The following is a 56,827-nucleotide window of genomic DNA, read 5'->3' on the forward strand; positions in this document are numbered from 1 at the left end:
CGGCCTCCGCACGCCGACACCACGCCTCCACGTACGCCCGACCGCCGACCATCAGCATCCGCAGCGGGTCGACGACACGCTCGGTGGTTTCGTCCCGGGCCGCCGTGTAGTAAGTGATCCGCAGCGCCTTGCCGCCCTCCACCGCGGCGCGCAGCGCCTCGACCCGCCCGGTGTCCCCGGGCAACCGAACCGCCACCGGCGCGCCCACCAGGTCGCCCGCAGCCTCGATCTTGGCGAGGGCCCGTTCGACGGCCTCCCGGTTGGCCACCCCGGGCGTCTCGGCCAGCATCCGCAGCGCCACCACCAGTGCGAGGGCCTCGTCTGGGGTCAGCCGCAACGGTCGGTCGATGCCGGCGTCGTAGGTGATGGTCACCCGGTCACCGTCGAACGCCATGTCGATCAGGTCACCGGGGCCGTACCCGGGCAGCCCGCACACCCAGAGCAGCTCCAGGTCCTCCCGGAGCTGGCGCTCGGTGACGCCCAGGTCACCGGCCGCCTCGGCGATCTCGATGCCGGGCCGGGCCAGCAGGTAGGGCACCAGGTTGAGCAGTCGGGCCAGCCGGTCGGCGGACGCGCGGGAACCGTTGCGGGCGGCCGGGCGGGTCACCTGGCGCCTCCGCTGACGGCTAGCTCGTCGTGGCGCACGGCGATCTCCTTGAGTCGTTGGATGACCGCCTCGCGGACCTCCGGTGGGTCGAGGACCCGCACGTCCGGGCCGTAGCCGACGAGATGGCCGGCCAGCCCGTCCGGGTCGGCGTACGGCAGCACCAGCCGGTCGCCGTCCGGCCCGGCGGTCACCTCCACCGCCCAACGGCGCAACCCGGCGGCCCGCCCCGGCGCGGCCAGCACCGTGGCCCGACCGGTGCGCTCCACCGGGCCGGACCAGCGGGCCACGTGGCTGATCAGGTCGACGTTTGCCGGCGGCTCGTAGGCGCCGGGAGAGCCGGTCACCCGGACCGCGCCGACAACCCGGGACAACCGGAAGCAGCGGGTCGCCTCCCGGTCCTGGTCGTGGCCGACCACATACCACCGGCCGCGCCAGCAGACCACGCCCCACGGTTGCAGCCGCCTCCGGGTGGGCGCGTCGCGGTCGGGCACCCGGTAGTCGAACCCCACCTCGCGGCGGTCCCGGGCGGCGGCGGTCAGCGGCGCGAACGCCGGGTCGACAGTGACCATCGGCTCCAGGCCGAGGGTCGCCTGCGGGTCCACGTCCACACCGGCGGCACGCAGCTTGGCCAGCCCCGACGACGCGGCGGCGGCCAACCCGGCGTGCTGCCACAGCCGGGCGGCGATGCCGACCGCGGCGGCTTCGTCCGGTTCGAGGAGGATGTCGGGCAGCGCGTATTCGCGGTGGGCGATCCGGTAGCCGGGCTCGGCGTCGAAGGCGCTCGCCGTGCCCGTCTCCAGTGGCACACCCAGCTCGCGCAGCTCAGCCTTGTCCCGTTCGAACTTGCGCTGGAACGCCTCGTGGTCGCGCGCGTCGTCCGGATCGTGCTCGTAACCGGGCACTGTCGCGGCAATCTGCGCGGCGGTCAGGAACCGTCGCGTGGACAGCAGGCAGATCACCAGGTTGACCAGGCGTTCGGTGCGGGTCCGCGACACGCGGTAGACGCTAGCAGCCGACCCGCCCAGACCGTGCACCCACGCGGGCGTGCCGCACACTTGTTCGGATCGGGCCTCCCCCCGGCGCGTCGCCGTCCACGGTCATAGGGTGATCCTCATGCCGCAAGCGGACGCCAGGCCCGAGAGCGAGAGCGTCGGCACCATCGTCGTCGCCGGCACCGCCAACCTCGCCATCGCGATCGCCAAGCTGATCGCCGGGCTGATCTCCGGATCAGCCGCGATGCTCTCCGAGGCGGCGCACTCGGTCGCCGACACCACCACCGAGGTGCTGCTCTTCCAGGCGCTGCGCCGCGGCGCCCGTCCGGCCGACCAGCGACACCCCTTCGGGTACGGCAAGGAAAGCTACGTCTGGGCGTTCTTCGCCGCCATGTTCACGTTCGTCGCCGGCGCCGGTTTCGCCGTCACCCACGGCGTCACCACGATCCTGGTGCACGAGCACAGCGGCGACTACCTCATCTCGTACATCGTGCTCGGGGTGTCGTTCGTCATCGAGTCGATCTCACTGGGCCGGGCGGTGCGGCAGGTCCGCCGCGAGTCGCGACGCTGGCAGACCACGCCTCGGCGGTTTCTGCGGCTGACCGCCGACACCACAGTCAAGGCGGTCTTCCTGGAGGACAGCGCGGCCCTGATCGGTCTGGTGCTGGCCGGGCTCGGCGTCGGCCTGTCGCACGCCACCGGCGACGAGGTGTGGGACGGCGTGGCGTCGATCCTGATCGGCCTGCTGCTGCTGACCGTCGCCGGGATCCTCGCCAGCAACAACCTGTCGCTGCTGGTCGGCCGGGCCGTGCCGGAGCGGCTGCGCCGCGAGATCGAGCAGGAGTTGGCCGGGCTGCCCGAGGTGGAGCGCATCGACACCCTGTTGACCATGCAGCTCGGCCCGCAGGACATCCTTGTCGCCGCGAAGGTCGACTTCCGCGACGAGGCCACCGGCGCGCAGATCGAGGCCACCGCCGACGAGGCCGAGCGGCGGCTCACCGAGCGATACCCGGAGATCCGCTTCGTCTTCCTCGACCCGACCCGTTCGATGCCGGGCGCCACCGGCACCGCCCGACACACCCAGGCCGGGCCGAGCCCGGACGCCGGCGGCCCCGAGCCGGCCTGACCCACACCCGGGCGCGGGCCGCCGGGCCCGCGCGGCTAGCGTGCCCGTCATGGTGCGATGGCGTACGGGGACGGTGGCGACGCTGCGACGGCAGTGGACCGGGGCGGTGGAGCTGGACGTCGACCTGCCCGACGGCACGCGGATGCGGGCGCTGGCCTACCCGGAGCTGGTCGGCACGCCCGAGCCCGGTGACCGGGTGCTGCTCAACGCCGGTGCGCTGCTGATGGGGTTGGGCACCGGCGGGTACGCCCTGGTGGTCGCATTGCCGGACCGGCTGCCGCCGGACCCACCGGACGTCGCCGACACCCGCGACGCCGGGCACCTGGTCAAGGCCCGCTACACGCCGTTGCAGCCGATCCTGCTCGGCGTCGACGAGGAGGCGTCCCCGCACCGCGACGTGCTGGCCGACGCGGACGACCTGGGCGGCCTGCCGGTGGTCACCGCCGACCTGCACTCGGCGCTCCCGGCGATCCTGGCCGGCATCCGGGCCGACGCCCCGCAGGCGCGGGTGGCGTACCTGCTCACCGACGGCGGGGCGCTGCCCGCCTGGTTCTCCCGCACCCTCGCCGGGCTACGGGCCGAACTGGCCGGCACGATCACCGTCGGGCAGGCGTTCGGCGGCGACCTGGAGGCCACCACCCTGCACGGCGGCCTGCTCGCGGCCCGGTACGTGCTCCACGCGGACGTGGCGATCGTGGCTCAGGGACCGGGCAACCTGGGCACCGGAACCCGGTGGGGCTTCTCCGGCGTCGCCGTCGGCGAGGCGGTCAACGCGATCGCCACGTTGGGCGGGAAGCCGGTCGGCTCGTTGCGCATCTCCGACGCCGATCCCCGCCCCCGACACCGGGGCGTGTCACACCACAGCCTCACCGCGTACGGCCGGGTGGCGCTCGCCCCGGCGGACCTGGTGGTGCCCGAGGACCTGGCGCCGTCCCTCGCGGCCGAGGTGCACACGGCGCTGGCGCCCCTGGCGGCCCGGCACCGGATCGTCCGGGTGCTCACCGACGGTCTGGACGCCGCGCTGCGGGCCAGCGCCGTACCCCTGTCCACAATGGGCCGCGGCCTCGACGCCGACCACGCGTACTTCCTGGCGGCAGCCGCCGCCGGCCGCCACGCCGCAACCCTCCTCCCCCTAACCAACCCCCACCCCGGGCCCCGGCCCGACCCTGAGCCCGGTTGATCATGAAGTTATTGCCCGCCGCCTCGGCGTGTCATGGCAATAACTTCATGATCAACGCGCGCTGCGGGTGGGGTGGGGCGCCGGTGGGGGGTGGGGTGGGTTAGGCCAGGAAGATCAGGGCCAGCCAGCCGCCCACGATGAGCACCAGCGCCAGGGCCAGCACCCACGTCGGCACTGTGTAGTCACCGCGCCGGTTACGGTCGATCTCGGCGCGGATCTTCTCCCGCCGGCGTTCGACCCAGTTCTGCCGCTCGGTGCCGCGCTCGGAGCGGTCGGAAGGTCCAGAAGTCGTCATGGCGCGCTCAGCTTAACCGCTCGGTGCGCCGGGCTGACCGGCCCCGTCGGCGCAGCGCACCGACGGGGCCGGCAACCGGTCACATGCTGGCGATCAGCCGTTCCACCCGCTCGTCGTACGCTCGGAACGGATCCTTGCAGAGCACTGTGCGCTGCGCCTGGTCGTTGAGCTTCAGGTGCACCCAGTCGACGGTGAAGTCCCGGCGCTTCTCCTGGGCGTGCCGGATGAACTCGCCCCGCAGCCGGGCCCGGGTGGTCTGCGGCGGAGTCTCCTTGGCCTCGAAGATCTCCGGGTCGGTGGCCACCCGGTCGACGTCGCCGCGGCGCTCCAGGAGCCCGTAGAGGCCCCGGCCACGGCGCACGTCGTGGTAGGCCAGGTCCATCTGCGCCACCCGGGGGTGCGACAGCGGCAGGTCGTGCTTGCGCTGGTAGCGCTCGATCAGCCGCAGCTTGCTGACCCAGTCGATCTCCCGGGAGACCGGCTCCAGGTCGCCGCTCTCCACCGCGTTGAGCACCCGGCCCCACAGCTCGACGACCCGCTTGGCGGCCTGGTCGCCGCCGCGTCGCTCGACGAACTCGGTGGCCTTGGCCAGGTATTCCTGCTGGATGTCCAGGGCGCTGACCTCCTTGCCGTTGGCCAACCGCACCTTGCGCCGGCCGGTGATGTCGTGCGACACCTCCCGGATGGCCCGGATCGGGTTCTCCAGGGACAGGTCGCGCATCACCACCCCGGCCTCGATCATCCGCAGCACGATGTCGGCGGTGCCGACCTTGAGCAGCGTGGTGACCTCGTTCATGTTGGAGTCGCCGACGATCACATGCAGCCGCCGGTAGCGCTCGGCGTCAGCGTGCGGCTCGTCGCGGGTGTTGATGATCGGGCGGCTGCGGGTGGTCGCCGAGGAGACGCCCTCCCAGATGTGCTCGGCTCGCTGCGAGAGGCAGTAGACAGCGCCGCGCGGGGTTTGCAGGACCTTGCCGGCCCCGCAGATCAACTGCCGGGTGACCAGGAACGGAATGAGCACGTCGGCGAGCCGGCCGAACTCGCCGTGCCGCGAGACAAGGTAGTTCTCGTGGCAGCCGTACGAGTTGCCGGCCGAATCGGTGTTGTTCTTGAACAGGTAGATCTCACCCGCGATGCCCTCGTCGTGCAGTCGCTTCTCCGCGTCGACGAGCAGCCCTTCCAGGATCCGCTCGCCGGCCCGGTCGTGGGCGACGAGATCGGTCACCGAGTCGCACTCCGGTGTCGCGTACTCCGGATGCGACCCGACGTCCAGGTAGAGCCGGGCCCCATTGCGCAGGAAGACATTGCTCGACCGGCCCCAGGACACCACGCGACGGAACAGATACCGCGCGACCTCGTCCGGGGACAGCCGCCGCTGCCCGCGATAGGTGCAGGTGACGCCGTACTCGGTCTCGAGGCCGAAGATTCGCCGCTCCATGGTGTGACATTAGCCGCCCGGAGGCCCGGTTCGTCACTGTCAGACCACAGGTCGTGCCCCGAGCGCTGTCACATACCGGTTGAGTGCGACATTCCGTCCGGACCGAGGCTCGCCACGAACCGCCGGCAGCTGTCGTACTCCGGAAGCAGGCCCCGCTCGCGGGCCTGCGCCAGAGTCGGCGCCGCGTCGTCGCGGGCGGACAGCAGTGGAACGTCGGCGGGCCACTCGATGCCCAACTCCTCGTCCAGCGGGTGCACCGCGTGCTCGCCGGTCGGGTTGTAGGTGGCCGAGCAGAGATAGCTCAACGTCGCGTCGTCGGTCAACGCGCAGAACCCGTGCCCCAGCCCCTCGCTGAGGTAGACCGCCCGACGGTCGGTGTCGTCCAGTCGGACGCCCTCCCAACGACCGAAGGTCGGCGAGCCCACCCGCAGGTCCACGATCACGTCGAGGACCGCGCCCCGCACACAGGTGACGTACTTGGCCTGCCCGGGCGGCACGTCGGCGAAGTGAACGCCGCGCACCACGCCACGCGCGGAGACCGACAGGTTGGCCTGGGCCAGTCGCAGCGGATGCCCCACCACCTCGGCGAGCTTGTCGAAGCGGTACCACTCCATGAACATGCCACGCGGGTCGCCGTGCTGCTGGGGGGTGATCTCCCAGGCACCCTCGATGCTCAGCTCCCGGATCTTCACCAGGAACCCCCCTCGTCGCCGGCCTGGTCGTCGAGCAGACCGAGCAGGTAGTCGCCGTAACCGCTCTTGGTCAGCGGCTCGGCGAGCGCGCGCAGCTGCGCGTCGTCGATCAGGCCAGCCCTCCAGGCGACCTCCTCGACGCAACCGATCTTGAGACCCTGCCGCTCCTCGACCACCCGGACGAACTCGGCGGCCTGCATCATCGAGGTGAACGTGCCGGTGTCCAGCCAGGCGGTGCCCCGATCCAGCACCGTCACCGCCAGCTCGCCGGTCTCCCGGTACACCTCGTTGACCGCCGTGATCTCCAGCTCGCCGCGGGCGCTCGGGGTGAGCTTGCGGGCGATGTCCACCACCCGGTTGTCATAGAAGTAGAGGCCGGGCACCGCGTAGCGGGACTTCGGGCGGGCCGGCTTCTCCTCGATCGAGAGCACCCGACCATCGGCGTCGAAGTCGACCACGCCGTACTCCTGCGGGTTGGCCACCTGATAGGCGAAGACCCGCCCACCGACCGGGTCACGGTGGTCGGCGAGCTGCCGACCCAGACCCACTCCGTGGAAGATGTTGTCGCCGAGGACCAACGCCACCGACTCGGTGCCGATGAAGTCCGCGCCGAGGATGAACGCCTGCGCGATGCCCTCCGGACGCTCCTGGCTGACGTACTCAAGCCGCAGCCCGAACTGGCTGCCGTCGCCCAGCAGCCGACGGAACTGGTCCTGGTCCTCCGGAGTCGTGATCACCAGGATCTCCCGGACCCCGGACATCACCAGGGTGGAGAGCGGGTAATAGATCATCGGCTTGTCGAAGACCGGCATCAGCTGCTTCGAGACCGCCCGGGTGATCGGCCAGAGCCGGGACCCGGTGCCGCCGGCAAGTAGGATTCCGCGCATCGGGGAAGCCTAGCCGCACCCGGACCCGTTGCGCGGGGGTCGGATACCAGGGGCCGCGCCACCCGTCGCGTATACTTCCGGACCCGTGAGGATCCTCGTCACCGGCGGAGCCGGATTCATCGGGTCGGAGTACGTTCGCCTGCTGCTGGGCAAGCCCCTCGGCAGTGCGGACAGTGTGCCGCCGCTCGAGCCGGCCGTCGTGACCGTGCTGGACAAGCTGACCTACTCGGGCAACCTGGCCAACCTTGAGCCGGTCCGCAACGACCCGCGGCTGCGGTTCGTGCAGGGCGACATCTGCGACCCGGCGGTGGTCGACACCGTGGTGGCCGAGCACGACGTGATCGTGCACTTCGCCGCCGAGTCACACGTCGACCGTTCGATCGCCGGCGCCGCGCCGTTCGTCACCACGAACGTGCTGGGCACCCAGACGCTGCTCGACGCGGCGCTGCGCCACGGCACCAGCCGGTTCGTGCACGTCTCCACCGACGAGGTCTACGGCTCGATCGACGAGGGCTCCTGGACCGAGACCTGGCCACTCGCGCCCAACTCGCCGTACTCGGCCTCCAAGGCCGGCTCCGACCTGCTCGCGCTGTCGTACCACCGCACCCACGGCATGGACGTGGTCGTCACCCGCTGCTCCAACAACTACGGCCCGTACCAGTTCCCCGAGAAGGTCATCCCGCTGTTCGTCAGCAACCTGCTCGACGGTGGCACCGTCCCCCTCTACGGCGACGGCGGCAACATCCGGGACTGGCTGCACGTGCACGACCACTGCCGGGGCATCGCCCTCGTCCAGCAGAAGGGCCGCGCCGGTGAGGTCTACAACATCGGCGGCGGCACCGAGTTGACCAACAAGGAACTCACCGGTCTGCTCCTGGACGCCTGCGGCGCCGGGTGGGACCGGGTCGTCCCGGTCACCGACCGCAAGGGCCACGACCGCCGGTACTCCCTCGACATCACCAAGATCAGCGAAGAGCTCGGCTACCACCCCAGCATCACCCTCGACCAGGGCCTCGCTGACACCGTCCGCTGGTACCGGGACAACCGCAACTGGTGGGAACCCCTCAAGTCCGCGCCGACCGCATGACCCGACTCCTCGTCACCGGCGCGGGCGGGATGCTCGGCCGGGACCTGGTCACCGTGCTGGGTGCACGGCCCGACCTCAAGGTGACCGCCGCCACCCGCGCCGACCTGGACGTCACCGACAGCGCGGCGGTCCACGCCGCCGTCGCCGGGCACGACCTCGTGATCAACGCGGCCGCGTGGACAAACGTCGACGCCGCCGAGGCCGACGAGGCGGCGGCGACCGCCGTCAACGGCCACGGCGTGGCCAACCTGGCCGCGGCGTGCGCCACCGACGGAACCCGGCTCATCCAGGTCTCCACCGACTACGTCCTGGCCGGCAACGCGGACACCCCGTACCCGGAGGACGCGCCCACCGCGCCGGTCAACGCCTACGGCCGCGGCAAGCTGGTCGGCGAAGAGGCCGTCGCGCGGCTGCTACCTGACACCGGGTACGTCGTGCGCACCGCCTGGCTCTACGGCGCGCACGGCCCGAACTTCGTGGCCACCATGCTCCGACTCGCCACCCAGCGCGAACACCTCGACGTGGTCGACGACCAACACGGCCAACCCACCTGGTCGTACGCGCTCGCCGAGCGGCTCGTCGCGCTCGCCGACGCGGCGCTGGCCGGTCACGCCACGCCCGGCGTCTACCACGGCACCTGCGCCGGGCAGACCACCTGGTACGGGTTGGCCCGCGCCGCGTTTTCGCTGGCCGGACTGGATCCGGATCGGATCCGACCCACCACCAGCGACCGGTATCCGCGTCCCGCCCCACGGCCTGCGTACAGTGTGCTAGGGCACAGCCGCTGGGCAGCCGTGGGTCTGCCTCCGCTTCCAGACTGGCACAGCGCCCTGGTTGACGCGTTCCACTCCCCCGCTCCACCCGCCCCGTGGAAGGTCGCATGAAGCTCACCCTCGTCACCGGTCTGACCGGCCTGCTGCTCCTCGGCACCATCGTCGAGCTGTTGCGCCGCCGTCAGCTGCGCGAGAAGTACGGCATGCTCTGGCTCGCCGTACTGATCATCGTGATTCCGCTGTCCCTTTTCCCCCGGCTGCTCGACAACGTCGCCGAACTCCTCGGCGTCGCCTCCGGTGTCAGCCTGGTGCTCTTCCTTGGCATCGTCTTCCTGCTGCTGGTGTGCGTACACCTCAGCTGGGAGGTCAGCGCCCTGGAAGAAGAGACCCGCACCCTGGCCGAAGATTTCGCCCTGCTCCGCGCCCAGATCGACGCGGACCGGGCAGCCCGAGACGAACTGGTGTCGACCGATGGTTAACGGCAAGCGCACACTGATCATCATCCCGGCTCTCAACGAGTCGGGCTCGATCGCCGACGTCGTCGGCGAGGTCCGTGGCGAACTGCCCGGCGTCGACGTGCTCGTCGTCGACGACGGCTCCACCGATCGCACCGCTGCCGTCGCCGCCGCCGCTGGCGCCCTGGTCGCCAAACTGCCGTACAACCTCGGCGTCGGTGGGGCCATGCGCCTCGGCTACCGCTACGCCCGTGACAACGGCTACGAGGTCGCCATCCAGATCGACGCCGACGGCCAGCACGACCCCCGGTACGTGCCGAAGCTCGTCGACCTGCTCGATGACAACGACCTCGTCATCGGCGCGCGCTTCGCCGGTGAGGGCGACTACAACGTCCGCGGCCCCCGCCGCTGGGCGATGGTGATGCTCTCCGCCGTGCTGTCCCGGGTCGCCCGCACCAAGCTCACCGACACCACCTCCGGCTTCCGGGCCGCCAACCGGCGGGTCATCGAGATGTTCGCCGCCTGGTACCCGGCCGAGTACCTCGGCGACACTGTGGAGACCCTCGTGCACACCGCCCGCCGCGGCTACCGCATCCGCCAGGTGCCGGTCGCCATGCGCAAGCGGATGGCGGGCACACCCAGCCACTCCCCCGCCAAGGCGATGGTCTACCTCGGCCGCGCGTTCGCCGTTCTCACGCTGGCGCTCATCCGCCGGTGATCCGACGGCTACTGAGCCTGGTCCCGCCCGGCACCGTCGCTGTCGGTGCCGGGCTGGCCCTTCTCGGGCTCGCCTCCTACGTTCACCTCGCCGTCGCCGGCCACAGCCTCAGCCAGGCCGACTACTCGTCCCTGTCGGTGCTCTGGTCGATCGTGTTCACCCTCGGCATCGGCGTGTTCATGCCGATCGAGCAGGAGGTCGCCCGGGTCGTCGCCGCCCGACACAGCCAGGGGCTGCCCCCCGGGCCGGTACTGGCCCGCGGCGTCACCGTCGCCGCCGTGATGCTCGCGGTGCTGGTGTTGGCCGTCACCATCGGTCGTCAACCGCTCGCCGACAAGCTCTTCGCCGGTGACGGCAACCTGGTCACAGTGCTGATCGGCGCACTCGCCGCGATGGCCGTCGCCTACGCCACCCGCGGTGTCCTCTCCGGCCTGCAACTGTTCCCCTGGTACGGCGCCCAACTCGGGATCGACGGCGGCCTGCGGATCATCATGGTCGCCCTGCTCGGGCTGGCCGGAGTGACGTCGCCCGTCTGGTACGGGCTCGTGCTCGTCGCCGCCCCGCTGGTCAGCGTCCTACTCACAGTGCCACCGGTGCTGCGCGCCATCGGCGGAGGCCCCCCGGTGGCCTGGGCGACCCTGCTGCGTGGCCTCGGCCTGCTCACCGCCTCCAGCCTGCTCTCGCAGGTGGTGGTGAACATCGGCGTGATCAACGTGCAGCTGCTCGCGCCCTCCGACGCGGCAGCCGCCGGCGCACTACTCTCCGCCCTCGTGCTGGTCCGCATCCCCCTGTTCGTCTTCGGCTCCCTACAGGCGTCACTGCTGCCCGGCCTGGCCACCACCGCCACCACCGGCGACCAGGCCGGCTTCCACAGCCTGCTGCGCCGGGCGCTCGGCATCGTCACCGCGCTCGGCCTCACCGGCGCCCTCGGCGCCGTGCTGCTCGGCCCATGGCTGGTCGGCACCCTCTTCGACGCACCAGGCGTTCTCGGCCACGGCGACTTTGCCTGGTTGGCTGCCGCCACGCTCGCCTACCTGTGGGCGATGGTGCTCGGCCAGGCACTGCTCGCCCTCGACCGGCACCGCGCCCAGGCCCTCGCCTGGACCGCCGGCGTCGCCGCCCTGATCGCCGTGACGCTGATCCCGGCTCCGGTCACCCTGCGCGTCGAACTGGCGTACACCATCGGCTCCGTCATAGTGGCCGCCACCATGGCGATGCTGCTGCGCGGCGGCGTCCGCCGACCCACCACCCCCACCCGGCCGCTCGCCGAGGCCGTCGCCCCTGCCGCATCCGGAGGCATCCGATGACCCGACCCCGGGTGAGCGCCGTCATGCTCGCCTACGGCCCGGAGCCCTATCTCGTCGACGCCGCCCAGGCGGTGCTGGCCAGCACCGACGTCGAGATCGACCTCATCGTCGTCGACAACGGCTGCACCGGGGACGGCATCGACATCGTCAAGGGCCTCCCCGGGGTACGGGTGATCCGACCGGAGGAGAACACCGGTTACTCCGGTGGCTGCCGGGTGGGCGCGGCCGAAGCCACCGGCGACTGGCTCGCGTTCGTCAACTCCGATGCCGTCGTCGCACCCGATGCCCTGGCCAAGACCACCGCCGTAGCCGCCGAAGCGGGCATCGGCGCGGCCATGGCGTCCATCCGGTTGGCCGACACCCCCGAGCTGATCAACACCAGCGGTAACCCGCTGCACTTCACCGGCCTCTCCTGGGCCGGCGGCAACGGCGAACCGGCCAGCAACCACGCCGAGCGGCGGGCCGTACCCTCCCTCAGCGGCTGCTGCTTCGTTATCAGCCGGAAGCTCTGGCGCGAACTCGACGGCTTCGCCGCCGAGTACTTCGCGTACCACGAGGACACCGAACTCAGCCTGCGACTGTGGCAGCGTGGACTGCGACTGGAGTACGTGCCGGACGCCGTCGTGCGTCACCACTACGAGTTCTCCCGCAACGCCCTGAAGCTCTACCTGGTCGAGCGGAACCGACTGGTCACCCTGCTCACCGCCTACGAGGCGCGGACACTCGTGGTGCTCGCCCCGGCTCTGCTGCTCACCGAGGCCGCAATGCTCACCGCCGCGGTCGTCGGCGGCTGGTCCCGGCAGAAGCTGCAGGGCTGGGGCTGGTTGTGGCGCAACCGCGACTGGGTTCGCGGCCGTCGACGCCAGCTACAGGCTGAACGCCGGGTGCCAGACGGGGTCATCGCGAAGCTGATGACCGGTCGGGTCACGCCCTCCGGTGTGCCGACCACACCCGGCCTGGGCGCGTTCAACGCCGTCGCCGGCGGTTACTGGGCCCTGGCCCGGCCCCTGCTGCGCCGAGGATGACCGCTGGTGCCGGCCCCTGCTCGGGGCCGGCACCAGCGGGCGAAACCTTAGCGCTCGCCGCCCTCTGCGGGCCGGTCCTCCAGGTCCGCGGAACCAGCCGAGGACGTCGGCTTGTGCCCCTCAGTGGTCGGCACGACCGGCTCGGCGGGACCGCCCGCCGCATCCGCCGCCTGCCCCTCGGCCGGCGCATCCCCGTCCAGCAGAGCAGTCAGCGCGGCACCGGTGATCCGCCGGAACGTCCGTCCGATCCGCTGACGGTCCAGGACCGCCACCTCGAGCTGGTTCGCGGCGATCGTCCGGGCGGCACCGCCCTCACCACCGACGGTGCTCAACGCCTGCACCGCCACCCTGACCGCCTCGGCCAGGGACATGTCCGCCCGATGCTGCGACTTCAACACACCGGTGATCGCCTCGGCCTGACCACCCATGGCCATCCGCCCCGGCTCGTCGTTCACCGAACCGTCATAGGTCAGCCGGTACAGCTCGTCCGCCTCGGGGGTGGCACCGACCTCCGCCACGCAGATCTCCACCTCGAACGGCTTCGACTGCTCGGTGAAGATGGCACCCAGGGTCTGCGCGAACGCGTTGGCCAGGGCCCGGCCAGTGACGTCACGCCGGTCGTAGCTGAGCCCGTTCAGGTCGGCCATCCGGACTCCGGCACGGCGCAGGTTCTCGAACTCGTTGTACCGGCCGACGGCGGCGAACCCGATCCGGTCGTAGATCTCGCTGACCTTGTGCAGGGCGCTGGAAAGGTTCTCCGCGACGAAGAGGACCCCGCCGGAGTAGCTGAGGACCACCGCGCTGCGACCCCGAGCGATGCCCTTGCGGGCCAACTCGGAGCGGTCGCGCATGATCTGTTCGGGAGAGGCGTAGAACTGCATGGCCACGTCGGCGGTTCTCCTTACGGCGCTGTGCTGACGACTGCTGACTGGTGAGGTGCGGGTCTCAACCGCCCGGGTTCTCCATCCGGCCGGCAACCACACCCTCGGCGATAGCCGCCGTCTCGGTGTCGGTCAGCCGGCGGGTGCCCTCGGCGGTCGCGGTCATCACCACGGGATAGATCCGGCGGGTCAGATCCGGCCCACCGGTCGCGGTGTCGTCGTCGGCGGCGTCGTACAGCGCCTCGACCGCCAGCCGCGTCGCGTCGTCGACGGACAACCCGGCCCGGAACCGCTTCTTCAACGCTGACTTCGCGAACAGCGACCCGGACCCGATCGCGTCGTAGCCGGTCTCCTCGTACGGGCCACCGGTCACGTCGAAGCTGAAGATCCGACCGGCGCGCGCCGGGTCGGCGGCGGCCAGGTCGAACCCGGCGAAGAGCGGCACCACTGCCAACCCCTGCATGGCCGCCCCCAGGTTGCCCCGGATCATCGAGGCCAACCGGTTGGCCTTACCGTCCAACGAGAGCATCGCGCCCTCGATCTTTTCGTAGTGCTCCAGCTCCACCTGGAACAGTCGCATCAGCTCGATGCCGATACCGGCGGTGCCCGCGATGCCGACCAGCGAGTAGGCGTCGGCGGGGTGCACCTTCTCGATGTCGCGCTGAGCGATCAGGTTGCCCATGGTGGCCCGTCGGTCGCCCGCCATCACCACACCCTCGGCGGCCGCGATGGCCACGATGGTGGTCGCGTGCGGCGCCAGGTCGGCGGCCATGCCCGGCGGCAGCGGTCGCCGACCGGGCAACATCTCGGGGGCCACCCGACTCAGAAACGTCGTGAAGGAGGACGTCCCCGCGTTGGTGAACACATCTGGAAGACGCCCGGATGGATCAAAGCCCGCTGCCACGTGGTTCCTCTCAGGTACGTGATCGCCCTGGCCAGCCTCATCGGACTGTCACGGAACTGGCCAAGACCACCGTTGCAGTTGAAGCAGAGTATCCCGCGCACCCATCCGGTGCGATGATCGTGGTCCAGATGTTGCGGGTGGGCGCCGCCACAGATCGCGCAGACCCCGCCCTGCGCAACCAGGAGCTCCTGAAACTCCTTCTCGCCCACGCCGTACCGCCGCCGCAGGTGGTACTCGCGGTTGCCACCGTAGAGTCGTTGTTTGGTCTCGCGTGTACGGCCGTTGTGGCACGGCTTGCAGTATGTTCCGTAGCCAGCGCTGTCCGACCGGTTACGGGGGAACTCGGCCAATGGCTTGGCCGTCCCGCAGTCCACGCAGTACCGCTGTCCTTCCGGAACCTTCCGCGCTTCCCGCACCTCGCGGCCGTGCTTCTCCTTCACTTCTCCGAAGAGAGCCGTGTCTGAATTGCCCTCTTTGTCTACTGACCTCCTTTCTGCACGTAGCCCCTCACGAATTCCTCTGCGTTCTCTTCGAGGACGGAGTCGATCTCGTCGAGGAGGTCGTCGACGTCCTCGGTGATCTCGGCGTGCCGCTCGGCCACCTCGGGGTTGGCCTCCGTGGTGACGTCCTCGATCTCCTCGCCCTGACGGGACTTGCCGGACTGCGACTGACCGCCGCTGTCATGAGTGGCCATGGCTGTCTCCTCCACGATCGTCTGGGATGAAATCTACCCCGCGCAGGCGACAGAAAGCCCTCACGTCCGCCGTGTTCGGGTCCGGGGCGTTCGATTGCGGCGAAGCGGTCAGCTCCGAGGAGCCGACGCGTCGGCCGGGGCCGAGGCCGGGACCGGCACCGGGACCCGCTCCGGCTCACGCTGCCCCTCCCCCGACGCCTCCACCGGTGGTGCCCCACGCCGCAGGCGGGGCGTCCAGTCCTTGAACCGCAGCGCCTGCTTCTCCACCAGATGCCAGGACAGGAACGCCAGGAAGACGGTGCAGACCATGACCACAGCGAAGTAGCCGACGAAGCCCCAGGCAGCCGCCCCCAGCCAGGCCAGCATCTGCTGCACGACGAAGGAGTAGATGTAGATGCCGTACGAGTAGTCGTTCTTCTGGCCCACGCGGTGCAGCAGCCGCGGCAACCGGACCGCGAGGTAGAGGATGGCGTATTCGTAGGCGAGCAACGCCGGGCCGAACAGGTGGCCCTCCAGGGTCTGCCAGCCGGCCACGACGATGGCGAGCACGCCGAGGACGTCGCTGATGGGCAGCTTGTCGCTGTACAGGTCCGCAACGGCCCCCACCAGGAACATGAAGCCGAACCGCAGGAACCAGATCTTGCTGAGCGCGCCGAGCAGCGGCAGCGTACCGACGGAGCCGCTGGTGAAGTACGTCGATCCGCCGAAGCGCAGCGCCTCGTACTGGTTCCAGAGCAGCAGACCGAAGACGAGAACGGCGGCCGCGAGCACCAGCCAGCGGGCACGGCGCAGCACCGCCACCACGGCCAGCGAAGCCACGATCAGGTAGCAGAAGATCTCGTAACTGAGCGTCCAGAGTGAGCCGTCGAGGACGCTCTTACGCACCAGGCCGCCGTACGGCGTGTCCCGGAAGACGTCCATGATGCCCTGCTGGCGGTAGCCGCCCCACCAGTTCGCCTGCAGGAAGTTGACCACGCCGGCCGGGTGCCGCCACAGGCCGTCCAGATTGCCGCGATCGGCGTACCAGACGATCGGGGCCACCACCAGGCCGATGAACAGCAGACACACCCAGAGGCCCGGCCAGATCCGCAGGGCACGGTGCCACAGGTAGCGGGGCAGACTGGCCCGCCGGGCGCTGCGGGTGATGAGGAAGCCGGAGATGCCGAAGAAGCCGGCCACTCCCAGGCCGGCCACGTCGACGACCTCGGTCAACGGTCGGGCGTACCCGATCACCGCGGTGTGCGCGAGGACCACCGCTACGGCGAAGCAGAGCCGCAGAAAGCCGAAACTGTTGGCACGCCCGGCGTACGCGTTCGACAGCGGTACAGCGGTCATCGCACGCAGGCCAACCTGCCGGGCTGAGGGGAGCATCGCATCACCGTGTGGGTCGACGGATCGGGGGACGGCCTAGCATGCCACACGGTGATTGCCGGTGGAGGCACCGGATCTCAGCCCCCGGTCAGTGTCTCCAGCAGGTCCTTGGCGCTGGCGCAGCGGTCGAACAGTGCCCCGACGTGCGCGCGGGTGCCCCGCTCCGGCTCCATCATCGGGACCCGGACCAACGACTCCCGACCCACGTCGAAGATCACCGAGTCCCAGCTCGCGGCGACCACTTCGGAGGCGTACTGGGCGAGACAGCGGCCGCGGAAGTAGGCCCGGGTGTCCTCCGGCGGCTCGGTCATCGCGCTGCGCGTCTCGTCGTCGGTGAGCAGCGTCTTCATCGCCCCCCGGCTGACCAGGCGGTGGTAGAGGCCCTTCTCCGGCCGGACGTCGGAATATTGCAGGTCGACGAGCTGGAGCTTGTGCGAGCCCCAGCCGAGCTTCTCCCGCTCCCGGTAGCCCTCCAGCAGCCGCAGCTTGGCCACCCAGTCCAGCTCGTCGGCGCAGAGCATCGGATCCCGGCCGAGCCGGTCCAGGACGCTCTCCCAGCGGTCGAGCACGTCGATGGTCTGCTCGTCGGCGTCGGTGCCGTACCGGTCGTCGACAAAGGACCGGACCCGCTCCAGGTACGCCCATTGCAGGTCGAGAGCAGTGAGCCGACGACCGTCGCGCAGTCGCATCCGGTGCGTCAGAGAGGGGTCGTGGCTGACGGCGCGCAGCTCGCTGACCGGGTCGGCGATGCCGAGGTCGGCGCCGAGGGCCTTCTCCTCGATCATGGTGAGGATCAGCGCGGTGGTGCCGACCTTGAGGTAGGTGGAGATCTCGGAGAGGTTGGCGTCGCCGATGATGACGTGCAGCCGGCGGTACTTGTCGGCGTCGGCGTGCGGCTCGTCCCGGGTGTTGATGATCGGCCGCTTGAGGGTGGTCTCCAGCCCCACCTCGACCTCGAAGAAGTCGGCGCGCTGGGAGATCTGGAAGCCGCTCTGGCCGCCGTCCTGGCCGATGCCGACCCGGCCGGCGCCGCAGACGATCTGCCGGGTGACGAAGAACGGAGTCAGGTACGCCACGATGTCGGCGAACGGCGTCTGCCGGCGCATCAGGTAGTTCTCGTGGGCGCCGTAGCTGGCGCCCTTGTTGTCGGTGTTGTTCTTGTAGAGGTGGATCGGCTGGGTGCCCGGGATGGTGGCGGCCCGGCGGGACGCCTCGGCCATCACCCGCTCGCCGGCCTTGTCCCAGCGCACGATGTCCCTGGGGGTGGTGACCTCGGGGGTGGAGTATTCGGGGTGAGCGTGGTCCACGTAGAGCCGTGCACCGTTGGTGAGTATCACGTTGGCCAGGCCGAGGTCTTCGTCCGCGAGAGCCTCGGCGGGGTCGTACGCGGCGCCGGAGTAGGTGAAGCCGCGAGCGTCGCGCAGCGGCGACTCCTCCTCGTAGTCCCACCGGGCCCGGCCGCCCCGGTTGAGTTCCGGGCGTGCCCCGTAGGCGTTGACCACCTGCGATGAGGTGACCATCGGGTTGGCTCCGGCCTGCCCGGGCACGGAGATGCCGTATTCGACCTCGGTGCCCATGATCCGTCTTACGCTCATCGACCTACCCGCTTCGCTCGCCCGACCCGGTCCCCCGTCAGGTCGAGCGTAGTCCGCCCTGAGCACCTGCACTCTGCAGGTGAGTGCCGGCGGGCCGGAACAGTTCGCTGGATTCGGTGTCGGAATGCTCAGCGGGCGGCGTCGGCTCGTCGGTGGCGGCGGGGCGGGTGGTCCAGACGAGCCACCCGAACAGCACCAGGCCGAGGCTGGCGCTCAGCAGCGGAATCACCGAGCCGACCACCGGATGCCAGTCGCCGGCGAGGGGGTTGAGGCTGCTCAGCCCGATGTTGGCGGGCAGGCCGTTCTGCCAGCGGACCATCGTGTACGCCAGGCAGAAGAGCTGGATCGGCAGCAGGAGCAGCACGGCGAGTCGGGTGAACGAGCGGGCCCGGGCGACCTCGAAGCCGCGTTGTTCGGCGATCCACGCGGCGTAGAGCAGGACACCGACCAGCATGGGCAGCATGTAGCGGCCCTGGGTGACGAAGCCGCTCTCGTTGACCAGGGCGATCTGCATCAGGGAGGGGACGGCCACGCCGCCGCCGAGCAGCACGAGCAGTCGCCACCGGTCGAGCGTGCTGCCCCAGACGACCCCGATGAGCAGCAGCGCTCCGGCGACGAGCTGCCAGATCAGGTACGGCGGGGCGGGCATCCGGGTGTCCAGCCAGGAGGTGACCCCGACGATCTGGTCGAGGTATCCCCGCCACCGGTCGGCCTCGCGCAGGGCCGCCTGCCCGTAGGTGAGCCGGTCGGCTGAGTAGTTGCCGAGGTCGGAGGTCTGTTGGCGGACGGACCAGGCGAGCACGGCGAGGGTCGACAGGACGATGCCACCTGCCCAGAGCTGCGCAGCCCGGTCCCGCAGCAGGCCGAGGAGGTTGCTGCGGCGCAACGGGAAGGCGAACGCGATGAAGGCGGTCGCCAGCCAGAGCGGGCCGGTCTGGCGCAGCACCGCGAGGAGCAGCGCGCTGATTCCGACGAGGACGATGAGGCCCCGCCGTGGGCCGGGTGGGCCGAGCAACAGGGGGATGACAGCGCTGAAGAAGGCGATGCCGGCGGCGATCTCCAGGCCGTTCGGGTTGACTGCGCTGGCCATGTGCACGGCCATCGGGGTGGTGACGACGAGCAGGGCGCCCATCATGAGGCCGCGGCGGGAGCGGTTGCGGATCACGACGTACGCGCAGGCGAGCAGCGCGGCGCAGCACAGGGCGCTGATCATGCGGGCGAGCAGGACGCCGGACCAGCCGGGCCAGAGCACTGTGGGTGCGCCGACGAGGGCGTAGTAGGCGGGGAAGTAACGACCGGCCCCGGTGCCGGCACGGGTCGGTGTGTCGTCGCTGCCGGGGGGCTGGGCGCAGGCCGCCGAGACTTCCTTCTTGAACTGCCAGCACTGCTCGCGGACGAGACCGCCGGGGACTGTCTGGAAGGCGCCGGTGCCCTTCTTCGCATCGGCGGGAGGGGGCGCGATCTGCCCGGCGGCGACGCCGGCCGCTCGGACGATGTGCTCGCGCTCGTCCGGGGTGCCGTCGTAGGGGGCGGCCATCGACCAGGCGAAGATGATCAGGAAGAACGCGGCGAAGGCGAGGGCCCAGTGCCGTCGGCTTGTACTCACGGTGGCTGCCGGGCTTCCGTCGGTGGCCGGCGGCGTCACTCTTCCGGGATCAGGCACGTCAACCTCGCGGCTCGCGCGGGCAGGCCCCGCTGGGTGGATGGACAGACGATAGACTCCCTCGTCGTCCTCACCGCTCCGGGTCCCCCCTTGGAGAACTCTTTGCTGTCACCTGTTGCCGATTCCGTCCGCCACCTGTCCCGACACAGTGCTGTGCGGTTTCTGGTCGTCGGAGGTCTGAGCGTTGCCGTGGACACGGGATCACTCTTCGTGTACCACGGAGTTCTCCGGATTGTCCTGCCGGTTGCGGCCGGCATGTCGTTCCTGACCTCGTTCTGGGTCAACTTCGGGCTGAACCGGGCGTGGTCGTTCGGCTCGTCCGCCCAGATGGTGCCGCAGGTGGGGCGCTACTTCGCGCTGGTCCTCGCCAACCTGACCGCCAACGTGGTCCTGGTGTCCGCGTTGACCTGGGCGGGCACGCCGTACCTGCTGGCGAAGCTGCTGGTGACGGCGTCGCTGTCGGCGGCGAACTACGTGGTGTCGAAGCGGTGGATCTTCGCTGCCTGACCGACGCTCTCACATACCCGCAGCGAGGGTGCCCACCGGATGGTGGGCACCCTCGCTGTTGGGGTCAGAGGTACTGGCCGGTGTTGCTGGCGGTCTCGATGGACCGGCCGGCCTCGGCGCCCTTGCCGCCGGAGACGAGCGTGCGGATGTAGACGATCCGCTCGCCCTTCTTGCCGGAGATGCGCGCCCAGTCGTCGGGGTTGGTGGTGTTGGGGAGATCTTCGTTTTCGCGGAACTCGTCGACGCAGGCGTCGAGCAGGTGCTGAAGGCGCAGCCCCTTGCGACCCGAGGTGAGGAACTCCTTGATGGCCATCTTCTTGCTCCGGTCGACGATGTTCTGGATCATCGCGCCGGAGTTGAAGTCCTTGAAGTAGAGGACTTCCTTGTCACCGTTGGCGTAGGTGACCTCGAGGAATCGGTTCTCCTCGGTTTCCGAGTACATCCGCAGCACCACGGCGTCGATCATCGCCGCGACTGTCGCCTGGGGGTCGGTGCCGTGTTCGGCCAGGTCGTCCGGGTGCAGGGGCAGCCCGGAGAGGATGTACTTGGAGAAGATGTCCTTGGCCGCCTCGGCGTCCGGTCGCTCGATCTTGATCTTCACGTCGAGGCGACCGGGGCGCAGGATCGCCGGGTCGATCATGTCTTCCCGGTTGGAGGCGCCGATGACGATGACGTTCTCCAGCCCCTCCACGCCGTCGATCTCGCTGAGCAACTGCGGGACGATGGTGTTCTCCACGTCGGAGGAGACACCGGAGCCGCGGGTCCGGAAGATCGAGTCCATCTCGTCGAAGAACACGATCACCGGCGTGCCCTCGCCGGCCTTCTCCCGGGCACGCTGGAAGATCAGCCGGATGTGCCGCTCGGTCTCACCGACGTACTTGTTGAGCAGCTCCGGGCCCTTGATGTTGAGGAAGAAGCTGGTGTGCTTCTCCTTGCCCTGCCGCTCGGCGATCTTCTTGGCCAGCGAGTTGGCCACCGCCTTGGCGATGAGCGTCTTGCCACAGCCGGGTGGGCCGTAGAGCAGGATGCCCTTCGGTGGGCGGAGCTGGTGCTCGCGGAACAGGTCCGCGTGCAGGAAGGGCAACTCCACCGCGTCGCGGATCTGCTCGATCTGCGACTGGAGGCCACCGATGTCGCCGTAGTCGACGTCGGGCACCTCCTCCAGGACCAGCTCCTCGACCTCGCTCTTCGGGATCCGCTCGTACGCGTACGCCGAGCGGGGCTCGATCATGAGCGAGTCGCCGGCCCGGATCGCCGAGCCGATGAGCGTCTCGGCGAGGTGCACGATGCGCTCCTCGTCGGAGTGGGAGACCACCAGCGCCCGGTCGCCCGGCCCGCCGTTCGGCCCCTCCAGGATCTCCTTGAGCATCACCACTTCGCCAACCCGCTCGTAACCGAACGCGTCGACGATGTTGAGCGCGTCGTTGAGCAGGACCTCCTGGCCGCGCCGCAGGTCACCCACGTCGAGCGAGGGCGAGACCGCGACCCGCAGTTTGCGGCCACCGGTGAAGACGTCCACCGTGCCGTCCTCGTGCTTCGCCAGGAAGACTCCGTAACCGCTCGGCGGTTGCGCGAGCCGGTCGATCTCCTCCTTGAGCGTCACGATCTGCGTGCGAGCTTCCTTGAGGGTGCTCACCAGCCGGTCGTTGTTCTCGGTCAGCCGCGCCAACTGTGCCTGGGTGGCCGCCAGCCGCTCTTCGAGCTGCCGGACGTGTCGGGGGCTTTCGGTCAACTTGCGCCGCACCAGGGCGAGTTCCTCTTGCAGGAACGCGACCTGCGTGGAGAGATCGTGGGCTTCCTTCTCCCACCGTGCGGCGCGCGAGTCCGCGTCGTCGCTACGTGCTGCCACGTCCCACCTCCCCGGGGGGCTTGAACGTTCTGCCCTAACACTAGCCGCTATGAGGCCGATTCGGTCCCACGCAACACCCTCGTCACCGAACCTTGATCGCCAAGGGTGGCCTGACGGGCCGTTACCGGCGTTCGGGTACCGTCGGAGCGTGGCACGGGAGAACATGGGGGGTGCACAGGTGGCCGAGGTCGCGACCGACGAATTGCAGGTCTGGGTCGACCAGGACCTCTGCACGGGCGACGGGCTGTGCGTGCAGTACGCGCCGGAGGTTTTCGAGTTCGACATCGACGGCCTGGCCTACGTCAAGGGCGTCGACGGTGAGCTGCGGATGGCACCGGGCAGCCGGGTCGACGTCCCCGCGCACCTGCGACTCGAGGTGATCGACTCCGCGAAGGAGTGCCCGGGCGACTGCATCCACGTGGTGCGCGGCGACGGCGTCGAGGTCGCCGGCCCGGACGCCGAGGAAGACTGACCCACCGGCCGGGCCGCGACGGCCCGGCCGGGCCCAGTTCGGGGTACGCCTCAGAGCATCGGACGGCCGACCACCGAGGCGACCAACCGCGCGAACTCCTCCAACCGGGCGATCTGCCCGGCCCCGCCGTCGTCGAGGGTCTTGCCGAAGCGCAGCGCGTCGTGCCGGGGCGTGCCGGCCATCTCCTCGGTCGGCGGCGCCTCGTCCAACGAGGTGAGCAGCAGGTAGACGTCGATGCTGTCGACCCGGATCTCGCCGCTCTCGGCACGGTTGAGCCGCCGCCGGCAGCCCACCTCGGTGACTGTGGAGACCGGCACCACCCGCAGCGACGAGGTCATCGAGCCCGGCGGGCCCTCCTCCGGCGGTACGTCCTCGCCGTGCCAGAGGATCAGCCGGCTGCCGTCGCAGACCACCACCTCCTGCCACACCCCGTTGACCTCGTTGACGAAGCGCTCCAGGGTGAAGCCGAGCACCGACGCGCCGCGCAGCACGCCGCCGAGCGCCTCCAGGGCGACGTCCGGGTCGCGCAGGTAGGCCCGCGCCGCCGACTCCAGATCCTGGTAGGGCGACCAGTCGGGAAAGACCGCGGGGAGGTCTCCACCGCCGTAGCCCGGTCGGCTCATGCCAGCGTCTCCCAGTGCTCGGCGCTGCCGACACCCAGCTCGATGGTCACGGCCTGTCCATCTCCCCCGCACCGTTGGGTTGCGCGTCCGCGGCCTGCGCGGCGGCGGCCTGTCGGGCCGCCTCCGCCGCGCGCAGGTCCTGGCGGCGCTGCGCGTACGCCTCGGTGCCCTTGCTGGGTTTGCGTCGGCGCGGCGGCGCGGTGACCCCCGGGGCCAGCTTGCGCGCGGACACCAGGAAGGCGGTGTGCGCGATCATCCGGTGGTCCGGACGGACGGCGAGGCCCTCGGCGTGCCAGTCGCGCACCAGGGACTCCCAGGCCCGCGGCTCGGTCCAGCCGCCGCGCTCGCGCAGTGCCTCCACCAGTTCGGAGAGCTGCGGTGTGGTGGCGACGTAGCCGATGAACACCCCGCCGGGCACGAGTGCCCGCTCGACCATGTCGAGGGTCTCCCAGGGGGTCAACATGTCCAGGATGATCCGGTCGAAGCCCGTCTCGCGGCACTGCGCGACGTCGCCGACGTGCAGGTTCCACGAGGGGTGCGGCCCGTTGAAGAACGCCTCGACATTGCGCTTGGCGATCTGGGCGAAGTCGTCACGCAGCTCGAACGAGTGCAGCTCACCCTCGGTGCCGACGGCGCGCAGCAGGGAGCAGCTCAGCGCGCCGGAGCCCGCGCCGGCCTCGAGGACCTTCGCGCCGGGGAAGATGTCGCCCATCGCCACGATCTGCGCCGAGTCCTTGGGGTAGATCACCTGGGCGCCGCGCGGCATGGACAGCACGTAGTCCGACAGGAGCGGCCGCAGGGCCAGGAACGCGGTGCCGCCGCCGGAGGTGGTCACCACGCTGCCGTCGGGGAGCCCGATCAGCGCGTCGTGCGCCAGGATGCCGCGGTGGGTGTGGAACTCCTTGCCGGGCTCCAGCGTCACTGTGTGCATCCGCCCCTTGGGGTCGGTCAGCTGGACCCGGTCGCCGGGCCGGAACGGCCCGCGGTGCACGGGTGTCAGCGCCGGGTTGGCGGGGTCGGCGGCGACGGTGGAGGGAGTTGCGGTCACGGTGTCATCTTCCGGTTGGGTTCGAGGAGCTGTGCCAGGTCCGCGATGTGCAGAATGCCGACGACATCTTCGCCTGACGTCACCACGTACTGTGCGCCCGGGTGGGTCTGTACGGCCTCCATCACCCGCTCGCCGTCCCACCCGACCGACAACGTGGGAAGGGTGCCCAGCGACCGGGCGACGGCGTCCACCGCCAGCCACGGTCGGCGCTCGACCGGCACGGCTTCGGCGGCGGCCGGGTCGACCAGCGCCACCGGTCGGCCGGTGGAGTCGGTGACCAGCAGCGCGGCGGCGGGCTGCCCGCTCTCGTCGCGTCGGCGCTGGGCCTCGGCCAGTGGCGTACCGGTGGCCGCCGGCCAGACCGGACGGGCCAGCCGGGCGAGGTCGATCAGCGGGAACCGGCGGCTGACCCGGGCGGCCCGGATCGACTGCCCGGCGCCACGCCAGAGGGTGACGGCGACCAGCAGCATCAGCGGCAGCGCCAGCGGCGCCAGCCGCCGCTCGACGGTGAGCAGCAGGACCAGGGCCGCGGTGCCGACGGCGACGACCCGGCCGGCCCACCCGGCGACCTCGGTGCCGAGGTGCCGGTCGCGGGTGAGACCCCACACGGCGGCGCGCAGCGCCCGGCCGCCGTCGAGTGGCAGCCCGGGCAGGCTGTTGAACACCGCCACGATGACGTTGCTGACCGCGAGCTGGAAGGCGAGCTGGTGCGCCACGGTCCCCTCGGGCAGGGCGAGCGTGGCGGCGACCGCCAGGACGCCGAGCACCGCGGAGACCGCAGGGCCGGCCAGCGAGACCAGCAGGTCGACGCGGGGCGACGGGGCGTCCCGGTCCATCTCGGTGTAACCGCCGAGCAGCTCAAGGGTGATCCCGCGCACACCGATGCCGTACCGCCGGGCGGTGAGGGCGTGGCCCAGCTCGTGCAGCAGCACCGAGCCGAGCAGCGACACGACGAACCCGAAGCCGATCAGGTAGCCGCTGAGCTGCGGCAGGTCCAGTTGTCGACGGGCGAACTCGCCGTAGAGCACCGCGATGAGCACCGCGAGCAGGACCATGGAGCCGTTGAGGTGCAGCGGCACCCCGAACACCTTGCCGACGTTCAGGCCGAGGCGTCGGTCCGGTCGGCGTGGCGGCCTGGTTGTCTGCTCCATCGCCACGATGCTACGGACCGTCGCTGGGTGGGGCGGGCGGCGGTCGGTGTCACACCGGTGCCCTAACCTTTGCCGACATGACGGCGGAATCGGTCACCACCTCCCAGCCCTCCCCCGCGGCGCAGGCGCCGCCGACGGTGCGGGCCTCGCTGTCCCCGTCGCGGGCGGCGGATTTCAAGACCTGCCCGCTGCTCTACCGGTTCCGCAGCATCGACCGGCTGCCCGAGCGCACCACCATCGAGCAGGCCCGGGGCACGTTGGTGCACGCGGTGCTGGAGCGCCTGTTCGACCTGCCGGCCACCGGCCGCACGCCGGAGGCGGCCGGTGACCTGGTGGCCCCCCAGTGGGACCGGCTGGTCACCGAGCAGCCGGAGCTGGCCGGGATCTTCGACGGCGCGGAGCCGGCCGGCCCGGTGGAGTTCCTCCGCTCCGCCGCCGGGTTGTTGCAGGGTTACTTCGCGGTGGAGGATCCGACCCGGCTGGAGCCGGCCGAACGCGAGAGCCTGATCTCCGCGGTCGTCGACGAGGAGTTGCTGATTCGCGGCTACCTCGACCGGCTCGACGTCGCGCCCGACGGCGCGCTGCGCGTGGTCGACTACAAGACCGGGGGCGCCCCGCGGGAGGCGTTCGAGGCGCGGGCGCTGTTCCAGCTGAAGTTCTACGCCCTGGTGCTGTGGCGCACCCGAGGGGTGGTGCCCCGGGTGCTGCGGCTGCTCTACCTGCGCGACGCCGAGGTGTTGGATTACACCCCGGACGCCGACGAGCTGGTCCGCTTCGAGCGCACAGTGGTGGCGCTGTGGCGGGCCATCGAGCAGGCCACCGCCCGGCAGGATTTCCGGCCCCGGCCGAGCCGGCTCTGCGACTGGTGCAGCCACCAGGCGCTCTGTCCCAGCTTCGGCGGCACCCCGCCGCCGTTCCCGGTCGCCGCGGCGAGCGCCGACCCGCTGCGTGACTCCCGGTCCACTCCGGTGGCGCCGGGCGCTGACGAGTGACGGCCTCCTGAGCGACGCGTACGGCGCGGCTGTTCGGACCGCCTGCCGCACTCCGTCGCCGCCGACCCGACCGCAACGGTGCCGCCGCGGTCGGGACAGGTCGACCGGCCGGCCTCTACGGTGATCCGCGACGTACCGGCTCCGGTACGCGAGGATGACCGGTGCGCGCCACGACGTCGGCGGGACGGGAGACGAGATGACCGATCAGGCGCCCTCGGCGCGGCCGGTGCGGATCCTGCTCGCCGACGACCAGCCGCTGCTGCGGACCGGGTTCCGGATGGTGCTGGGCGCCGAGAGCGACCTGGACGTGGTGGCGGAGGCCGGTGACGGCGTGGAGGCGGTGGAGTTGTCCCGCCGGCTGCTGCCCGACGTCGTACTGATGGACATCCGGATGCCCCGGATGGACGGGGTGGCGGCGACCCGGGCCATCGTCGACGCCCGACTGCCGGTACGGGTGCTGGTGCTCACCACCTTCGACCTGGACGAGTACGTGGTGGGCGCGTTGCGGGCCGGCGCCAGCGGATTTCTGGCCAAGGACGTGCCGGCCGAGGATCTGATCGCGGCCATCCGCACTGTCGCCGGCGGGGACGCGGTGGTGACACCTCGGATCCTGCGGCGACTGCTGGACCGCTTCGCCGAACTGCTGCCCGACCCGGCGGCGACGCCGTCGGCGACGCTCAACGCGCTCACCGACCGAGAGCGCGAGGTGCTCGTGCAGGTCGCCCGAGGGCTGTCCAACGCCGAGATCGCGACGGTCCTGTCAGTGAGCGAAACCACCATCAAGACGCACGTCGGGCATGTGCTGACCAAGCTGCGGCTACGCGACCGGGTGCAGGCGGTGGTGCTGGCGTACGAGTCGGGCCTGGTCCGCCCCCGGGCGTAGTTCCGCCGGCCCGGGTACCTCACCCGGCGTACTCGAAGATCCCTCCTTGGGGGGACGGCTGCCGTTGCCGTCGTCACCTACCGTGACCGGAGATGGCGTAGTTCGGTTGACCCTCCTGTGGCGTCAGGTGCAAGTGTCGGTGCTGCCGCCCGCCGCCGGGGTGAAAAACGGTCGACCGGCCGTCGACTCAGGGGCAACCCTGATCCGACATGGGGGTGCACCCGCAGCGGGAAATCCGCGCCAGGTCCCCCCAGGGTCGGACGGGGCGGGCGTATGCAGCACCGATGATTGAACAGTCGCGCCGGACCATCGGGGGGCGGCGTGCATTTTCGGACAGACGGAAGAGGTAGATGACGTGACCGCGACGGTAGGCCAGCAGGCGCAGGCCGCGGCCCGGGCGAACGACGTGTGGAAGGTGTACGGCAGCGGCGAGGCTCAGGTCATCGCGCTGCGGGGGGTCAGCGCGGAGTTCGAACGTGGCCGCTTCACCGCGATCATGGGCCCGTCGGGTTCCGGTAAGTCCACGCTGATGCACTGCCTGGCCGGTCTGGACTCGGTGACCCGGGGGACGGTGTCGATCGGTGAGACGACGGTCACTGGGCTGGGCGACGCGGGGCTGACGAAGCTGCGCCGCGACAAGGTGGGCTTCATCTTCCAGCAGTTCAACCTGCTGCCGACGCTGACCGCCAAGGAGAACATCCTGCTGCCGCTGTCGATCGCCGGGCGCAAGCCGGACCCGGCCTGGTACGACACGGTGATCGAGACGGTGGGTCTGAAGGACCGGCTGGACCACCGGCCGGCGCAGCTCTCCGGTGGGCAGCAGCAGCGGGTGGCGTGCGCCCGGGCGCTGGTCTCCCGCCCTGAGGTGATCTTCGCGGACGAGCCGACCGGCAACCTGGACTCGCGCTCCGGCGCGGAGGTGCTCAACTTCCTGCGTAACTCGGTTCGGGAGCACGGCCAGACCATCGTGATGGTCACCCACGACCCGACGGCCGCGGCGTACGCCGACCGGGTGGTCTTCCTCGCCGACGGCGAGATCGTCTCGGAGCTGATCGAGCCGACCGCCGAGACGGTGCTGGACACCATGAAGAAGCTGGACACTCCGGCCGAGGTGGGCAACTGATGTTCCGCGCGACGCTGAAGAGTCTGCTGGCCCGTAAGGTCCGGCTGATCCTGTCCGGCCTGGCGGTGGTGCTCGGGGTGATGTTCGTCTCCGGCGCGTTCGTGCTCACCGACACGCTGGGTCGATCCTTCGACTCGGTCTTCGCCGACGGTTTCTCCGAGATCGACGTGAACGTCGCGGCGAAGCCGAAGGTGCAGGTCAACGAGATGGAGGGCGAGCAGACCGTCGCCCCGCTGCCGGCCGCCCTGGTGGACCGGGTGAAGCAGGTGCCGGGGGCGGCCTCGGCGACCGGTGTGGTCAACGCCGACGGCGCCCGGGTGATCGGCAGTAACGGCAAGGTCGTCACCTCGTTCGGTCCGCCGCAGTTGGGCGAGAACTGGACCGGCGAGAGCGAGCTGCTGAAGCTGCGTGAGGGGCGCGCGCCGCAGGCCGAGGACGAGATCGTCATCAACAAGGCGTTGGCCACTGCCGCGAAGGTGCAGGTCGGCCAGAAGGTCGGCGTGCTGACCGCGTTCGAGTCGAAGAAGCGGGATTTCACACTGGTCGGCGTCTTCGGTTACAGCGGTGATCGGGACTCGATCGGCGGGGTCAACGAGGTCTTCTTCACCACGCCGGTGGCGCAGCGGCTGATGCTGGGCGAGCCGGACGTGTTCAGCAGCATCACCGTGCAGGCCGCCGGCGGGGTCTCGGACGAGAAGCTGCGCGACGACGTGGCCCGCACCCTGGGCGCTGACTTCGAGGTGAAGACCGGCGAGCAGGTGGCCGCGGACGCCTCGGCCAGCCTGAAGGAGGGCCTGTCCTTCTTCAACAAGATCCTGCTCGGCTTCGCCGCTGTGGCGCTGCTGGTGGGCACCTTCCTGATCCTCAACACCTTCTCGATCATCGTGGCGCAGCGGACCCGGGAGTTGGCGCTGATGCGCGCCATCGGGGCCAGCGGCCGGCAGATCATCGGTTCCGTGGTGCTGGAGGCCATCGCGGTGGGGTTGATCGCGTCGGTGCTCGGCCTCGCCGCCGGCATCGGGGTGGGCGCGCTGCTGGCGTTCCTGTTCGGCAAGCTCGCCGGTGGGCTCACCCTGGCCGGGATCGGCGTGCCGGCGGCGGCGGTGATCGGTTCGTTCGCCGTCGGTCTGGTGATCACCGTGGTGGCGGCGCTGCTGCCGGCGCTGCGGGCGTCCCGCATCCCGCCGATCGCTGCCATGCAGGACGTGGCCACCCCGGACCGACCGCTGACCAAGATCACCGTGGCCGGCTCGTTGGTCACCGGTGTCGGCGCGGTGCTGCTGTTCCTCGGGCTCAGTGGCAACGCCGGCGGTCAGACCCTGTCGACCATCCTCGGTGGGGTGCTGTTCGCCTTCATCGGGGTGGCGTTGCTGACTCCGCTGATCAGCCGGCCGGTGGTGAGCCTGCTCGGCGCGATCTTCTCCTGGTCGGTGCCGGGCCAGCTGGGCCGGCTCAACTCGGGGCGCAATCCCCGTCGTACGGCCATCACGGCCGCCGCGCTGATGGTCGGCATCGCGCTGGTCACCGGCGTCACGGTCATCCTCGACTCGGCCAAGGGCAGCATCAGCGCGCTCGCCCAGGACACCATCAAGGCCGAGCTGGTGATCGCCGGCCAGCAGGGCGGCCCGCGTCCGCCGACGTTCGACCCGGGCGTACTGGACCAGGCCAAGGCCCTGCCCGGTGTGCGGTTGGTCGACGGCGAGTACGGCGACATGGGGCGGATCGACGGCGAGGGCACCTGGGTCGCGGCGAGCAGCGACATCGCGTCGCTGCGGCAGATCTTCGGCGCGAAGCCGACCGCCGGTGACATCGACCGGCTCGGGCCGACCCAGATGCTCGCCAGCTCGGACACTGCCACGTCCCGTGGCTGGTCGGTGGGTTCCACCGTCAACGTGCAACTGACCCGGGGCGAGGCACGCACCTACACGATCAGCGGCATCTACGAGTCGTCGCAGCTGACCAACCCGGTGACGCTGCCGGTGACCGCGGCGAAGGACTTCGCCATCCCGCAGCCCATCCAGGGCTTCATCCAGCTGGACCCGGGCACCCGGGTGTCCGACGTCCAGCCGCAGGTGGAGGCGTTGCTCGCGGACAGCCCCGAGGTGTCGGTGGCCGACCGGGACGCGTTCATCAAGCAGCAGACCAGCTCGCTCGACGGGCTGCTCACGATGATCCAGATCCTGCTCGCGCTGGCCATCGTGATCGCCGTGCTGGGCATCATCAACACCCTGGCCCTGTCGGTGCTGGAGCGGACCCGCGAGTTGGGCCTGCTGCGGGCGATCGGCCTGCGCCGGTCCCAGACCATGGGCATGATCACCGTGGAGGCGGTGGTGATCTCGGTGTTCGGCGCGCTGCTCGGCGTGGTGGTGGGCACCGGCCTCGGCGCCGCTGTGGTGGAGGCCCTCAAGGACGAGGGCATCACCGACCTGATCCTGCCCTGGGGGCAGATGGGTGTCTTCCTCGGCCTCGCCGCCATCATCGGCGTGGTGGCCGCGGTGCTCCCGGCCGTGCGGGCGGCCCGGATCAACGTCCTGGGCGCCATCGCCCACGACTGATCGGCACTGCCGAGGCCCCCGGTCGCCATCCGCGACCGGGGGCCTCGGCCGTCCGGACTTCGCCGTGCGCGGCGGGCCCGCGGTGGGCCGGTCAGCCGGTCGCCGCGGCCCGATCGGTCAGCAGCTCCGCGAGCAGCGCCAGGTCGACACCGGTCAGGCTCTGCACCTGGTGTACGCCGACAGTGCTCGGCAACGCCACCTCCGCCGGTACGGCCAGGACCGCCGCGCCCGAGGCGAGCGCGCTGGCCACCCCGGTCGGTGAGTCCTCGATCGCCACACAACGCTCGATCGGCACACCCAGCAGCCGGGCCGCGGTCAGGTACGGCTCGGGGTGCGGCTTGGCCGCCACCACCTCGTCGCCGGCGACCACAGTGTCGAAGTTGTCCCGACCGAGGGTGTCCAGGGCGATCTCGACCAGCGCCCGGGGGCTGGAGGTGACCAGCGCGGTGGGGATTCCCGCCGCGCGGACCGCGCGCAACAGCTCGAACGCCCCCGGCTGCCAGGGCAGGCCGGTGCGGAACAACTCCAGGATCCGGGCGTTGATCCACGCCGCGCTGATCTCCGGATCCCGTTCGGGCTGCCCCAGGTCGTCGTGCAGGATGCGCATCGACTCGGCCATGGCGGTGCCGATGATCGACTGGCGGGCGTCGACGGAGAGTTCCCCGCCGTACTCCTTCGCGAGTTCCTGCAACGCGACGTCCCACAGCTTCTCGCTGTCGACCAACGTGCCGTCCATGTCGAAGAGCACAGCGGCGGGGTGATGGCTGCTCAGCGGAACCTCCAGGGTCGTGACCGACACCGGCGATCCTGCCAGCAGCCGCCGGGGCTGGTGGCGGCAACGGGCGCCAGGGTGATCCGGGCAACCCGTTCAGCCCAGGTCGCACTCCTTCAGGGAACCCTCGTAACCCCGGAAGAACATGTCGGTGCGCTGCTCGGCGGTGCCGTGCGCCCCTTCCGCGAACCACGGCTGGTCCGGGTCGTCACCGACCGCCGCCACCCCCTCCCGGAACTCGTCCAAGTCGCCCTCGGCGAGGGTCAGGGCCTCCGAGCGCACCGAGTCGCCGAGGTACGCCCCGGCCATGCAGTCGGCCTGCAACTCCTGCTGGATGGTGAAGCTGTAGTTGATGCCGAGCCGCACCTGGATGGCGTGCGCGTACTCGTGCCCGAGCAGGTAGAACACGAACGCGTCGCCGACCTGGCGGAACGCCGCCACCGACCAGGCGACGTCGTACGCGATGAAGTCGCCCCGCGAGCAGTAGACGGCGTTGTTGCGGGGCAACGCCTGACCGCCACAGGACACCTCGCCGTCGCGCTGGTACGGGATGATCCGCCGGATCGGCTGGAATCGCTGCCCGGACTCCTTGAACTGGGCCGCCCAGTACCGCTCGGCGACCGCCTGCGCGTCGGCGACGTCCTGCTCGAACTCGGCGACGCTCGTGGTGCTGTCGGCCCTGGTGGTGCTCGGCCCCGGTGAGGCTGCCGACGGGTTCGCCCCGGGGCGCTCGGCCTCCGGCTCGGCCAGCCCACCGCCGGCGCAGGCGAGGGAGACCAGTGCGGCGATCAGCAGCCCCGCCAACGGGCCCCGCGCGTCACGTCCGAACCGTGCCCCCACTGTGCCTCCCCAGACATCGGTACTCAGGCTGGTAGTACCCCGACGATAGGACCGCAACGCCCGTCACCGGTTTCACGCACGGCACGGCCGGACGGTTCACGTGCCCCGGGCCTGGGCGGGCAGTCGCAGCCGACGTCAACCGCCCGACTCGCGGCCGCGCTGCCACGTGTCACCCTGGTCACCGTGCCGCTCTGCCTCGTACCTGTGCTGGCGAGCACGAGCGTCCCGCCCAGCCCGAGAGTCGTCGCCCCCCACCTCACCGACCCGCCCCCGCCGTACCACGACGCCAAACGCCACCCCCGCCACGACGACGAAAACCCCCACCACCACCCACACCACAGTCATCCCGCCAACCTAGGCCCCACCCACCACAGCGCCCCTCGGTGATCATGGACTTGGCGTCACCCCGCTCGGCGTGTCGCGACGCCGACTTCACGATCACCGGTTCGGGTGGGAGGCAGATCCGAGGTGGGTGGGATGTCCGGGTGGTGGGTTGAGGTTCGACGTTTCCGGTGAGGGCGCCGGGGTGGTGTCCTCACCGGAGGAGGAGAGAAGAACCGTGAAGTACATGATTTTGCTCTACGGGTCGCAGCAGGACTACGACGTGCTGTCCGGGCGGGCTTCCGACCGGCCGGCGATGTCGGCCGAGCAGATCGCGGCGATGCACAAGCACATGGAGACCTTCCACCAGGCGCTGGCCGAGTCCGGGGAGTTGGTTGACGCCCGGGGCCTGAGCGAGCCGGTGCACGCCCGCCGGGTGCAGGTGCGCGAGGGGGCACCAGTGGTCACCGACGGCCCGTACCCGGAGACGCAGGAGGTCCTCGCTGGTTACACCATCGTGGAGTGCGCCAGCTTCGACCGGGCCACCGAGATCGCCGCCGGCCTGGTCGACCCGGACGCCCCCGGTGGGTACGTGGACGTCCGGCCGGTGCTCGACGGTGTCGAGGACCTGGCCGGCTGACCCGGTGCCGGAGACTCCCGCCGAGGACCTGCTGCGCGAACTGGCGCCGCAGGTCCTCGGCGCGCTGGTCCGCCGCTACGGGCATTTCGACACGGCCGAGGACGCGGTGCAGGAGGCGCTGATCGCCGCCGCGGACGGGTGGCCGCGCGACGGCGTACCGGAGAATCCACGCGGCTGGCTGATCACCGTGGCGTCCCGTCGGCTGACCGACCTGCTGCGTCGCGAGCAGGCCCGGATGCGGCGGGAGGACACGGTGGCCCGGTGGGTGCTCCCGGAGCAGTGGCGCGCCCCCGCCGCGGACCGTCCGCCGGCGGACGCCGACGACACGCTCATCCTGTTGTTCCTGTGCTGTCACCCGGCGCTGTCGGCGGCGTCGCAGATCGCGCTCACCCTGCGGGCGGTGGGCGGGCTGAGCACCGCCGAGGTGGCGCGCGCGTTCCTGGTGCCGGAGGCGACGATGACCCGGCGGATCAGTCGGGGCAAGCAGCGGATCCGTGACAGTGGGTTGCGGTTCGCGCCGCCCACCGGCACGGAGCGCGCCGACCGGCTCGCCGCCGTGCTGCACGTGCTCTACCTGATCTTCACGGAGGGGTACGCCCGCACCGCCGGGCCCGGGTTGCTGCGCGCCGACCTGACCGCCGAGGCGATCCGGCTGACCCGACTGGTGCGCCGGCTGGCGCCCGAGGACCCCGAGGTCACCGGGTTGCTCGCGTTGATGCTGCTCACCGACGCCCGCGCCCCGGCGCGGATCGGCCCGCACGGTGAGCTGGTGCCGATGGCCGAGCAGGACCGCTCCCGGTGGCGGACCGACCAGATCGCCGAGGGGGTCGAGCTGATCACCGGGGCGCTACCGCGCGGGGCGGTCGGGGCGTACCAGCTCCAGGCGGCCATCGCGGCCGTGCACGACGAGGCGCCCAGCGCGGCGGCCACCGACTGGGCGCAGATCACCGCGCTGTACGAGGTGCTCCTCGGGATGTCCGACAACCCGGTGGTGGCGCTCAACCACGCGGTGGCGGTGGCCATGAGCCGGGGCGCGCCGGCCGGGTTGGCGTTGCTCGCCGACCTGGCCGAGGACCCCCGTCTCGCCGACGACCCTCGACTGCCGGCCGCCCGCGCCCACCTGTGGGAGCTGGAGGGCGAGCGGGTCGCGGCGCGGGAGGCGTACCGGATGGCGTCGGCGCGCTCGACGAACCTGGCGCAGCAGCGCTACCTGAACGCCCGCGCGGAGCGCCTCGCGGGCGACCCGCCGCCCACCGGCTGAGCCGACGGGCCGCGCGGGCCACGCGACGGGCCGACGGGCCGTGCGGGTCACGGGCCGACGAGCCGGCGGACCGCGCGGGTCACGGGCTGGCGGCCAGGAAGACGAAGGCGGCCATCAGCACCAGGTGTACGCCGCCCTGCAACACGTTGGCCCGGCCGGGCACCACTGTGAGGACGGCGGTGACGGCGGTGAGCGCGAGCAGGGCGAGCTGGGTGCCGCCCAGGCCGAGCAGCAGCGGGCCGTCCAGCCAGATCGAGGCGATCGCGATGGCCGGGATGGTCAGGCCGATGCTGGCCATCGCCGAGCCGAGCGCGAGGTTCAGGCTGGTCTGCACGCGGTCGCGGCGGGCGGCGCGGGCGGCGGCCAGGGTCTCCGGCAGCAGCACGAGCAGGGCGATGATCACGCCGACGAAGGCGTGCGGCAGGTTCGCCGCCGCAACGCCGGCCTCGATGGTCGGCGAGACGGTCTTGGCGTCGCCGACCACCGCGACCAGCGCCACCAGCAGCAGCCCCAGGCTGACCATCGCCGCACGGGTCGTGGGCGGCTTGGCGTGCTCCTCCGTCTCGATGACCTGGCCCCGGCTGTCGACCGGCAGGAAGTAGTCGCGGTGCCGGCCGGTCTGCACGAGCACGAACAGCCCGTAGAGCGCCAGCGAGGCGACGGCGGCGAAGGCGAGTTGGGCCGGGCTGAACTCCGGGCCGGGCCGGGCCGTGGTGAAGGTCGGGATGACCAGACTCAGGGTGGCCAGGGTGATCACGGTGGCCAGGGCTCCGCCGGTGCCCTCCGGGTTGAACACCGCCACGCGGCGGCGCAGCGCCCCGAGCAGCAGGGACAGGCCCAGTATTCCGTTGCAGGTGATCATGACGGCGGCGAAGACGGTGTCGCGGGCGAGCGACTGGGTCTTCTCCGGCCCGCTGATCATGAGCGTGACGATCAGGGCCACCTCGATCACTGTGACCGCGACGGCGAGCACGAGGGACCCGTACGGCTCCCCCACCCGGTGGGCGACCACCTCAGCGTGGTGCACCGCCGCGAGCACCGCGCCGCCCAGCAGCACCGCGACAACCACGATGACGGGCCCAGGCAGGCTCCGCCCCCAGGTGACCATCAATATCAGGACGGCGAGCACAGGTACGACGAACGTCCAGTCGGTCAGGCGGGAGCGAAGGAGGGCGGCCATGGCGTAAAGAGTGCCAGGTCAAGTGATCATGTGCCCACCATCGACGCGGCGACATGCGGCCGTCCGTGGCCTTCACCACGCCAACCCGTAACCCACAGGTTACGCTTTCCAGGTGAACGAGGTGGCCACCGCGATCGCGGACCCGGTACGACGGCACATCCTGACCCTGCTGCGCGACGAGTCGCTGTCCGCTGGTGACATCGCCCAGCGATTCGTGATCAGCCGACCCGCGATCAGCCGCCACCTGCGGCTACTACGCGAGAGCGGTCTGGTGCACGACGAGATGGTCGGCCGACAGCGGATCTACCGACTCGATCCGCGCCCGCTCGCCCCGCTGGTCGACTGGCTCGCCGCGCTCGCGGCCAGCGACCGGTGGGGCCGGCACCTCGACGCGTTGGAGACCGAGGTCTATCGCACCCGCCGAGAGCGCCGCAGCCGCGGCCCGGCGGAGCACCGAAGGGAGCAAACGGCATGACCCGCACGCCCGCCGGACGCCTGTTCCAGACCGACACCGGCCACGATCTCGTCCTCACCCGAACCTTTCGCGCCCCGGCGGCCGACGTCTGGGCCAGCCTGACCGAGCCGGAGCGTACGGCCCGCTGGTTCGGCCCGTGGGAGGGCGACGCCGGGCCCGGACGGACCATCCGGGTCCAGATGGCGTACGAGGAGCAGCAACCCTGGTGCGAGGTGCGCATCGACGCGTGCGAACCGCAGCAGCACCTCGCCGTGTCGATGGTCGACGACTACGGCAGCTGGCTGTTGGAGCTGTCGCTGACCGAGACCGACGGCACCACCGAGCTGCGGTTCGTGCAGCACCTGAGCAGCGTGGAGGGCATCGCCGAGGTGGGTGCCGGTTGGGAGTACTACCTGGACCTGCTGGTCGCCTCCCGGGACGGCTCGCCCCGCCCGGAGTTCGACGACTACCACCCGGCGATGCAGCCCTACTACCAGGGGCTGGTCGCTACGGCCGGCTAGGGGTCGAGGGCCTGCCGCAGCTTGGCGAACTCGGCGGTCAACGCCGGCAGCGGGAAGTGCGCGTTCAGGCCGCTGGGGTTCGGCAGCACCCAGACCTGGGCCGGGCCCAGCCGGTCCGGTCGCGGGCCCAGCCCGGCCTTCGGTCGGGCGAAGGCGATCCGGTACGCGGTCACCCCGAGGATCGCCACCCAGCTCGGCCGGTAGCGCTCGGCCTTCACCGCCAACCCGGTCACCCCGGCGACCAGCTCCTCCGGGGTCAGCTCGGCGGCGCGGGCGGTGGCCCTGTTGCTCAGGCTGGTGATACCCAGGCCCTGCCGCAACAGCTCGTCGCGTTCCCACGAGTGCAGTTGGCGGTCGGTGAAGCCGGCCCCGTGCAGGGCCGGCCAGAATCGGCTGCCCCGGCGGGCGAACGGCTCCCCCACCGCTGCCGAGTACAGGCCCGGGTTGTAGCCGCAGAACAGCACGCGCAGCCCGGGACCGATGATGTCCGGCAGACCCCGACCGGCCGCCGCCGCCACCTCCTGCGGGGTCGGCCGCCGCGCTGGCCCCACACGCTCCGCGTCCATCTCAGCGATCCTGCCGTACGCCCCGGTGCCAGACCCGGCACACGGCTTGACACTCTCAACGGATGCAGTCAACCGACCACCTCGCCGCCAGCCGTCACGCGCGGATGCGCTGGAACACTCCGCTCTCGCCGGAGCACGCCGCGTTGCTGCTGCAACGGCTCGACGTTCGCCCCGGCGCACGGGTGCTCGACCTCGGCTGTGGTTGGGGTGAGCTGCTGCTGCGGGCGGTCGCCGCCGGCGGTGTCTCCGGCCCGGTCGCGACGCGCGGCGTCGGCGTCGACACCGACGAGGCCGCGCTCGCCCGAGGGCGGCGGCTGGCCGCGGGGCGGTCGCTGAACCGGCACGTCGCCTTCGTGATGGGGGAAGCGGCGGCCTGGCAGGAGCCGGCCGACCGGGTCCTCTGCATCGGCTCGGCACATGCCTTCGGCGGCACCGAGGCCGCCCTCGACGCCCTCGCCGCAGTGGTCCGGCCCGGCGGGCGGCTGCTGTTCGGCGACGCGTACTGGGAACGGTCCCCCACGGCGGAGATCGCCGAAATCTTCGGTCCGGAGGTCCCGACCCTCTCCGGGCTGGTCGAGACCGCCCGACAGCGGGGCTGGCGCTTGCTGCACCTGAGCACCGCCGACCAGCGGGAGTGGGACGACTTCGAGTCGACCTGGCTCGCCGGCCGGCAGGAGTGGCTGTTGGCGTACCCGGAGGATCCCCGCGCGGCCGAGGTCCGCGCGGAACTCGACGACAGGTTGCGCCAGTACGTCGGCGGTTACCGGGGTGTCCTCGGCCTCGGCTACCTCGTCCTCGGCCGCTGACCGTCCGCGGTTGCGGACCCGGCGCCCTCTAGCGGCTGAAGCCTGGACGTTTGACCCACCGCCCCGACCGGCGTGGGGAAGAGTGGTGGGCGAGAGCTGTCGTCGAGCAACGGGCGGCGGCACGGCGTCATGCGGAGGTTTTCGGATGAGCGACACGTCTTCGGCCAGGCCCGCCCGCAACGTCGTCCTGGTCCATGGCGCGTACGCCGACGGGTCCTCCTGGTCCGACGTCATCCCGCTGCTACAGCGGGCCGGGCTGACGGTCACCGCGGTCCAGAACCCGCTGACCTCCCTGGCCGACGACGTCGCGGCCACCAACCGCGCCCTCGACCGGCAGGACGGGCCGACGGTGCTGGTGGGCCACTCGTGGGCCGGCACGGTCATCAGCGAGGCCGGCAACCACCCGAGGGTCACCGCCCTGGTGTACGTCGCCGCCCGCGCACCGGACGCCGGCGAGGACTACGCCGCGCTCGCCGCCAGGTACCCCACGCCGCCCGCGAACGCCGGCCTCGTGCACCACGACGGGTACGCGCAGCTCAGCGAGAGCGCTTTCCTGGCCGACTTCGCCGGGGGAATCGAGCAGACCCGGGCCCGCGCTCTGTACGCGGTGCAGGGCCCGATCACCAAGAACCTCTTCGAGGGCCGCACGACGACGGCCGCCTGGCGGGACCGGCCCTGCTATTACTCGATCTCCACACAGGACCGCACCACCGCGCCGGAACTGGAGCGTTTCCTGGCCGATCGGATGAACGCGACGACCATCGAGGTCGAATCGTCGCATCTCGCCATGGTCACCCACCCGGAGACGATCGCCGACCTCATTCTGATGGCGACCCGGGGCACCCGGTAGGGCGGCAGCGGCTGGCCGCGGGACGGCCTGCCGACGTGGTGCTCAGGTCAGGGAACACGCGGATCCGCAGTACGGGCAGAACGCGCGCTTGGCATTCGAGGTGACCTCGATGTCGCACAGCGCGCAGTGGCCGTTCTCCCACAGGCCCTGGTCGATCCCGAGGCCCCCGTCGTAGTAGTCGCGGTCCGGCCAGGCGACCAGTTCGACGTTGAGGCCCGGTTCGACCTCGTCCGCGTAGTAGGTGACGCTCGCCAGAGTCAGCGCAGTTCGCATGCCGTACGCCTCGGCTGTGTAGTGCGGCAGGGCCCGGCGCAGGACGTCGACCAGCTCGCGGACCGGCAGCGCCACGAGTTGCTCGGCGAGCCGTTCTCGATCTTCGTCGGTGCTCATCGCACCGACGATACGTCTTACCTCCACCCCGCCGTCGGCCGTGCACGGGCGTAGTCGGACCGGAACACGTGGGCTTGACGGGGCCTAGACATCGGAGGTTTACTGCGTCAACGATGCCAGTCGATGAATTTAGATCGTCCATTGTGGGACGTCTGCATCTTCGGCCGGTGTCACCGCCCAACCCCTGCACCCCCACCACCACCTCAGCCGAGCATCGGCGGCCCGGCTTCCGCACCACCGCCATCGCGGCCTCCGGCCTGCCCGTGCGCACAGCCTGAGGTAGACGCTCAGCAGAGGAGCAAGACCATGCGTTCCCGTCCCCGCCTGTTGGCACTCGTCACCGGCCTGGCCGTCATGCTGGCCAGCCTGGTCGCACTGCCGACCCCCGCCTCGGCGGCACCACTGACCAAGGTCCTGGTGTTCAGCAAGACCGCCGGCTTCCGGCACTCGTCCATCCCCAACGGCATCGCCGCGATCCAGCAGCTCGGCTCGGCAAACGGCTTCACCGTCACCTCGACCGAGGACGCCGCCCAGTTCACCACCTCCAACCTGGCCCAGTACCAGGCGGTGGTCTTCATGTCGACCACCGGCGACGTCCTCAACGCCAGCCAGCAGAGCGCGTTCGAGTCGTACATCGCCGCCGGTGGTGGCTACGTCGGCGTGCACGCCGCTGCCGACACCGAGTACAGCTGGCCGTGGTACGGCTCGCTGGTCGGCGCATGGTTCGACTCGCACCCGGCGATCCAGAACGCCACGGTGCGGATCGAGGACCAGACCAACCCCTCGACCGCCCACCTCGGCACCACCTGGGTCCGCTCCGACGAGTGGTACAACTACCGCACCAACCCCCGGTCCAGCGCGCGGGTGCTGGCCAGCCTCGACGAGTCGTCCTACAGCGGCGGCAACATGAACGGCGACCACCCGATCACCTGGTGCAAGGCCTACGGTGGCGGGCGTGCCTGGTACACGGGCCTCGGGCACACCGAGGCGTCGTACACCGACCCGAACTTCACCCGGATGCTGCTCGGTGGCCTCCAGGTCGCCGCGGGTTCCGTGACGGCCGACTGCTCGCCGCGCACCACGACCCCGCCGCCCACCGTCAGCGGCTCCACCCTGCGGGCCCGCGCCAACAACCAGTACGTCAGCGCGCCCAACTCGACCACCGCGCTGATCGCCAACAAGACCTCGGTGAACACCAGCGAGCGGTTCGACCTGGTCAACCTGGCCAACGGCAACGTGGCGCTGCGGGCCAAGAGCAACTCGCAGTACGTCGCGGCCGAGAACGCCGGGGCCGCCGCGCTGATCGCCAACCGTGCCACCGCTGGCGCCTGGGAGACGTTCCAGCTGGTTCGCAACTCCGACGGCACGGTGAGCCTGCGGGCCACCGTGAACAACCGCTACGTCGCCGCCGACAACGCGGGCGCGTCACCGCTGATCGCCAACCGCACCTCCATCGGTCAGTGGGAGAAGTTCGACCTGGTCACCACCAACTGACCTGATCCCCCCGCTCGCTCTCCACCACCACCTGGTCGTGGCGCGCCCCCGCGCGCCCGTCCCCCGGTCGTCGAGAAAGGACGATCATGCTCTCGTATCCCCGGCGCTGGCCCCGGGCGCTCTTCGCGGCGGTTCTCACCGTCGCAAGCGCGGCCCTCGCTGTGGCTGCACCGTCCACCGCGCAGGCTGCGGTGATTCCCGCCTCCGACTATCAGCAGGTCAAGCTCGCCACCGGTTCGGGCGAGCTGGGTGAGGCCATGTCCCTGGCCGTTCTGCCCAACCGCTCGGTGCTGCACACCGCCCGCAACGGTGTCCTACGGGTTACCGACGTGGCCGGCAACACCAAGGTCTCCGGCACCCTGTCGGTCTACACCCACGACGAGGAGGGGTTGCAGGGCGTCGCCGTCGACCCCAGCTTCGCCACCAACCGGTGGATCTACCTGTACTACTCGCCCACGTTGAGCACCCCGTCCGGGGACGCCCCGACCACCGGTTCGCAGTCTGACTGGGACCGGTGGAAGGGGCACCTGCGGCTGTCGCGGTTCACCCTCAACAGCGACGACACGCTCAACCTGGGCAGCGAGAAGATCGTGCTCCAGGTCGCCAATGACCGTGGGCAGTGCTGCCACGTCGGCGGTGACCTGGACTTCGACGCCGCCGGCAACCTGTACCTGACCACCGGCGACGACACCAACCCGTTCGAGTCGTCCGGCTACGCGCCGCTCGACGAGCGGACCAACCGCAACCCGCAGTTCGACGCCCAGCGCTCGGCGGGCAACACCAACGACCTGCGGGGCAAGCTGCTGCGGATCAAGCCGCAGGCCGACGGGACGTACACGATCCCGTCAGGCAACCTGTTCGCGCCCGGCACGGCCAACACCCGTCCCGAGATCTACGCGATGGGTCTGCGCAACCCGTTCCGGATGAGCGTCGACAAGGGGACCGGCGTCGTCTACCTCGGCGACTACGGCCCGGACGCGGGAAGCACGAACTCCAGCCGGGGCCCCCAGGGTCAGGTCGAGTTCAACCGCATCGCGGCGCCCGGCAACTTCGGCTGGCCGTACTGCACCGGCAGCAACACGAGCACCGAAACATACAATGAATACACCTTCCCGTCCGGGCCGTCGCAGTCCAAGTACAACTGCACGGGCGGGCCGACGAACAACTCGTTCCGCAACACCGGGCTCGGCACGTTGCCCGCGGCGAAGCCGGCCTGGATCAAGTACGCGGGTGACTCCGGTTCGCCGTCGGAGTTCGGCAGCGGCTCGGAGTCGCCGATGGGCGGGCCGGTCTACCGGTACAACGCCTCGCTCAACTCCAGCATCAAGTTCCCGCAGTCGCTGGACGGCCAGTTCTTCGCCGGCGAGTACGGCCGCCGTTGGATCAAGGCCATCAAGGTCAACTCCGACGGCTCGCGCGGGGAGATCTCCAACTTCCCGTGGAGCGGCACGCAGGTCATGGACATGGCCTTCGGCCCGGACGGCGCGCTCTACGTGCTGGACTACGGCACCGGCTCGAACAACCAGGCGCTGTTCCGGATCGAGTACATCGGTGGTGGCAACCGCAACCCGATCGCTGTCGCCTCGGCCAACCCCACGTCGGGGGCCAACCCGCTGACCGTCAACTTCTCCTCGGCCGGCAGTTCCGACCCCGAGGGCGGCGCGCTCAGCTACCTGTGGACCTTCGGCGACGGCACCACGTCGACGGCGGCGAACCCCACCAAGACGTACACCACGAACGGCTCGTACAGCCCCACCCTGAAGGTCACCGACCCGACCGGCCTGTCCGGCACGGCGAGCCTGATCGTCACCGTGGGCAACACCGCACCGACGGTGTCCCTCACCGCGCCCAGCGACGGGCAACTGTTCACCTTCGGTGACACGGTGCCCTACCAGATCTCGGTGAGCGACCCGCAGGACGGCACCATCGACTGCTCCAAGGTGAGCCTGACGTACGCGCTGGGCCACGACAGCCACGCCCACCAGATCACCTCGAAGACCGGGTGCAGTGGCTCGATCACCTTGCCGACCGACGGTGAGCATGACTCGGCCGCCAACATCTACGGGGTGTTCGACGCCGCGTACACCGACAACGGCGGGCTGACCACGCACAGCATCAAGACCCTGCAACCGAAGCACCGCCAGGGTGAGCACTTCGGCGCCCAGTCCGGCGTCCAGGCCACCGACCACACCAGCGCCGAGGGTGGCCGCACGGCCGGGTTCATCGAGAACAACGACTGGATCTCCTACCAGCCGTACAACCTGTCCAACGCCAACCGCATCACGGTACGGGCGTCGTCGGCCGGCGCCGGTGGCACCATCGAGGTCCGGGCCGGGTCGGCCACCGGAAGCCTGCTGGGCACCGTCACGGTGCCGGTGACGGGCAACTGGGAGACCTTCGTCGAGGCGTCCGGCACGATCAGCAACCCACCCACCGCGTCGACGACGTTGTACCTGGTCTTCAAGGGTGGGTCGGGCTACCTGTTCGACGTCGACGCGTTCACCTTCGCGACCGGCACCGGTAGCAGCGCACCGGCGAGCACCCTGCGGGCGCAGGTCAACAGCCAGTACGTGTCGGCGGTCGGCACCACGGCACTGATCGCCAACAAGGCCAGCGTCGGCACGACCGAGCAGTTCGACCGGGTGGACGCCGGCAACGGCAACATCGCCCTGCGGTCGCGCGCCAACGGGCTCTACGTCTCCGCGGAGAACGCGGGCGCGGAGCCGTTGATCGCCAACCGCACGTCCGTGGGTGCGTGGGAGACCTTCCAGCTCATCAACAACTCCGACGGAACGGTCAGTCTGCGCGCCACGATCAACAACCAGATCGTGGCCGCCGAGAACGCCGGGGCGGGATCGCTCATCGCCAACCGCGCCTCGGTTGGCTCCTGGGAGAGGTTCATCCTGACCACGGGCTGACGAACGAGTGGTGGGGCCCGGTCTGGTCGCTGACCAGGCCGGGCCCTACCGTGTGAAGTAGGCGGCGCTCTGCTGGTCCGCCGGGTAGTAGGACTCCACAGCGATCTCCTCGATGGTGATGTCCATCGGCGTGCCGAACGTGGTGATGGTCGAGAACAGCCGCAGCTCGCGCCCACCGATCCGCAGGATCATCGGGATCACCACGTCGGCGTCGACCCGTTGGTCCGGCGGCTCCTCGGGCAGCGGGTTCAGCAGTTCGTCGTAGAGCGCCGCGAGTTCCGCGTCGGGAGCGGCGGCGAGCTGACGCGAGATCCGGCTGCGGAACACCGCCCGCACGTCCGCCAGGTTGACGACCAGGGGTGCGAGCCCGCGCGGGTGCAGACCCAGCCGAACCAGGTTCACCGGTGGGCGCAACAGGTCGGGCGCCGCGTACGCGAAGAACGGGTCGACGGCGCTGTTGGTGAGCACGATGTTCCACCGGCGGTCGAAGACCAGCGCCGGATACGGCTCGTGCGCCTGGAGCACCCTGCGGACCGCGTCGAGGGCGCCCGACAGGGCGGTGTCGTCGAGCGGGCGCTGCGCGTACCGGGGTGCGAAGCCGGCGGCGAGCAACAGCTGGTTGCGGTCACGCAGCGGCACGTGGAGCTGGTCGGCGAGCCGGATGATCATGTCGGCGCTCGGCGTGGACCTGCCGGTCTCGACCAGGCTGACGTGCCGAGCCGAGACATCCGCGGCGATCGCCAGGTCAAGTTGGCTGAGCCCTCGGCGCTTGCGCCACTGCCGCAGGAGTTCCCCGACCGCATACATGATCATGAGCCTACTCATCGTCGCTCCGGGCGCCATGAAGTGCGATGTCATCGACAAGCGCACGAGGCCGGGGAAACACTTGCGGCCATGACCACCGAGAACAAGAGCATCGTCGGACGTGCGTTGGCGGGGCTTGTCGACACCGGAGACGTCGACACGCTCGCCTCGTACCTGAGCGAGGACTTCACCCATCACCGGTCGGATTCGACGACCTCGACCAGGGCGCAGTGGCTCGCCGCGGTTCGCGCCGCAGTGGGCCCGACCGCCGGCATGCGGGTCGACATCCTGCACCTGCTGGCCGACGGTGACCACGTCGTGGTGCACTCACGACGCCGACTCCCCGACGGAGGGCCGGAGATCGTGGTGGTCGACGTGCTGCGGATCGCCGACGGACTCATCGCGCAGGTGTGGGAAGTCATCGAACCGGCAGGCCAGGCGGCCGCCAACGGCGCGTGGTGGAACGCGGGTGTCTAGATCGGGAAGCGACCGTGGCGCCAGTGCCAGTGGCCACCGGCCCGCAGGTGGTCGATGATCGCGCGCTGGAGCGCAGTGCGGCGTGGCAGTTCGTCGAGCGGCGTGGTCAGGGTCCGGAACCCGAACCGCAGCACCTCGATGTCGGCGTCCGGCCCCGCGGACTCGTCGTAGGGCTCCAGCTCGAACCGGCGCTGGAACCGCACGATGTTGGAGTCCTCGGGAAGGTAGTCGCGCAGCTGCGGGTCGAGCAGCCACGAGGCACAGGAGAACGCTGTGTAGCGCTCGTCGGGGAAGTGCCGGGGAAAGAACGCGCGGGCCTCGTCGAGGGACGCCTCGATCGCCTCCGGGGTCAACGGCCCCGACTCGGGTACGTGCAGGCCGATGGCGCCGTCACCGCGCTGGTGTTGCAGCCGACCCAGCTCGTAGACGCTGCCGCGCGAGTGCAGCGTCAGCCAGCTCTGCATGATCGGCCAACCCTCGCCGCGCATCCGTCGGTCGACAGCGAGGTTGCGGCCCAGGTCAGCAAGGGTCACCCAGGTCACGGCATCGGGGACGCCGTGGTCGCCGTGGTAACCGCGCACCACGTCGACCAGGGCCAGGTACGCGTACACGTAGAGGTGCCGCCAGGCGGGCCCTCGCTCTCGCGGCAGCTCCGGGCCGGGCGACAGCCAGTCGTAGCCGGCGAGGTCGGCGCGGACCAGGGCGATCGAACGGTCGAGCAGCCAGCGCAGCTCCGGAGTCCAGTGCGGAGAGTCGGGGTCGGGCCAGCCCGCCATGATTTCGGCGGCGTCGTCCGGCCGCACGGCGAGCCGGTCGAGGATGGCGGGCGCGTCGGCAGCGGCTGGCAACGGAGCTGACGGCCGGTCACCGGCGAGCCGGTGCACGCGGTCGACCTCCTCGACGGGCACTGCGAGCCGGGCGGCGATATCGTCCAGATCCACGCCGACGACCCTACCGGCGAGCGCGCAACTCAGGAGTCCGCCGGCACTCCGGCGTCGAGCTGCCCGATCATCGGCGCGAGGAGGTCGTTGAGCTCGCGGGCCACCACCGCCACTGCCCGGCGCGCCGCTGCGGCGACCTCGTCGTCCGGACCGTCGGGCGTCGGCGGCAGGTCGTCGAGCGGGACCGGCGCCTCCACCTGCAGCAGCGCGCGCAGGTGCGGGCGGCGCGTCCGGTCCTCCTCGGTGGGCGTGGTGAACTGGCCGAACAACCGGGGCCAGTCCTGCCAACCACGGTCGCGCTGCCACTGCTTGGTCCAGGTCAGCTCGGCCGGCCAGCGCGAGGCCACCGTCACCGCGCAGACCAGGCTGCCGTCCCACGGGCTGCGCGCGCAGGTCGCCGAGATGATCCGCCGGTGCCAGCGGACGAAGCCCGGCGACAGCTCGGCGGCCAGCCGCCAGGCGGTCACCGCGAACGCGACGGGCGCGAAGTCACCCCAGGTGTCGCCGAACTCGTCGATCCGACGAAACAACTCGGCCTCGTACCGGCCGCGCCCGTCGGTGCCGTGCTCACGGTCGAACTGCTCGTCCAGCCAGAAGGCGCGCGGTTCCGGCATCCTCAACCCCGTTTCACAGCGATGGTGTTGCGTACCTCGAACCTATGCGAACGTCGGGGTTGCGGACGTCATCCTCGCCCGTTGTCAACCTGCGCTCCGGCAACGTGACGGCAACCCACTCAGCCGACGAGGACGCAGAAGGGATGCCCGGCCAGGTCGGCGTACACGCGCAGCGGCTCGTCCGGGTCGTCGATCCGGTCGTACAACAGCCGGCCGCCGAGGCGCAGCACGCGCTCATGCTGGACCAGCAACTCCTCGACGGACTCCACGGTCAGGTCCAGGTGCAGCTGCTGGGGCACTGTGTTCGTCGGCCAGGTAGCCTCCGGCAAATGCTCCACCTGCTGAAACGCCATCTGGGGTCCACCACCGGGTGACCGCAGCACCAGCCAGTCACTGCCGCGTTCGTCGGCCTGGCCGGCCGCTGGCGGTTCGTCACCGGCCCGGTAGACGAAGCCCAGTAGTTGTCGATAGAACTCCGCCAACGCCCTCGCATCGGTGCAGTCGAGCACCACCGAACACAGCTTGGGCACGCTCTCCTGGTCGACCACGCTCGATCACCTCCGGGTGCCATTCTGGTCGAATCGCGGCGCAGCCGCTTGACAAAGGCCTGCCTCCAGAGTGGACGATGCACCGTGCGCATTCTTGTGGTGGGTGGCAGCGGCCTGATCGGCGCTCACGTCGTGGACGTTCTCCGGGGGCGTGGCCACGTCGCGACCACCGTGGCGCGTACCGCCCAGCCCGGCGTCGACCATCTGCTCGATGTCGGGTCGGCCTCGATCGAGCAACTGCGGCCGTTGCTCGCCGGCCACGACGGCGTCGTCTACGCCACCCGCACCGACGAGCAGCGGCCGCTGCCCAAGCCGATCTATGCCGAGTTCCGCAGTGACAACGTCGACCCGGTGGTACGCCTGTTCACCGCCGCCCGCCTCGAAGGTCTCACCCGGGGCGTCGTGATGGGCTCCTACTACACCTACTTCGACCGGCTCCACCCGCAGTGGCGCCTCGCCGAACGGCACACGTACATCAGGTGCCGCCTGGAGCAGGCCCGCGAAGGGCGGGCAGCAGCCGGCGACGGCCTGCCGGTCGCCGTACTCGAACTGCCCTTCGTCTTCGGTCGGGCCGGCGACCGACTGCCCAACTGGGCCGGTCCGCTGGACCGGTGGGCCCGCTCGCGTACCCCGCTGCTCGCCCCGACCGGCGGCAGCGCCGCCGCCTCCGCCCACAGCGTGGCCGAGGTCGCTGTCGACGCCCTGGAGCAGGCCAGCGGCGCGGACCTCCCGGTCGCCGACGAGAACCTCAGCTGGCACGACATGATCGCCCGCATCGCTGACGCGGTGGGCCGACCCCGCCGGGTCCGTCGCCTGCCGTCCGGCGCCGCGAAGGCCGCCCTGCGACTGGGCGGCGCGCTACAGTCCCTCGGCCGCAAGGAGTCGGGCATCAACCCCACCTACCTCGCCGACCTGCTGCTCGCCGACCTGTTCATCGAACCGACGAGCGGCCGGCCGCTGGACCCGGCGCTGCGCGAAACCTTCCCCGCTGCCTAGCAGCCTGGCCTTCGCTGCGACGGTCGGGCCAGATATGCGCTCTTGGCGTCGGGTGAAAACCCGCAGGCCCGGTAGAAGGCGTGCGTCGCAGGCGTGCGCGAACCCGTCATCAGCATCGCCTTGTAGCAGCCCGCATCCCAGGCGGCCTGGAGTGTGCCGGCCATGATCAGCCGCCCCAGGCCGGTGCCGCGCCGCGACTCCTCGACGACGACGTTCTCGATGACCGCGTACGGCGACGCCGACCGGGTGAGGTTCGGGATCACGTTGAGGTACGTCGTGGCGACGACGACTCCATCCACGTCGAGGACGAAGAGATGCAGCGCCGGCGAGCCCAGGATCTGCTGGAAGGCCGCGACGTCAGATCCGTCGTGCAGCACCGGATCGTCGGGGTTCAGTTGCCGGTAGAGGCCGATGATCTGCTCGAAGTCGTCCGACCGGGCCGCACGGAACATGGCGGAAGCCTAACCAACAGTGGCCGAATCGGGGCCTCGCACTCGGCGCATGACCCCATGTGCGGCGCTAGCCGTAGACACCCTGCTGGTCAGTCGATTCAAGGTTAGTTGCAGATCTGCTGCATGGTCGCCCGGCACATTTGCGGTCACGGCCCCGATGAACAGTACCGACACGGGGGGATCCGGGCGACGCGCGGCCCGGATCAGAGGTTCGTCTCGCTCGCGAGGAGTCGGGCGCTGGATGGCCCGCTGCGGAGCGGTTCGTCACGGGTCGCACTGTTCCGGGGATGTCGACCGAGTGATCCGGGAAGGGGGTGATTGACATGCAGAAGTCGAGCAGCACGCTCAACCGACTCGGCTCGGAGAAGCGGGCCGAACCGATGATCAAGTCCGTGGGTTGCGGCATTTGCTGGGCCAGCGGCTGGGCGCCGTTCGTCGCGGCGTGCTTGGGGCCGCCGCCGTACTCGCAGGCCATGTGACCGATTCCGACCGACCGTCCGGAGCGGGCGTGACGCCCGCTCCGGACGGTCGGGGCCGCACCTCTCCAGACGACGAAATCCGCCGGTCCAGACCAACACGGTGCCGACGCAGCCGCCAAGCCGACGGCCGGCCAATCCTGAGGGAACCCCTTATGACAACCGCGCTTTCCCACGCCTCCGGTGACTCGGTCGCCGGCACCGCTGACCCACCATCGCCTGACTGGGGCATCCACCTGCAACCCGTCGGTGGACTGTTGGTGGACCGCAACAGCCTGAACTACGTACGACTGTCCAGCGAGGCGCTGGAGATCGCCCTTCAACTGGCACGGACGCGCAGTGTGTCCCGCACCGCCCGGATCCGGGCCGGCACCTCCCGCCGTGACCCGGACGAGGTTCAGGCGGAGATGGTCGAGGCACTGAGCGGGTCGTGGTTGACCTCCTCCTGGCTCAACGGGGCGCTCGACCAGCCCCTGCGGGTGTCTGGCTCGACCGACGCGTACCTGCCGCTGCTGGCGTCGCTCCAACTCACCAACCGGTGCAACCTCAGCTGTTCGTTCTGTTACGCGAGCTCCGGAGCCGCCCTGCCCGGCGAGTTGACCGCCGACGACTGGGTCAAGGTGCTGGAGCGGCTGGCCCAGTCCGGCATCGCGGCCGTGACCCTCACTGGTGGTGAGCCGACCATCGCCCGGGACTTTCGCCGCATCCTGGCGACCGCCAGCGCGCTGGTCGACCACGTCGACATCTTCACCAACGGCCTGCACTGGTCCGACGAACTGGTCGCGATGGCGGCCGCCTGCGGCAACATCCGGGCCCAGATCAGCATCGACGGACGCGCCGAACGGCACGATCTCATCCGGGGCCGGGCCGGGGCCTACAACGAGTCGCTGCACACGATGCGACGCCTAACCGCAGCAGGGATACCCGTGATCGTCGCGATGACGGTGACCCCCGCGAACTACCGGGACGTCGCCGCCGTCGTCTCCGACGTGGACAGCGCCGGCGCCCGACTGTTCCGGGCAGGTCGGGTGGTACCGGTGGGCAGGGGCGACCAGGACGGGTTCGGACTGACACCGGATCAGGTCGCGGATGTGATCCGGCAGTTCCAGGAGACACGCCACCTCAACCTCGAGGCGCTGGGCTGGGACCAGTGCGTGGATCTCGGTGAGCAGTTGGCGCCGATCGGGCTGCCCGTCGAGTTCCTCACCCCCGGCTACCTGAGTTGGCACGTCCGCGCCGATGGCCAGGTGACCCCGTGCCAGATCGAGGCGGAGTCCCTCGGTCGGATCCTCACCGAGCCACTCGAGCTGATCGGGGAACCTGGTCGGCTGGCCGCCGTCCGGTCCACTGCCCGCGGTTGCCGCTGTATCCAGCGGCTGAATCCCACCGAAGACGTCGACCTGCCGTTCGGTCTGACGCCGGGGCCGTCGATCCGTGGGGACGCGGCGACCAGCGGCTGCTGCGGTACGGCGCGCTGCGGCTCGGGGTGCGGTCATGACTGAGAGTGTCGTTCTGGCCGTTATCGGACTGCTGTTCGGTGCGCTCTTCATCGTCCTACGGACCCGGGCGTACCCCACCGAGCCGATGCCCCCGGTGATGGACGCCGCTGCCGCAACGGTTCAGGCCGCGGCGACGGTATGGCGCCTCTGCGGTCTCGACACCACGGGCTGGCGCTCCTTCGCCGTCCTGCACTTCGATGGCATCGTCGACCGGCTGCACCACCTCGGGCTCGTCGGCCGGCAACGGGCGTTCCTCAACGGGTGGGGTCTACAGGGCTCCTGGCGGGTCCGCTTCATTGGCGCCGACGGCAGCGTCCTGGTCGGACTCTCACCCCGGGGCGAGGTGGTGCTCTTCGAACTCGCCGGTGATCTGCGCGGTCGAGTGGTCGACCGTGTCGTACCTGTTCGCACGCGTGACGCCGCGACCGACGACGGCGCGGATCGGGCCGCCGACGTCGGGCCGGCGTCGGACACTGGCGACGACACGGGGCTGCGACAGCGGCTGGGGGTCCGCGACGGGGTCTGGGCCGGGGCGGAGCCGGTGGGCGCCGGGTACTGGACCCGTGAGGATGAGTCGACCGAGCGTACCCGCCGGTTCCGGGCGACCAGTCCGGACGTCCGGATCGAGTTCGAGGTGGAGTCACTCGGCGCGACAGTGCTGCGCGTCGACTCCCTGGTGGAGTTGACCAACGAGCAGGTACCGGCACTCGAGCGGGCCGAGCAGCGGGAAGTCCTCGCCGGCGCGGGGGCGCTGCTCGGCTCGGTGCTGGCACTGGTCGGCGGGGTGGCCCTCCTCGCGTTCGCCGGTGGTACCGCGCAGGCGTCGTTGGCCGCACTGTTGGCGGTGCCGGTCCTGCTGGCGGTCCTCTTCGGTGAAGGCGACCGGTTCCGGTACACAGCGGTGCACGGTTACGAGGGGACGCAGTCCTGGGCCGCCTTCAGGGCGATCAACGCGCTCACGTCGGCGGTGACGGCGGTGACCATGAGTGCCGTGGTGGTGGTCGCCGCCCTGGCCGGATCGCTGGTCGCCCAGCGGGTCGGGATTCCCACAACCTCGAATCTCGGTCGGCAACTGATCTGGGGCGCCTGCCTGGCAGCGATCTGGCTGGGACTCGCCGCGGCCGGGTACGCGCTCCTGCGTCGGACGGGACTCGCCCGGGTGTCTCCGAACCCGGACCGGCGCTCGTTGCGTACGGTCGGAATGGACCTGCCCCACGTGCTCTCGCTGACCGCGCAGAGTTCGATCGGCGAGGAGGCGGTCTTCCGGCTTCTCGCGGTGCCGGTCGTCCTCTGGCTGACCGGTCAGCCGTTGCTCGCCGCCCTGGTCGCCGCGCTGCTGTGGGCCGGTACGCACAGCGGCAGCATGGTCCGTCCGCGGTGGATCCGATTCGCCGAACTGACCCTCATCGGCGTGTCATTGGGGCTCGTGGCCATCGAGATCGGGATCGTTGCCGCCCTGGTCGCGCACGCACTCTACAACCTCGTCGTGCTCAGCGCGCCGCTGCTCGGCGTCGACTCCGGCCGGCGGCGGGTCAGCGAGGAGGCGCCGGCCGAGGCTCGGCGAGTATCGGCGACATCCGCCGCCTGAGGTTCCGGACGCGCCGAGCGCGCCCGCCCTGTCCATTCGTCAAACCCAGGGAGTCCCACAGTGCGTACCGATATCCGCCGTAACCTTCTGGAGGCCGGCCCGGTGCCTCCGACAGATCCCGTCGCGGTGCCGTTGCGTGAGCTGCTCGGCCTGCTCCGCCCACAACGGCCGGTACTGCTGGTGGCGGCCGTCCTCGGCATCGTGTCGGCCGGTCTCGCCCTGGTCCAGCCGCTGCTGGCCATGCGCACGATCAACGCGATGCTGCTCGGCCAACCGGTCACGTCACTCGCGATCTGGTTGGTCCTCCTCTTCCTCGCCGCCGCAGCGATCTCGGGTGTGCAGAGTTTCCTGTTGCAACGCGGCGGCGAGGCGCTGGTGCTACGGCTGCGACTCGGTCTGACCGACCGGCTGCTGCGGCTGCCGATGCGGGAGTACGACCAACTCCGCACCGGTGACCTCCTGTCCCGGGTCGGCACCGACACCACCCTGCTACGGGCAGTGGTGGCCAACGGGATCGTCAACGCGGTCATCGGCGTGGCGTCACTGGCAGGTGCGGTAGCGCTGATGCTCTGGCTCGACTGGTTCCTGTTCGTCTTCGCGGTCGCGTCGGTGGCCCTGGGCGGGTCGATTCTCGCGTTCGTGATGATCGGGATCAGGCGCTGGTCGGAACACGCGCAGGGGCGAATCGGTCTGCTTCTCGCCGATCTCGAGCGTGCCCTGGCGGCGATGCGGACGGTTCGCGCCGCCAGGGCCGAGGATCGCGAGGCCGAACGGATCGGTGGACGAGCCCGGGAGGCGTATGACGCGGGCATCCGGGTGGCTCGGCTGGACGCGATGATCGTTCCGGCCGTGTCCCTGAGCGCCAACGGCTCATTCCTTCTCGTACTCGGTCTCGGTGGTGCTCGCGTCGCCTCCGGCCACCTGGACATCGGCCAGTTCGTCGCCTTCCTCCTGTACGTGTCGTTCCTGCTCGTCCCGTTGGTCGCCGTCTTCGCCGGGGGAAGCGCCGTGCAGAAGGGGATGGCTGCTCTGCAACGCATCCACGAGACCATGGGGCTCGACCTTGAGCAGACCGCCGACGTCGAGCGGGACGGTGCCGACGACGGGAACGGGCCGCCCGCTTCGATTGCCGGACCAGAGACGCCGGCCCTGGAACTGCGCGATGTCCACTTCTCCTACGGTCCGGGCCGGGAGGTGCTGCGGGGGGTGTCGTTCGACGTCGCGCGGCATACCAGTGTGGCTCTCGTTGGTACGTCCGGTGCGGGCAAGACCACCATCTTCGCCCTGGTCGAGCGCTTCTACGAGGCGTCCCGGGGAACGATCCTGCTTGACGGCCGGGACATCGCGTCGATGCCGGTCGACGAACTGCGGTCGACGGTCGGGTATGTCCAGCAGGAGTGCCCGCTGCTCGCCGGCACCCTCCGTGACAATCTCACGTACGCCCACCCCGATGCCGACGAGGATGAGCTCGCCGAAGTGCTCCGGGTGACCAACCTCGACGAAGTGGTGGACCGACTGCCTGACGGGCTCGACACCCAGGTGGGCGAGCACGGCAGCATGCTCTCCGGTGGGGAACGCCAGCGGGTGTCGATCGCTCGCGCGTTGCTGCCCCGACCTCGGTTGCTGCTGCTCGATGAGCCGACCGCGCATCTGGACGCGGCCAACGAGGCAGGGTTGGCGGAGTTGGTGCGGAACATCTCGCGTTCATGCAGCGTGCTGATGATCGCGCACCGGAGTTCGACGATTCGGGCCGCCGACCGGGTCGTGGTGCTCGCCGACGAAAAGGTGACCGCGACCGGTACCTCCGACCGGCTGCCAGCCGGGCCCGGCATACCGACCGAACTGTTGCCCGAACAACGAAGAGAAGCCGTTCCCGTGGATTGACCTGGCTGTCTGCTCAGCGAGGTTTGGTCAACGCAGTCGGGTCGGCTGGCAGCCTCGCGAAGCCAGCCGACCGCGGGCGAGCATCGGCAGGCACGCCCTGACTCGCGGCGAGCTTGTCGCGGACCTGTTCGACCTCCGGATGCCCGATCGCTGTGAGGATTTCCAGGGCGCGCAGCCAGCAGAGGTTGGCCGCCTCCGGGTGGCCGAGGGCCTGCTGGGTGTCACCCAGGTGCCGTAGGGCCTCCGCCTCGTTGTAGCGGTGTCCCAGTTCCCGGTTGAGTTTCAGCGCCCGGCGGTAACAGCGGGCCGCCCGCTGGTAGTGACCGAGATGGTGATGGGCATAGCCGAGCGTGTCCCAACTGTTCGCCTCGCCGGTCCGGTCCCCGAGCTGACGTTGCAGGACGACAGCTTGCTGGCAGTAGCGGATCGTCTCCTGGTATTCCCCGAGCATTGCGTGATCCCAACCGAGCGCGTTGAGAGCGCGGGCCGCGCCTGCCTGATGCCCGTTGTCGCGGAACAGTCTCAGCGCGTGCCGGTCATGGCGCAACGCTGCCGCCTGATCGCCTTCCTTGTCGCTGACCCAGCTCAATGTCAACAGCGCGTGCGCCTGGCCGACCCGGTCGGCAAGTTCGTCCAACAACATCAGTGCGCGTTCCAGGTGAGCCCGGGCCAACTCGAGCCGGCCCGTCTCCGAGTAGGCGGGAACGATGTCCTGGTGCGCCTGGGCCTGCGCCGCCCGGTCACCATTGCGCTCGGCGACAGCCAACGCGCGGTTCTGCACGGCGATGAGGTCCTCCCAGTGGCCCCGGCGGCTCAGGAAGGTGGTCAGTGCCCCGGCGAGCTGCCAGACGTACCGGTCGAGCCCGTGCCTGGCGGCCAGCTCGACCACCTGCCTGAGCACGGCGTACTCCTCGGCGAACCAGGACAACGCCTGGGCGTTGTCCGCTGGCTCCTCCGGCTGAACGCCCACCTGGACCGGCGGCGGCTCGCTCGGATTCCGCAGCGGGGACAGCCGCCGGTCGGCGTACTGAGCGCTGTGGAGGTAGTGCTCCACGATCCGGTGCAGGGCGTCGCGGTGTACCTCCGCAGGCTCCGACTCGACCAGTTCCGCCGCGTAAGCCCGCAGCAGGTCGTGGCAGGTGTACCTACCTGGCGCCCACTCCACCAGAAGCTGCGCCCGGTTCAGCTCAGCGAGGATGCCACGTACCTGCCGTTCCGGCACGGCGGCGAGGCTGGCGGCAGCCCGTACCGAGGTGTCCGGCCCGGGGTGCAGCCCAAGCAGGCGGAACAGCCGCGCCGCCGGCTCGCCGAGCGCGCGGTACGACCAGGAGAACACCGACCGTAGGTCGGTGGCCGGGTCCCCACTGCCTGAGAAGCCGTCAAGGCCGCCCTGCAGTTCGGCCAATTCCCGGCCGAGCGCGGCGAGCGGAAACTCGGGCTGGGTCGCCGCGCGGGCCGCCACGATCGCCAGCGCCAGCGGCAACCCGGAACACCGCTCGACGATGTCGTCCACCGGCTGCGGTTCGGACTCCACCCGGTCGCCGCTGAGTCGACGTGCCAGCAACTCCCGGGCGTCAGCGGTACTGAGGAGGTCGAGCGTGACCGGGTGGGCGCCCTCGACCGCCACCAAGCCGGACAACTGCTGTCGGCTGGTCACCACCACCACGCAGCCCGCGACACCGGGCAGCAACGGACGGACCTGCTCGGCGTCGCGGGCGTTGTCGAGCACGATCAGCATTCGCCGACCGGCGACAAGGCTGCGGTACAACCCGACCTGCGCGTCCAGATCCAGCGGCACCGAATCGGGCGGTACACCGAGGGTGTCGAGGAAGCCGCGTAGCGCTACCGCCGATGGCAGCGCCTCCGCGGTGGGCTCGAAGCCGCGCAGGTTGACAGCCAACTGTCCGTCGGGAAACCGGTCCAGATTGTCGTGGGCCCACCGCAACGTGAGCCAGGTCTTACCGATCCCACCCATCCCCGCGACAGTCATGATGACGGGCCCGCTCTCGGGCTGGCGGTCCACGGCTTGGGTCAGCGCCGCCAGCTCACGAGCCCGTCCAGCGAAGTGCGCCGGCGGCGGTGGCAGTTGCCGGGGCGGATGAGCCGTGGCCGGCTCCGTAGATGCCCGCACCACGGCCGAGGCGGCGAACTCACGATCGCCGTGGAGGATCCGGAGAAACAGCTCCTGCAGGTCACGCCCCGGGTCGATGCCCAACACGTCGGCCAGGCGTTGCCGGATCTGCTGGTACTGCTCGAGGGCTTCCGCCTGTCGACCGGAGCGGGACAGCGCCAGCATGAGCTGGCCGGCGAGACGCTCGTCCAATGGCTGTTCGGCCAGTTCACGCGACAGCTCGGACAACAACGCCGAATGCCGACCGCGACGCAGGGCGATGTCGGTACGGTCGCGCTCGGCGGCCAGCCGCGCCTGACGCAGAGCGGTACGCAGGGTGTTGAACCAGGGGGTGTCCAGGCGCGCGAACGGGTCACCGCGCCATAGCCCGATCGCCTCGTCGAACTGCCGCAGCGCGTCGTCGTCGTCCACCGCGAGCCGGACGCGGGAGACCAACTCCTGAAAACGGTGCAGATCCACCATCATGGGATCGACCTTGAGCAGGTAACCGCCCTGTTGCCGGACGATGGCG

Annotated in this window: 56 protein-coding genes (2 of these 56 only partly in view); 28 read left to right on the top strand and 28 right to left on the bottom strand. The window is 70.5% G+C overall.

Annotated elements, in window-relative coordinates; genetic code table 11:
* Together MED01_RS32650 and MED01_RS32655 are read right to left on the bottom strand one after the other, a co-directional pair.
* Positions 1-607: the 5' portion of a helix-turn-helix transcriptional regulator gene (locus MED01_RS32650; protein ID WP_238672302.1), read on the bottom strand. 449 nt of this gene lie to the left of the window's left edge; 607 of the gene's 1,056 nt are visible here — the first part of the coding sequence; its start codon is at positions 605-607; its stop codon lies off the left edge, out of view.
* Positions 604-1,602 (bottom strand): helix-turn-helix transcriptional regulator, encoded by a 999-nt coding sequence (locus tag MED01_RS32655; RefSeq protein WP_238672303.1) that lies wholly within the window; start codon positions 1,600-1,602, stop codon positions 604-606. The genes MED01_RS32650 and MED01_RS32655 overlap by 4 nt, the downstream gene beginning before the upstream one ends.
* A 118-nt stretch (positions 1,603-1,720) precedes the next feature.
* Here MED01_RS32655 and MED01_RS32660 point away from each other — a divergent pair, with 118 nt between their 5' ends.
* Complete coding sequence (locus MED01_RS32660; RefSeq protein ID WP_238672304.1) at positions 1,721-2,725, top strand: cation diffusion facilitator family transporter; 1,005 nt, start codon at positions 1,721-1,723, stop codon at positions 2,723-2,725.
* Positions 2,726-2,774: 49 nt separating this feature from the next.
* Positions 2,775-3,905 (top strand): DUF3866 family protein, encoded by a 1,131-nt coding sequence (locus MED01_RS32665; protein WP_238672305.1) that lies wholly within the window; start codon positions 2,775-2,777, stop codon positions 3,903-3,905.
* Positions 3,906-4,005: 100 nt separating this feature from the next.
* On the opposite strand, the gene MED01_RS32670 is transcribed toward MED01_RS32665, so the two are convergent.
* From MED01_RS32670 to rfbA, 4 genes are all read right to left on the bottom strand, one after another.
* Positions 4,006-4,200 (bottom strand): hypothetical protein, encoded by a 195-nt coding sequence (locus MED01_RS32670; protein WP_238672306.1) that lies wholly within the window; start codon positions 4,198-4,200, stop codon positions 4,006-4,008.
* Between the two features lie 79 nt (positions 4,201-4,279).
* Positions 4,280-5,638, bottom strand: a complete 1,359-nt coding sequence (pafA, locus tag MED01_RS32675) for a Pup--protein ligase (RefSeq protein ID WP_210781723.1) — start codon at positions 5,636-5,638, stop codon at positions 4,280-4,282.
* Between the two features lie 68 nt (positions 5,639-5,706).
* Positions 5,707-6,330: a dTDP-4-dehydrorhamnose 3,5-epimerase gene (rfbC, locus tag MED01_RS32680; protein ID WP_238672307.1), complete on the bottom strand. Its 624-nt coding sequence runs from the start codon at positions 6,328-6,330 to the stop codon at positions 5,707-5,709.
* On the bottom strand, positions 6,327-7,217 hold the full coding sequence (rfbA, locus tag MED01_RS32685) for a glucose-1-phosphate thymidylyltransferase RfbA (RefSeq protein WP_238672308.1): 891 nt from the start codon (positions 7,215-7,217) through the stop codon (positions 6,327-6,329). The genes rfbC and rfbA overlap by 4 nt, the downstream gene beginning before the upstream one ends.
* Positions 7,218-7,302: 85 nt before the next feature.
* Between rfbA and rfbB the strand changes: the two genes are divergently transcribed.
* The 6 genes from rfbB to MED01_RS32715 are packed head-to-tail and all read left to right on the top strand — an operon-like array spanning position 7,303 to position 12,582.
* Positions 7,303-8,304, top strand: a complete 1,002-nt coding sequence (gene rfbB, locus MED01_RS32690; RefSeq protein WP_238672309.1) for a dTDP-glucose 4,6-dehydratase — start codon at positions 7,303-7,305, stop codon at positions 8,302-8,304.
* Positions 8,301-9,188, top strand: a complete 888-nt coding sequence (gene rfbD, locus MED01_RS32695) for a dTDP-4-dehydrorhamnose reductase (RefSeq protein WP_238672310.1) — start codon at positions 8,301-8,303, stop codon at positions 9,186-9,188. Before rfbB ends, rfbD begins: the two co-directional genes overlap by 4 nt.
* Positions 9,185-9,556 (top strand): DUF2304 domain-containing protein, encoded by a 372-nt coding sequence (locus tag MED01_RS32700; protein ID WP_139584287.1) that lies wholly within the window; start codon positions 9,185-9,187, stop codon positions 9,554-9,556. Before rfbD ends, MED01_RS32700 begins: the two co-directional genes overlap by 4 nt.
* Positions 9,549-10,250, top strand: a complete 702-nt coding sequence (locus tag MED01_RS32705; RefSeq protein WP_238672311.1) for a glycosyltransferase family 2 protein — start codon at positions 9,549-9,551, stop codon at positions 10,248-10,250. Before MED01_RS32700 ends, MED01_RS32705 begins: the two co-directional genes overlap by 8 nt.
* On the top strand, positions 10,247-11,557 hold the full coding sequence (locus MED01_RS32710) for a lipopolysaccharide biosynthesis protein (RefSeq protein ID WP_238672312.1): 1,311 nt from the start codon (positions 10,247-10,249) through the stop codon (positions 11,555-11,557). The genes MED01_RS32705 and MED01_RS32710 overlap by 4 nt, the downstream gene beginning before the upstream one ends.
* The gene (locus MED01_RS32715) at positions 11,554-12,582 is read left to right on the top strand and encodes a glycosyltransferase family 2 protein (RefSeq protein WP_238672313.1); all 1,029 of its coding nucleotides are present in this window, start codon (positions 11,554-11,556) and stop codon (positions 12,580-12,582) included. The genes MED01_RS32710 and MED01_RS32715 overlap by 4 nt, the downstream gene beginning before the upstream one ends.
* 47 nt (positions 12,583-12,629) lie before the next feature.
* Here MED01_RS32715 and prcA read toward each other — a convergent pair whose 3' ends face one another.
* The 7 genes from prcA to MED01_RS32750 form a co-directional block, all read right to left on the bottom strand.
* A complete protein-coding gene (gene prcA, locus MED01_RS32720; protein ID WP_238672314.1) occupies positions 12,630-13,469 on the bottom strand; it encodes a proteasome subunit alpha in 840 nt (279 codons plus the stop codon).
* A gap of 58 nt (positions 13,470-13,527) precedes the next feature.
* A complete protein-coding gene (gene prcB / locus MED01_RS32725) occupies positions 13,528-14,367 on the bottom strand; it encodes a proteasome subunit beta (RefSeq protein ID WP_210781714.1) in 840 nt (279 codons plus the stop codon).
* Entirely contained in the window at positions 14,286-14,807 is a 522-nt protein-coding gene (locus MED01_RS32730) for an endonuclease VII domain-containing protein (protein ID WP_308193586.1), read from the bottom strand. Before MED01_RS32730 ends, prcB begins: the two co-directional genes overlap by 82 nt.
* Before the next feature lie 38 nt (positions 14,808-14,845).
* Complete coding sequence (locus MED01_RS32735) at positions 14,846-15,061, bottom strand: ubiquitin-like protein Pup (RefSeq protein WP_030332902.1); 216 nt, start codon at positions 15,059-15,061, stop codon at positions 14,846-14,848.
* Between the two features lie 108 nt (positions 15,062-15,169).
* Complete coding sequence (locus MED01_RS32740) at positions 15,170-16,396, bottom strand: acyltransferase family protein (RefSeq protein ID WP_238672315.1); 1,227 nt, start codon at positions 16,394-16,396, stop codon at positions 15,170-15,172.
* Positions 16,397-16,509: 113 nt separating this feature from the next.
* On the bottom strand, positions 16,510-18,027 hold the full coding sequence (dop, locus tag MED01_RS32745; RefSeq protein WP_357186575.1) for a depupylase/deamidase Dop: 1,518 nt from the start codon (positions 18,025-18,027) through the stop codon (positions 16,510-16,512).
* Positions 18,028-18,064: 37 nt separating this feature from the next.
* Entirely contained in the window at positions 18,065-19,633 is a 1,569-nt protein-coding gene (locus MED01_RS32750) for a DUF2142 domain-containing protein (RefSeq protein ID WP_238672316.1), read from the bottom strand.
* 210 nt (positions 19,634-19,843) lie between these two features.
* On the opposite strand from MED01_RS32750, the gene MED01_RS32755 reads away from it, so the two are divergent.
* Positions 19,844-20,197 carry a GtrA family protein gene (locus MED01_RS32755; RefSeq protein WP_266305161.1) on the top strand — a complete coding sequence of 118 codons (354 nt, stop codon included), beginning with the start codon at positions 19,844-19,846 and terminating at the stop codon, positions 20,195-20,197.
* Between the two features lie 64 nt (positions 20,198-20,261).
* Here the strand turns inward: MED01_RS32755 and arc are convergent, their stop codons facing one another.
* On the bottom strand, positions 20,262-22,046 hold the full coding sequence (gene arc, locus MED01_RS32760) for a proteasome ATPase (RefSeq protein ID WP_030332887.1): 1,785 nt from the start codon (positions 22,044-22,046) through the stop codon (positions 20,262-20,264).
* A gap of 178 nt (positions 22,047-22,224) precedes the next feature.
* Here arc and MED01_RS32765 point away from each other — a divergent pair, with 178 nt between their 5' ends.
* Complete coding sequence (locus MED01_RS32765; protein ID WP_091408893.1) at positions 22,225-22,518, top strand: ferredoxin; 294 nt, start codon at positions 22,225-22,227, stop codon at positions 22,516-22,518.
* Between the two features lie 50 nt (positions 22,519-22,568).
* Here the strand turns inward: MED01_RS32765 and MED01_RS32770 are convergent, their stop codons facing one another.
* The 3 genes from MED01_RS32770 to MED01_RS32780 are packed head-to-tail and all read right to left on the bottom strand — an operon-like array spanning position 22,569 to position 25,277.
* Complete coding sequence (locus tag MED01_RS32770; RefSeq protein WP_088948107.1) at positions 22,569-23,141, bottom strand: hypothetical protein; 573 nt, start codon at positions 23,139-23,141, stop codon at positions 22,569-22,571.
* Between the two features lie 46 nt (positions 23,142-23,187).
* Positions 23,188-24,189 (bottom strand): tRNA (adenine-N1)-methyltransferase, encoded by a 1,002-nt coding sequence (locus MED01_RS32775; protein ID WP_372493778.1) that lies wholly within the window; start codon positions 24,187-24,189, stop codon positions 23,188-23,190.
* Positions 24,186-25,277: a site-2 protease family protein gene (locus MED01_RS32780; protein WP_372493780.1), complete on the bottom strand. Its 1,092-nt coding sequence runs from the start codon at positions 25,275-25,277 to the stop codon at positions 24,186-24,188. Before MED01_RS32780 ends, MED01_RS32775 begins: the two co-directional genes overlap by 4 nt.
* Positions 25,278-25,417: 140 nt before the next feature.
* Here MED01_RS32780 and MED01_RS32785 point away from each other — a divergent pair, with 140 nt between their 5' ends.
* The 4 genes from MED01_RS32785 to MED01_RS32800 all read left to right on the top strand — a co-directional run bounded on the left by MED01_RS32785 (position 25,418) and on the right by MED01_RS32800 (position 30,893).
* Entirely contained in the window at positions 25,418-26,332 is a 915-nt protein-coding gene (locus MED01_RS32785; RefSeq protein WP_091408618.1) for a RecB family exonuclease, read from the top strand.
* Positions 26,333-26,528: 196 nt separating this feature from the next.
* Positions 26,529-27,215 carry a response regulator gene (locus MED01_RS32790; protein ID WP_238672318.1) on the top strand — a complete coding sequence of 229 codons (687 nt, stop codon included), beginning with the start codon at positions 26,529-26,531 and terminating at the stop codon, positions 27,213-27,215.
* A 355-nt stretch (positions 27,216-27,570) separates the two neighbouring features.
* On the top strand, positions 27,571-28,338 hold the full coding sequence (locus MED01_RS32795; RefSeq protein ID WP_030332873.1) for an ABC transporter ATP-binding protein: 768 nt from the start codon (positions 27,571-27,573) through the stop codon (positions 28,336-28,338).
* Positions 28,338-30,893, top strand: a complete 2,556-nt coding sequence (locus MED01_RS32800) for an ABC transporter permease (protein WP_238672319.1) — start codon at positions 28,338-28,340, stop codon at positions 30,891-30,893. The genes MED01_RS32795 and MED01_RS32800 overlap by 1 nt, the downstream gene beginning before the upstream one ends.
* A 91-nt stretch (positions 30,894-30,984) precedes the next feature.
* Here MED01_RS32800 and MED01_RS32805 read toward each other — a convergent pair whose 3' ends face one another.
* Both MED01_RS32805 and MED01_RS32810 read right to left on the bottom strand, forming a co-directional pair.
* Positions 30,985-31,641 (bottom strand): HAD family hydrolase, encoded by a 657-nt coding sequence (locus MED01_RS32805; protein WP_238672359.1) that lies wholly within the window; start codon positions 31,639-31,641, stop codon positions 30,985-30,987.
* A gap of 120 nt (positions 31,642-31,761) precedes the next feature.
* Positions 31,762-32,505 carry a neutral zinc metallopeptidase gene (locus tag MED01_RS32810; RefSeq protein WP_238672320.1) on the bottom strand — a complete coding sequence of 248 codons (744 nt, stop codon included), beginning with the start codon at positions 32,503-32,505 and terminating at the stop codon, positions 31,762-31,764.
* Between the two features lie 568 nt (positions 32,506-33,073).
* Between MED01_RS32810 and MED01_RS32815 the strand changes: the two genes are divergently transcribed.
* Together MED01_RS32815 and MED01_RS32820 are read left to right on the top strand one after the other, a co-directional pair.
* A complete protein-coding gene (locus tag MED01_RS32815) occupies positions 33,074-33,466 on the top strand; it encodes a YciI family protein (protein ID WP_238661275.1) in 393 nt (130 codons plus the stop codon).
* Between the two features lie 4 nt (positions 33,467-33,470).
* Positions 33,471-34,727 (top strand): RNA polymerase sigma factor, encoded by a 1,257-nt coding sequence (locus MED01_RS32820; RefSeq protein WP_372493781.1) that lies wholly within the window; start codon positions 33,471-33,473, stop codon positions 34,725-34,727.
* A gap of 79 nt (positions 34,728-34,806) precedes the next feature.
* Here the strand turns inward: MED01_RS32820 and MED01_RS32825 are convergent, their stop codons facing one another.
* Positions 34,807-35,907 (bottom strand): calcium:cation antiporter, encoded by a 1,101-nt coding sequence (locus tag MED01_RS32825; protein ID WP_238672322.1) that lies wholly within the window; start codon positions 35,905-35,907, stop codon positions 34,807-34,809.
* Positions 35,908-36,019: 112 nt separating this feature from the next.
* Here MED01_RS32825 and MED01_RS32830 point away from each other — a divergent pair, with 112 nt between their 5' ends.
* Both MED01_RS32830 and MED01_RS32835 read left to right on the top strand, forming a co-directional pair.
* Positions 36,020-36,382: a metalloregulator ArsR/SmtB family transcription factor gene (locus tag MED01_RS32830; protein ID WP_238672323.1), complete on the top strand. Its 363-nt coding sequence runs from the start codon at positions 36,020-36,022 to the stop codon at positions 36,380-36,382.
* Entirely contained in the window at positions 36,379-36,882 is a 504-nt protein-coding gene (locus MED01_RS32835; protein WP_238672324.1) for an SRPBCC family protein, read from the top strand. The genes MED01_RS32830 and MED01_RS32835 overlap by 4 nt, the downstream gene beginning before the upstream one ends.
* On the opposite strand, the gene mug is transcribed toward MED01_RS32835, so the two are convergent.
* Positions 36,879-37,448, bottom strand: coding sequence for a G/U mismatch-specific DNA glycosylase (gene mug / locus MED01_RS32840; RefSeq protein ID WP_238672325.1), 570 nt, complete (start codon positions 37,446-37,448; stop codon positions 36,879-36,881). The two genes, MED01_RS32835 and mug, sit on opposite strands and share 4 nt — an antisense overlap.
* A gap of 62 nt (positions 37,449-37,510) precedes the next feature.
* Here mug and MED01_RS32845 point away from each other — a divergent pair, with 62 nt between their 5' ends.
* Together MED01_RS32845 and MED01_RS32850 are read left to right on the top strand one after the other, a co-directional pair.
* Positions 37,511-38,254 (top strand): SAM-dependent methyltransferase, encoded by a 744-nt coding sequence (locus tag MED01_RS32845; protein ID WP_238672326.1) that lies wholly within the window; start codon positions 37,511-37,513, stop codon positions 38,252-38,254.
* 145 nt (positions 38,255-38,399) lie between these two features.
* Entirely contained in the window at positions 38,400-39,104 is a 705-nt protein-coding gene (locus MED01_RS32850) for an alpha/beta fold hydrolase (RefSeq protein ID WP_238672327.1), read from the top strand.
* A gap of 42 nt (positions 39,105-39,146) precedes the next feature.
* Here the strand turns inward: MED01_RS32850 and MED01_RS32855 are convergent, their stop codons facing one another.
* Entirely contained in the window at positions 39,147-39,494 is a 348-nt protein-coding gene (locus MED01_RS32855) for a hypothetical protein (protein ID WP_238672328.1), read from the bottom strand.
* 306 nt (positions 39,495-39,800) lie between these two features.
* Here MED01_RS32855 and MED01_RS32860 point away from each other — a divergent pair, with 306 nt between their 5' ends.
* Together MED01_RS32860 and MED01_RS32865 are read left to right on the top strand one after the other, a co-directional pair.
* Complete coding sequence (locus MED01_RS32860; RefSeq protein WP_372493779.1) at positions 39,801-40,988, top strand: ThuA domain-containing protein; 1,188 nt, start codon at positions 39,801-39,803, stop codon at positions 40,986-40,988.
* A gap of 86 nt (positions 40,989-41,074) precedes the next feature.
* Positions 41,075-43,906 carry a PQQ-dependent sugar dehydrogenase gene (locus tag MED01_RS32865; RefSeq protein WP_238672329.1) on the top strand — a complete coding sequence of 944 codons (2,832 nt, stop codon included), beginning with the start codon at positions 41,075-41,077 and terminating at the stop codon, positions 43,904-43,906.
* Positions 43,907-43,951: 45 nt separating this feature from the next.
* Here the strand turns inward: MED01_RS32865 and MED01_RS32870 are convergent, their stop codons facing one another.
* Positions 43,952-44,731: a helix-turn-helix domain-containing protein gene (locus MED01_RS32870; protein ID WP_238672330.1), complete on the bottom strand. Its 780-nt coding sequence runs from the start codon at positions 44,729-44,731 to the stop codon at positions 43,952-43,954.
* Between the two features lie 69 nt (positions 44,732-44,800).
* Between MED01_RS32870 and MED01_RS32875 the strand changes: the two genes are divergently transcribed.
* Entirely contained in the window at positions 44,801-45,187 is a 387-nt protein-coding gene (locus MED01_RS32875) for a nuclear transport factor 2 family protein (RefSeq protein WP_238672331.1), read from the top strand.
* Here the strand turns inward: MED01_RS32875 and MED01_RS32880 are convergent.
* From MED01_RS32880 to MED01_RS32890, 3 genes are all read right to left on the bottom strand, one after another.
* Positions 45,184-46,128 (bottom strand): acyltransferase domain-containing protein, encoded by a 945-nt coding sequence (locus tag MED01_RS32880; RefSeq protein WP_238672332.1) that lies wholly within the window; start codon positions 46,126-46,128, stop codon positions 45,184-45,186. The genes MED01_RS32875 and MED01_RS32880 overlap by 4 nt on opposite strands.
* Positions 46,129-46,157: 29 nt before the next feature.
* Entirely contained in the window at positions 46,158-46,742 is a 585-nt protein-coding gene (locus tag MED01_RS32885; protein WP_238672333.1) for a hypothetical protein, read from the bottom strand.
* 119 nt (positions 46,743-46,861) lie between these two features.
* Positions 46,862-47,290 carry a VOC family protein gene (locus tag MED01_RS32890; protein ID WP_238672334.1) on the bottom strand — a complete coding sequence of 143 codons (429 nt, stop codon included), beginning with the start codon at positions 47,288-47,290 and terminating at the stop codon, positions 46,862-46,864.
* Positions 47,291-47,374: 84 nt separating this feature from the next.
* On the opposite strand from MED01_RS32890, the gene MED01_RS32895 reads away from it, so the two are divergent.
* Positions 47,375-48,286: an NAD-dependent epimerase/dehydratase family protein gene (locus tag MED01_RS32895; protein ID WP_238672335.1), complete on the top strand. Its 912-nt coding sequence runs from the start codon at positions 47,375-47,377 to the stop codon at positions 48,284-48,286.
* Here MED01_RS32895 and MED01_RS32900 read toward each other — a convergent pair.
* Complete coding sequence (locus MED01_RS32900) at positions 48,283-48,738, bottom strand: GNAT family N-acetyltransferase (protein ID WP_238672336.1); 456 nt, start codon at positions 48,736-48,738, stop codon at positions 48,283-48,285. The two genes, MED01_RS32895 and MED01_RS32900, sit on opposite strands and share 4 nt — an antisense overlap.
* Before the next feature lie 323 nt (positions 48,739-49,061).
* Between MED01_RS32900 and MED01_RS32905 the strand changes: the two genes are divergently transcribed.
* The 4 genes from MED01_RS32905 (at position 49,062) to MED01_RS32920 (ending at position 54,185) form a co-directional block, all read left to right on the top strand.
* Complete coding sequence (locus tag MED01_RS32905; RefSeq protein ID WP_238672337.1) at positions 49,062-49,217, top strand: hypothetical protein; 156 nt, start codon at positions 49,062-49,064, stop codon at positions 49,215-49,217.
* 152 nt (positions 49,218-49,369) lie between these two features.
* Complete coding sequence (gene skfB, locus MED01_RS32910) at positions 49,370-50,716, top strand: sporulation killing factor system radical SAM maturase (protein WP_238672338.1); 1,347 nt, start codon at positions 49,370-49,372, stop codon at positions 50,714-50,716.
* Positions 50,709-52,301 (top strand): CPBP family glutamic-type intramembrane protease, encoded by a 1,593-nt coding sequence (locus MED01_RS32915; RefSeq protein ID WP_238672339.1) that lies wholly within the window; start codon positions 50,709-50,711, stop codon positions 52,299-52,301. The genes skfB and MED01_RS32915 overlap by 8 nt, the downstream gene beginning before the upstream one ends.
* A 60-nt stretch (positions 52,302-52,361) precedes the next feature.
* Positions 52,362-54,185 carry an ABC transporter ATP-binding protein gene (locus MED01_RS32920; RefSeq protein ID WP_238672340.1) on the top strand — a complete coding sequence of 608 codons (1,824 nt, stop codon included), beginning with the start codon at positions 52,362-52,364 and terminating at the stop codon, positions 54,183-54,185.
* A 13-nt stretch (positions 54,186-54,198) separates the two neighbouring features.
* Here MED01_RS32920 and MED01_RS32925 read toward each other — a convergent pair whose 3' ends face one another.
* Positions 54,199-56,827, bottom strand: partial view of an AfsR/SARP family transcriptional regulator gene (locus MED01_RS32925; protein ID WP_238672341.1) — the 3' portion only. The gene runs 242 nt beyond the window's last position; 2,629 of the gene's 2,871 nt are visible here — the last part of the coding sequence; the start codon falls outside the window, past its right edge — the gene reads right to left on this strand; the stop codon is at positions 54,199-54,201.

The organism is Micromonospora alfalfae (assembly GCF_022230925.1).
Lineage (GTDB): Bacteria > Actinomycetota > Actinomycetes > Mycobacteriales > Micromonosporaceae > Micromonospora > Micromonospora alfalfae.

Coding starts and splice junctions, on each gene's coding strand:
- MED01_RS32660 (WP_238672304.1), top strand. CDS start 1,721: ATGCCGCAAGCGGACGCCAGGCCCGAGAGCGAGAGCGTCGGCACCATC.
- MED01_RS32665 (WP_238672305.1), top strand. CDS start 2,775: ATGGTGCGATGGCGTACGGGGACGGTGGCGACGCTGCGACGGCAGTGG.
- MED01_RS32670 (WP_238672306.1), bottom strand. CDS start 4,200: ATGACGACTTCTGGACCTTCCGACCGCTCCGAGCGCGGCACCGAGCGG.
- pafA (WP_210781723.1), bottom strand. CDS start 5,638: ATGGAGCGGCGAATCTTCGGCCTCGAGACCGAGTACGGCGTCACCTGC.
- rfbA (WP_238672308.1), bottom strand. CDS start 7,217: ATGCGCGGAATCCTACTTGCCGGCGGCACCGGGTCCCGGCTCTGGCCG.
- rfbD (WP_238672310.1), top strand. CDS start 8,301: ATGACCCGACTCCTCGTCACCGGCGCGGGCGGGATGCTCGGCCGGGAC.
- MED01_RS32700 (WP_139584287.1), top strand. CDS start 9,185: ATGAAGCTCACCCTCGTCACCGGTCTGACCGGCCTGCTGCTCCTCGGC.
- MED01_RS32705 (WP_238672311.1), top strand. CDS start 9,549: ATGGTTAACGGCAAGCGCACACTGATCATCATCCCGGCTCTCAACGAG.
- MED01_RS32715 (WP_238672313.1), top strand. CDS start 11,554: ATGACCCGACCCCGGGTGAGCGCCGTCATGCTCGCCTACGGCCCGGAG.
- MED01_RS32735 (WP_030332902.1), bottom strand. CDS start 15,061: ATGGCCACTCATGACAGCGGCGGTCAGTCGCAGTCCGGCAAGTCCCGT.
- MED01_RS32740 (WP_238672315.1), bottom strand. CDS start 16,396: ATGACCGCTGTACCGCTGTCGAACGCGTACGCCGGGCGTGCCAACAGT.
- dop (WP_357186575.1), bottom strand. CDS start 18,027: ATGAGCGTAAGACGGATCATGGGCACCGAGGTCGAATACGGCATCTCC.
- MED01_RS32770 (WP_088948107.1), bottom strand. CDS start 23,141: ATGAGCCGACCGGGCTACGGCGGTGGAGACCTCCCCGCGGTCTTTCCC.
- MED01_RS32785 (WP_091408618.1), top strand. CDS start 25,418: ATGACGGCGGAATCGGTCACCACCTCCCAGCCCTCCCCCGCGGCGCAG.
- MED01_RS32790 (WP_238672318.1), top strand. CDS start 26,529: ATGACCGATCAGGCGCCCTCGGCGCGGCCGGTGCGGATCCTGCTCGCC.
- MED01_RS32800 (WP_238672319.1), top strand. CDS start 28,338: ATGTTCCGCGCGACGCTGAAGAGTCTGCTGGCCCGTAAGGTCCGGCTG.
- MED01_RS32815 (WP_238661275.1), top strand. CDS start 33,074: ATGATTTTGCTCTACGGGTCGCAGCAGGACTACGACGTGCTGTCCGGG.
- MED01_RS32825 (WP_238672322.1), bottom strand. CDS start 35,907: ATGGCCGCCCTCCTTCGCTCCCGCCTGACCGACTGGACGTTCGTCGTA.
- MED01_RS32835 (WP_238672324.1), top strand. CDS start 36,379: ATGACCCGCACGCCCGCCGGACGCCTGTTCCAGACCGACACCGGCCAC.
- mug (WP_238672325.1), bottom strand. CDS start 37,448: ATGGACGCGGAGCGTGTGGGGCCAGCGCGGCGGCCGACCCCGCAGGAG.
- MED01_RS32845 (WP_238672326.1), top strand. CDS start 37,511: ATGCAGTCAACCGACCACCTCGCCGCCAGCCGTCACGCGCGGATGCGC.
- MED01_RS32850 (WP_238672327.1), top strand. CDS start 38,400: ATGAGCGACACGTCTTCGGCCAGGCCCGCCCGCAACGTCGTCCTGGTC.
- MED01_RS32855 (WP_238672328.1), bottom strand. CDS start 39,494: ATGAGCACCGACGAAGATCGAGAACGGCTCGCCGAGCAACTCGTGGCG.
- MED01_RS32860 (WP_372493779.1), top strand. CDS start 39,801: ATGCGTTCCCGTCCCCGCCTGTTGGCACTCGTCACCGGCCTGGCCGTC.
- MED01_RS32865 (WP_238672329.1), top strand. CDS start 41,075: ATGCTCTCGTATCCCCGGCGCTGGCCCCGGGCGCTCTTCGCGGCGGTT.
- MED01_RS32870 (WP_238672330.1), bottom strand. CDS start 44,731: ATGAGTAGGCTCATGATCATGTATGCGGTCGGGGAACTCCTGCGGCAG.
- MED01_RS32875 (WP_238672331.1), top strand. CDS start 44,801: ATGACCACCGAGAACAAGAGCATCGTCGGACGTGCGTTGGCGGGGCTT.
- MED01_RS32885 (WP_238672333.1), bottom strand. CDS start 46,742: ATGCCGGAACCGCGCGCCTTCTGGCTGGACGAGCAGTTCGACCGTGAG.
- MED01_RS32900 (WP_238672336.1), bottom strand. CDS start 48,738: ATGTTCCGTGCGGCCCGGTCGGACGACTTCGAGCAGATCATCGGCCTC.
- MED01_RS32905 (WP_238672337.1), top strand. CDS start 49,062: ATGCAGAAGTCGAGCAGCACGCTCAACCGACTCGGCTCGGAGAAGCGG.
- skfB (WP_238672338.1), top strand. CDS start 49,370: ATGACAACCGCGCTTTCCCACGCCTCCGGTGACTCGGTCGCCGGCACC.
- MED01_RS32915 (WP_238672339.1), top strand. CDS start 50,709: ATGACTGAGAGTGTCGTTCTGGCCGTTATCGGACTGCTGTTCGGTGCG.